At 61.6% G+C, this 55,594-nt stretch carries 53 protein-coding genes and 1 pseudogene (2 of these 54 cut by a window edge); 24 read left to right on the top strand and 30 right to left on the bottom strand.

The window, feature by feature from the left end:
* From J3P86_RS26060 to J3P86_RS26035, 6 genes are all read right to left on the bottom strand, one after another.
* Nucleotides 1-600: the 5' portion of a hypothetical protein gene (locus tag J3P86_RS26060; RefSeq protein ID WP_434627090.1), read on the bottom strand. It extends 141 nt beyond the left edge of the window; the window shows 600 of its 741 coding nt (coding positions 1-600); its start codon is at nucleotides 598-600; its stop codon lies off the left edge, out of view.
* 55 nt (nucleotides 601-655) lie between these two features.
* Complete coding sequence (locus J3P86_RS26055; RefSeq protein WP_030142177.1) at nucleotides 656-1,036, bottom strand: RidA family protein; 381 nt, start codon at nucleotides 1,034-1,036, stop codon at nucleotides 656-658.
* Nucleotides 1,037-1,071: 35 nt separating this feature from the next.
* A complete protein-coding gene (spoT, locus tag J3P86_RS26050) occupies nucleotides 1,072-3,177 on the bottom strand; it encodes a bifunctional GTP diphosphokinase/guanosine-3',5'-bis pyrophosphate 3'-pyrophosphohydrolase (RefSeq protein ID WP_407682909.1) in 2,106 nt (701 codons plus the stop codon).
* A 60-nt stretch (nucleotides 3,178-3,237) separates the two neighbouring features.
* On the bottom strand, nucleotides 3,238-3,501 hold the full coding sequence (gene rpoZ, locus J3P86_RS26045) for a DNA-directed RNA polymerase subunit omega (protein WP_003177259.1): 264 nt from the start codon (nucleotides 3,499-3,501) through the stop codon (nucleotides 3,238-3,240).
* 167 nt (nucleotides 3,502-3,668) lie between these two features.
* Entirely contained in the window at nucleotides 3,669-4,289 is a 621-nt protein-coding gene (gene gmk, locus J3P86_RS26040) for a guanylate kinase (protein ID WP_305497909.1), read from the bottom strand.
* Nucleotides 4,290-4,301: 12 nt separating this feature from the next.
* Nucleotides 4,302-5,165, bottom strand: coding sequence for a YicC/YloC family endoribonuclease (locus tag J3P86_RS26035; protein ID WP_434627095.1), 864 nt, complete (start codon nucleotides 5,163-5,165; stop codon nucleotides 4,302-4,304).
* Nucleotides 5,166-5,429: 264 nt separating this feature from the next.
* On the opposite strand from J3P86_RS26035, the gene rph reads away from it, so the two are divergent.
* On the top strand, nucleotides 5,430-6,152 hold the full coding sequence (gene rph / locus J3P86_RS26030) for a ribonuclease PH (protein ID WP_434570905.1): 723 nt from the start codon (nucleotides 5,430-5,432) through the stop codon (nucleotides 6,150-6,152).
* Nucleotides 6,153-6,182: 30 nt separating this feature from the next.
* Nucleotides 6,183-6,551, top strand: coding sequence for a DUF4870 domain-containing protein (locus J3P86_RS26025; RefSeq protein WP_434570906.1), 369 nt, complete (start codon nucleotides 6,183-6,185; stop codon nucleotides 6,549-6,551).
* Nucleotides 6,552-6,726: 175 nt separating this feature from the next.
* Here J3P86_RS26025 and J3P86_RS26020 read toward each other — a convergent pair whose 3' ends face one another.
* Nucleotides 6,727-7,506 carry an exodeoxyribonuclease III gene (locus tag J3P86_RS26020; protein WP_013694557.1) on the bottom strand — a complete coding sequence of 260 codons (780 nt, stop codon included), beginning with the start codon at nucleotides 7,504-7,506 and terminating at the stop codon, nucleotides 6,727-6,729.
* 82 nt (nucleotides 7,507-7,588) lie between these two features.
* Here J3P86_RS26020 and pyrE point away from each other — a divergent pair, with 82 nt between their 5' ends.
* Nucleotides 7,589-8,233 (top strand): orotate phosphoribosyltransferase, encoded by a 645-nt coding sequence (gene pyrE, locus J3P86_RS26015; protein ID WP_434570908.1) that lies wholly within the window; start codon nucleotides 7,589-7,591, stop codon nucleotides 8,231-8,233.
* A gap of 169 nt (nucleotides 8,234-8,402) precedes the next feature.
* On the opposite strand, the gene argB is transcribed toward pyrE, so the two are convergent.
* From argB to coaBC, 4 genes and pseudogenes are all read right to left on the bottom strand, one after another.
* A complete protein-coding gene (gene argB / locus J3P86_RS26010; protein WP_305497915.1) occupies nucleotides 8,403-9,308 on the bottom strand; it encodes an acetylglutamate kinase in 906 nt (301 codons plus the stop codon).
* Between the two features lie 24 nt (nucleotides 9,309-9,332).
* Nucleotides 9,333-10,739 (bottom strand): annotated as a pseudogene (locus tag J3P86_RS26005) (phosphomannomutase/phosphoglucomutase); the annotation flags it as partial.
* Between the two features lie 248 nt (nucleotides 10,740-10,987).
* Entirely contained in the window at nucleotides 10,988-11,443 is a 456-nt protein-coding gene (dut, locus tag J3P86_RS26000) for a dUTP diphosphatase (protein ID WP_003206867.1), read from the bottom strand.
* Nucleotides 11,444-11,448: 5 nt separating this feature from the next.
* Nucleotides 11,449-12,657: a bifunctional phosphopantothenoylcysteine decarboxylase/phosphopantothenate--cysteine ligase CoaBC gene (coaBC, locus tag J3P86_RS25995; RefSeq protein ID WP_434627099.1), complete on the bottom strand. Its 1,209-nt coding sequence runs from the start codon at nucleotides 12,655-12,657 to the stop codon at nucleotides 11,449-11,451.
* A gap of 144 nt (nucleotides 12,658-12,801) precedes the next feature.
* On the opposite strand from coaBC, the gene radC reads away from it, so the two are divergent.
* The gene (radC, locus tag J3P86_RS25990; RefSeq protein WP_434627101.1) at nucleotides 12,802-13,476 is read left to right on the top strand and encodes a RadC family protein; all 675 of its coding nucleotides are present in this window, start codon (nucleotides 12,802-12,804) and stop codon (nucleotides 13,474-13,476) included.
* Nucleotides 13,477-13,611: 135 nt separating this feature from the next.
* Here radC and J3P86_RS25985 read toward each other — a convergent pair whose 3' ends face one another.
* Nucleotides 13,612-15,198 (bottom strand): ABC transporter substrate-binding protein, encoded by a 1,587-nt coding sequence (locus tag J3P86_RS25985; RefSeq protein ID WP_434627103.1) that lies wholly within the window; start codon nucleotides 15,196-15,198, stop codon nucleotides 13,612-13,614.
* A 447-nt stretch (nucleotides 15,199-15,645) separates the two neighbouring features.
* Here J3P86_RS25985 and rpmB point away from each other — a divergent pair, with 447 nt between their 5' ends.
* Nucleotides 15,646-15,879 carry a 50S ribosomal protein L28 gene (gene rpmB, locus J3P86_RS25980; RefSeq protein WP_003177273.1) on the top strand — a complete coding sequence of 78 codons (234 nt, stop codon included), beginning with the start codon at nucleotides 15,646-15,648 and terminating at the stop codon, nucleotides 15,877-15,879.
* Nucleotides 15,880-15,890: 11 nt separating this feature from the next.
* Nucleotides 15,891-16,046, top strand: coding sequence for a 50S ribosomal protein L33 (rpmG, locus tag J3P86_RS25975; RefSeq protein ID WP_003177274.1), 156 nt, complete (start codon nucleotides 15,891-15,893; stop codon nucleotides 16,044-16,046).
* A gap of 101 nt (nucleotides 16,047-16,147) precedes the next feature.
* On the opposite strand, the gene J3P86_RS25970 is transcribed toward rpmG, so the two are convergent.
* Both J3P86_RS25970 and J3P86_RS25965 read right to left on the bottom strand, forming a co-directional pair.
* On the bottom strand, nucleotides 16,148-16,459 hold the full coding sequence (locus tag J3P86_RS25970) for a hypothetical protein (RefSeq protein ID WP_434627105.1): 312 nt from the start codon (nucleotides 16,457-16,459) through the stop codon (nucleotides 16,148-16,150).
* 105 nt (nucleotides 16,460-16,564) lie between these two features.
* Complete coding sequence (locus J3P86_RS25965) at nucleotides 16,565-16,927, bottom strand: cupin domain-containing protein (RefSeq protein ID WP_434627107.1); 363 nt, start codon at nucleotides 16,925-16,927, stop codon at nucleotides 16,565-16,567.
* A 231-nt stretch (nucleotides 16,928-17,158) separates the two neighbouring features.
* Between J3P86_RS25965 and J3P86_RS25960 the strand changes: the two genes are divergently transcribed.
* Complete coding sequence (locus J3P86_RS25960) at nucleotides 17,159-18,652, top strand: aldehyde dehydrogenase (RefSeq protein WP_434627109.1); 1,494 nt, start codon at nucleotides 17,159-17,161, stop codon at nucleotides 18,650-18,652.
* Nucleotides 18,653-18,833: 181 nt separating this feature from the next.
* Entirely contained in the window at nucleotides 18,834-19,976 is a 1,143-nt protein-coding gene (locus J3P86_RS25955) for an MFS transporter (protein ID WP_434627111.1), read from the top strand.
* 39 nt (nucleotides 19,977-20,015) lie between these two features.
* On the opposite strand, the gene J3P86_RS25950 is transcribed toward J3P86_RS25955, so the two are convergent.
* Together J3P86_RS25950 and J3P86_RS25945 are read right to left on the bottom strand one after the other, a co-directional pair.
* Nucleotides 20,016-21,581: a phospholipase D family protein gene (locus tag J3P86_RS25950; protein ID WP_434627113.1), complete on the bottom strand. Its 1,566-nt coding sequence runs from the start codon at nucleotides 21,579-21,581 to the stop codon at nucleotides 20,016-20,018.
* Between the two features lie 62 nt (nucleotides 21,582-21,643).
* Nucleotides 21,644-23,077 (bottom strand): PLP-dependent aminotransferase family protein, encoded by a 1,434-nt coding sequence (locus J3P86_RS25945; protein WP_434627115.1) that lies wholly within the window; start codon nucleotides 23,075-23,077, stop codon nucleotides 21,644-21,646.
* A gap of 177 nt (nucleotides 23,078-23,254) precedes the next feature.
* Between J3P86_RS25945 and J3P86_RS25940 the strand changes: the two genes are divergently transcribed.
* Nucleotides 23,255-23,500 (top strand): DUF1127 domain-containing protein, encoded by a 246-nt coding sequence (locus J3P86_RS25940; RefSeq protein WP_305497928.1) that lies wholly within the window; start codon nucleotides 23,255-23,257, stop codon nucleotides 23,498-23,500.
* 112 nt (nucleotides 23,501-23,612) lie between these two features.
* On the opposite strand, the gene J3P86_RS25935 is transcribed toward J3P86_RS25940, so the two are convergent.
* Nucleotides 23,613-24,926 (bottom strand): NAD(P)/FAD-dependent oxidoreductase, encoded by a 1,314-nt coding sequence (locus J3P86_RS25935; protein ID WP_434627117.1) that lies wholly within the window; start codon nucleotides 24,924-24,926, stop codon nucleotides 23,613-23,615.
* Nucleotides 24,927-25,072: 146 nt separating this feature from the next.
* Here J3P86_RS25935 and J3P86_RS25930 point away from each other — a divergent pair, with 146 nt between their 5' ends.
* A complete protein-coding gene (locus J3P86_RS25930) occupies nucleotides 25,073-25,426 on the top strand; it encodes a YkgJ family cysteine cluster protein (RefSeq protein WP_434570927.1) in 354 nt (117 codons plus the stop codon).
* Between the two features lie 109 nt (nucleotides 25,427-25,535).
* Here the strand turns inward: J3P86_RS25930 and J3P86_RS25925 are convergent, their stop codons facing one another.
* Nucleotides 25,536-26,024, bottom strand: a complete 489-nt coding sequence (locus J3P86_RS25925; protein WP_003206849.1) for an Lrp/AsnC ligand binding domain-containing protein — start codon at nucleotides 26,022-26,024, stop codon at nucleotides 25,536-25,538.
* Between the two features lie 155 nt (nucleotides 26,025-26,179).
* Between J3P86_RS25925 and dadA the strand changes: the two genes are divergently transcribed.
* The 6 genes from dadA to J3P86_RS25895 all read left to right on the top strand — a co-directional run bounded on the left by dadA (nucleotide 26,180) and on the right by J3P86_RS25895 (nucleotide 32,326).
* On the top strand, nucleotides 26,180-27,484 hold the full coding sequence (dadA, locus tag J3P86_RS25920; protein WP_434627119.1) for a D-amino acid dehydrogenase: 1,305 nt from the start codon (nucleotides 26,180-26,182) through the stop codon (nucleotides 27,482-27,484).
* The gene (locus J3P86_RS25915; protein ID WP_434602243.1) at nucleotides 27,456-27,809 is read left to right on the top strand and encodes a RidA family protein; all 354 of its coding nucleotides are present in this window, start codon (nucleotides 27,456-27,458) and stop codon (nucleotides 27,807-27,809) included. Before dadA ends, J3P86_RS25915 begins: the two co-directional genes overlap by 29 nt.
* Nucleotides 27,810-27,906: 97 nt before the next feature.
* Entirely contained in the window at nucleotides 27,907-28,980 is a 1,074-nt protein-coding gene (gene alr, locus J3P86_RS25910) for an alanine racemase (protein ID WP_434627121.1), read from the top strand.
* Nucleotides 28,981-29,108: 128 nt separating this feature from the next.
* Nucleotides 29,109-29,657, top strand: coding sequence for a cupin domain-containing protein (locus J3P86_RS25905; protein WP_030138196.1), 549 nt, complete (start codon nucleotides 29,109-29,111; stop codon nucleotides 29,655-29,657).
* Nucleotides 29,658-29,840: 183 nt separating this feature from the next.
* On the top strand, nucleotides 29,841-30,254 hold the full coding sequence (locus J3P86_RS25900) for a c-type cytochrome (RefSeq protein WP_434574329.1): 414 nt from the start codon (nucleotides 29,841-29,843) through the stop codon (nucleotides 30,252-30,254).
* 137 nt (nucleotides 30,255-30,391) lie between these two features.
* Nucleotides 30,392-32,326 carry an acetyl-CoA hydrolase/transferase C-terminal domain-containing protein gene (locus J3P86_RS25895; protein WP_434699120.1) on the top strand — a complete coding sequence of 645 codons (1,935 nt, stop codon included), beginning with the start codon at nucleotides 30,392-30,394 and terminating at the stop codon, nucleotides 32,324-32,326.
* 107 nt (nucleotides 32,327-32,433) lie between these two features.
* On the opposite strand, the gene J3P86_RS25890 is transcribed toward J3P86_RS25895, so the two are convergent.
* Nucleotides 32,434-33,006 carry a xanthine phosphoribosyltransferase gene (locus J3P86_RS25890; RefSeq protein WP_434699119.1) on the bottom strand — a complete coding sequence of 191 codons (573 nt, stop codon included), beginning with the start codon at nucleotides 33,004-33,006 and terminating at the stop codon, nucleotides 32,434-32,436.
* A 54-nt stretch (nucleotides 33,007-33,060) separates the two neighbouring features.
* Nucleotides 33,061-35,070, bottom strand: a complete 2,010-nt coding sequence (gene rep, locus J3P86_RS25885; protein WP_305497937.1) for a DNA helicase Rep — start codon at nucleotides 35,068-35,070, stop codon at nucleotides 33,061-33,063.
* A gap of 274 nt (nucleotides 35,071-35,344) precedes the next feature.
* On the opposite strand from rep, the gene J3P86_RS25880 reads away from it, so the two are divergent.
* Nucleotides 35,345-37,015: a putative bifunctional diguanylate cyclase/phosphodiesterase gene (locus tag J3P86_RS25880; protein WP_434627128.1), complete on the top strand. Its 1,671-nt coding sequence runs from the start codon at nucleotides 35,345-35,347 to the stop codon at nucleotides 37,013-37,015.
* A gap of 110 nt (nucleotides 37,016-37,125) precedes the next feature.
* Here J3P86_RS25880 and J3P86_RS25875 read toward each other — a convergent pair whose 3' ends face one another.
* Nucleotides 37,126-38,520, bottom strand: coding sequence for a NorM family multidrug efflux MATE transporter (locus tag J3P86_RS25875; RefSeq protein ID WP_434631580.1), 1,395 nt, complete (start codon nucleotides 38,518-38,520; stop codon nucleotides 37,126-37,128).
* 158 nt (nucleotides 38,521-38,678) lie between these two features.
* On the opposite strand from J3P86_RS25875, the gene J3P86_RS25870 reads away from it, so the two are divergent.
* The 3 genes from J3P86_RS25870 to J3P86_RS25860 all read left to right on the top strand — a co-directional run bounded on the left by J3P86_RS25870 (nucleotide 38,679) and on the right by J3P86_RS25860 (nucleotide 43,488).
* Nucleotides 38,679-39,599 (top strand): LysR substrate-binding domain-containing protein, encoded by a 921-nt coding sequence (locus J3P86_RS25870; RefSeq protein WP_434602237.1) that lies wholly within the window; start codon nucleotides 38,679-38,681, stop codon nucleotides 39,597-39,599.
* A gap of 181 nt (nucleotides 39,600-39,780) precedes the next feature.
* Nucleotides 39,781-41,757 carry a methyl-accepting chemotaxis protein gene (locus tag J3P86_RS25865; protein WP_434627130.1) on the top strand — a complete coding sequence of 659 codons (1,977 nt, stop codon included), beginning with the start codon at nucleotides 39,781-39,783 and terminating at the stop codon, nucleotides 41,755-41,757.
* Nucleotides 41,758-42,273: 516 nt separating this feature from the next.
* Nucleotides 42,274-43,488, top strand: a complete 1,215-nt coding sequence (locus J3P86_RS25860; RefSeq protein ID WP_434627132.1) for an aldose 1-epimerase family protein — start codon at nucleotides 42,274-42,276, stop codon at nucleotides 43,486-43,488.
* A 5-nt stretch (nucleotides 43,489-43,493) separates the two neighbouring features.
* Here the strand turns inward: J3P86_RS25860 and J3P86_RS25855 are convergent, their stop codons facing one another.
* The 8 genes from J3P86_RS25855 to J3P86_RS25820 all read right to left on the bottom strand — a co-directional run bounded on the left by J3P86_RS25855 (nucleotide 43,494) and on the right by J3P86_RS25820 (nucleotide 51,797).
* Nucleotides 43,494-44,987 carry a YifB family Mg chelatase-like AAA ATPase gene (locus J3P86_RS25855; RefSeq protein ID WP_434627134.1) on the bottom strand — a complete coding sequence of 498 codons (1,494 nt, stop codon included), beginning with the start codon at nucleotides 44,985-44,987 and terminating at the stop codon, nucleotides 43,494-43,496.
* Nucleotides 44,988-45,142: 155 nt separating this feature from the next.
* Nucleotides 45,143-46,402, bottom strand: coding sequence for an HlyD family secretion protein (locus J3P86_RS25850; protein ID WP_434699118.1), 1,260 nt, complete (start codon nucleotides 46,400-46,402; stop codon nucleotides 45,143-45,145).
* A complete protein-coding gene (locus tag J3P86_RS25845; protein ID WP_434699117.1) occupies nucleotides 46,395-47,873 on the bottom strand; it encodes a TolC family protein in 1,479 nt (492 codons plus the stop codon). Before J3P86_RS25845 ends, J3P86_RS25850 begins: the two co-directional genes overlap by 8 nt.
* Complete coding sequence (locus J3P86_RS25840) at nucleotides 47,866-49,068, bottom strand: ABC transporter permease (protein ID WP_434699116.1); 1,203 nt, start codon at nucleotides 49,066-49,068, stop codon at nucleotides 47,866-47,868. Before J3P86_RS25840 ends, J3P86_RS25845 begins: the two co-directional genes overlap by 8 nt.
* Nucleotides 49,061-49,762: an ABC transporter ATP-binding protein gene (locus tag J3P86_RS25835; RefSeq protein ID WP_434627142.1), complete on the bottom strand. Its 702-nt coding sequence runs from the start codon at nucleotides 49,760-49,762 to the stop codon at nucleotides 49,061-49,063. The genes J3P86_RS25840 and J3P86_RS25835 overlap by 8 nt, the downstream gene beginning before the upstream one ends.
* Before the next feature lie 59 nt (nucleotides 49,763-49,821).
* Entirely contained in the window at nucleotides 49,822-50,601 is a 780-nt protein-coding gene (locus J3P86_RS25830; RefSeq protein WP_434627144.1) for a hypothetical protein, read from the bottom strand.
* A gap of 103 nt (nucleotides 50,602-50,704) precedes the next feature.
* Entirely contained in the window at nucleotides 50,705-51,136 is a 432-nt protein-coding gene (locus tag J3P86_RS25825; protein WP_434627146.1) for a hypothetical protein, read from the bottom strand.
* 400 nt (nucleotides 51,137-51,536) lie between these two features.
* Entirely contained in the window at nucleotides 51,537-51,797 is a 261-nt protein-coding gene (locus J3P86_RS25820) for an accessory factor UbiK family protein (RefSeq protein ID WP_434602221.1), read from the bottom strand.
* A gap of 415 nt (nucleotides 51,798-52,212) precedes the next feature.
* Here J3P86_RS25820 and glnK point away from each other — a divergent pair, with 415 nt between their 5' ends.
* The 4 genes from glnK to sutA all read left to right on the top strand — a co-directional run bounded on the left by glnK (nucleotide 52,213) and on the right by sutA (nucleotide 54,984).
* Nucleotides 52,213-52,551: a P-II family nitrogen regulator gene (gene glnK, locus J3P86_RS25815; RefSeq protein WP_002555808.1), complete on the top strand. Its 339-nt coding sequence runs from the start codon at nucleotides 52,213-52,215 to the stop codon at nucleotides 52,549-52,551.
* 34 nt (nucleotides 52,552-52,585) lie between these two features.
* Complete coding sequence (locus J3P86_RS25810) at nucleotides 52,586-53,920, top strand: ammonium transporter (RefSeq protein ID WP_434699115.1); 1,335 nt, start codon at nucleotides 52,586-52,588, stop codon at nucleotides 53,918-53,920.
* Nucleotides 53,921-54,133: 213 nt separating this feature from the next.
* Complete coding sequence (locus J3P86_RS25805; protein WP_434570954.1) at nucleotides 54,134-54,559, top strand: secondary thiamine-phosphate synthase enzyme YjbQ; 426 nt, start codon at nucleotides 54,134-54,136, stop codon at nucleotides 54,557-54,559.
* A 101-nt stretch (nucleotides 54,560-54,660) separates the two neighbouring features.
* Complete coding sequence (gene sutA, locus J3P86_RS25800; protein ID WP_007941277.1) at nucleotides 54,661-54,984, top strand: transcriptional regulator SutA; 324 nt, start codon at nucleotides 54,661-54,663, stop codon at nucleotides 54,982-54,984.
* A gap of 201 nt (nucleotides 54,985-55,185) precedes the next feature.
* Here sutA and J3P86_RS25795 read toward each other — a convergent pair whose 3' ends face one another.
* Nucleotides 55,186-55,594, bottom strand: the 3' portion of a protein-coding gene (locus J3P86_RS25795; protein ID WP_305497957.1) for an HAD family hydrolase. 296 nt of this gene lie beyond the right edge of the window; only the last 409 of its 705 coding nucleotides appear in the window; its start codon lies off the right edge, out of view — the gene reads right to left on this strand; its stop codon occupies nucleotides 55,186-55,188.

Here is a 55,594-nt window from a genome sequence, read left to right as displayed (position 1 = left end):
CTGCAGCCAGATGTTGTCGTTGCCGCCGCTCATCGAGGCGCAGTCGCCGGCGAGACACAAGGCGTAGCGATCAGCCCCTGGCAGGCCGCTGACCTGGCCATCGGGCTGGAATTGCACCGTGGCGCCTTGGCCGGGGCCTTCGGCGATGTTCCAGGTGCCGCCCAGGTAGGCGCCATACAGCGCCCGCTCGAAGCTGGCGCCGATGGGCGCGCCGTCCGGGACCTGCACCTTGGCGCGCTCGAATACCTGCTGCGGTTCGTTTTCGGTGGAAGCCTGGCTCAGTTGGTCGCCGTCGCGCTTCAGTTCGCTGGCCGAGCTGCCATAAAAATCGACTTTCCAGGCACCGTCTTCTTCGCCGAGCAGCTTGCCTTCGACGTTTTCAAAACCGTTGGTGTAGCGCGCCTGACCGGCCCGGGTGTTGACGTCCCATTCCAGGTTCGGGCCGTAGCCTTGCAGCGCTTCGCGCAGCGGGCCGCCCTTGGCGGCAGCGTCGATGGCGGCCTGGTTGATCCAGGTGCCGCTGATGTCACGGTCGGCAGGGTCGCTGGCGCAACCGCCGAGAATCAGGGCGAGCAGCGAGAAAGCAAGCGCGTTGCGCATGGAGGAATCCTTTCAGAACGAAAACGGCGCAGCGGGGGAAGCTGCGCCGGGTTTATTACTCGATGACCAGGATGGCGTCCATCTCGACCTGGGCACCCTTCGGCAGGGCGGCCACGCCAATGGCGGCGCGGGCAGGGTAAGGCTGGTCGAAATACTTGCCCATGATCTCGTTGACCTTGGCGAAGTGGCTCAGGTCGGTGAGGAAGATGTTGAGCTTGACGATGTCCTTGAACGAACCGCCGGCAGCTTCGGCCACGGCCTTCAGGTTCTCGAAGACCTGCACGGTCTGGGCTTCGAAGCCCTCGACCAGCTCCATGGTTTTCGGGTCCAGCGGGATCTGGCCCGACATGTACACCGTGTTGCCCGCCTTGATCGCCTGGGAATAAGTACCGATGGCGGCCGGGGCCTTGTCGCTGGAAATAACGGTCTTGGTCATTCATGACTCCTTGTAATGAGGGCGGCTATAAAGAGCTATGCGCGCATGCGGGTGATGCGAATGACCCCGGTCAGGGCGCGCAGTTTCTTGATCACGCGGGCCAGGTGCACACGGTCGTGCACGCTGACCACCAGTTGGACGACGCTGATGCGGCCGTCGCGTTCGTCCATGCTGATTTTCTCGATGTTGCCGTCGGCGGCGTTGACGCTGCTCGCCAGCAAGGCGATCAGGCCGCGCTGGTGTTCGAGTTCGACGCGCAGCTCGACGTTGAATTCGCCGGTGACATCCTTGGCCCACGAAAGCTGGATGCATTTTTCCGGGTTGTGGCGGATTTCGCTGATGTTGCGGCAGTTGTCCAGGTGCACCACCATCCCCTTGCCGGCGGACAGGTGGCCGACAATCGGGTCGCCCGGTATCGGCGTGCAGCACTTGGCGTAGCTGAGCACCAGGCCCTCGGTACCGCGAATCGCCAGCGGGCCCTCTGGGCTTGGCAACTGTTCGCCTTCGCCGAGCAGGCGGCGGGCGACGACATAGGCCATGCGATTGCCCAGGCCGATGTCTTCGAGCAGGTCTTCGATCAATTCGAGGCGGTACTCGTTGAGCATGACCTGCACGCGCTCGGCCGGGATCTTGTCCAGCGAGCTGTCGAAACCGTTCAGCACTTTGTTCAGCAGGCGCTCGCCAAGGCTGATGGATTCGGAGCGACGTTGCAGCTTCAGCGCGTGACGGATGTGCGTGCGGGCCTTGCCGGTGACCACGAAATTGAGCCAAGCCGGGTTCGGCCGCGCGCCGGGGGCGCTGACGATCTCCACGGTGGAGCCGCTTTGCAGCGGTTCGGACAACGGGGCCAGGCGGCGATTGATGCGACAGGCGATGCAGCTGTTGCCGACGTCGGTGTGCACGGCGTAGGCGAAATCCACCGCGGTGGAGCCTTTGGGCAGCTCCATGATCCGGCCCTTCGGCGTGAAGACGTAGACCTCGTCCGGGAACAGGTCGATCTTGACGCTCTCGATGAATTCCAGGGAATTGCCGGCGCGCTGCTGCATTTCCAGCACGCCCTTGACCCACTGACGGGCGCGGGCGTGAGTGCTCTTGGGCTGTTCATCGCCGCTGGATTTGTACAGCCAGTGGGCGGCGATGCCGTTGTTGGCCATCTCTTCCATTTCACGGGTGCGGATCTGGATTTCGATCGGTACGCCATGCATGCCGAACAGCGTGGTATGCAGCGACTGGTAGCCGTTGGCCTTGGGGATCGCGATGTAGTCCTTGAAGCGCCCCGGCAATGGTTTGTACAGATTATGCACAGCACCGAGCACGCGGTAGCAGGTATCGACCTTGTCGACGATGATCCGGAACGCATAGACGTCCATGATCTCGTTGAAGGCTCGGCGCTTGCCGCGCATTTTCTTGTAGATGCCGTAGAGGTGTTTCTGCCGCCCGCTGACTTCGCCTTCGATGCCGTCGATCGCCAGGCAGTGGCTCAGCGACTCTTCGATCTTGTTGACGATTTCCTTGCGATTGCCCCTGGCGCGCTTGACGGCCTGGTTGATCCGCGCCGAACGCATCGGGTGCATGGCCTTGAAACCCAGGTCCTCGAACTCGATGCGGATCGCGTGCATCCCCAGTCGGTTGGCGATGGGAGCATAGATTTCCAGGGTTTCCTTGGCGATGCGCCGGCGTTTTTCGCCGGACAGCACTTCCAGGGTGCGCATGTTGTGCAAGCGGTCGGCGAGCTTGACCAGGATCACCCGGATGTCGCGCGCCATGGCCATGGCCATTTTCTGGAAGTTCTCGGCCTGGGCCTCGGCCTTGGTTTCGAAGTTCATCTGGGTCAGCTTGCTGACCCCGTCGACCAGCTCGGCCACGGTTTCGCCGAACTGCGCTTGCAGCGCTTCCTTGGCAATGCCGGTGTCTTCGATCACGTCATGCAGCATCGCCGCCATCAGGCTCTGATGGTCCATGTGCATGTCGGCAAGAATATTCGCCACCGCAAGCGGGTGCGTGACGTACGCCTCGCCGCTGCGGCGGCGCTGGCCGTCGTGGGCTTGTTCGGCGTAGAAATAGGCTCGGCGGACCAGGTTGACCTGGTCCGTGCCGAGGTAGGCCGATAAGCGATCGGCGAGGGCGTCTATGCTCGGCATGATGATGACTCCTGCCGTCTGCTGTGACCCCGCGCCGTGCTACGTCGACCAGGCATAGGCTTAGACCGCCTCGTTGGACTCGTCCTCGAACGCTGCGAACAGCGGTTCGTCTTCAACGATTTCAGCGTTGGCGATGAACTCGTAGCTCATCAGGCCTTCGGCGATTTCACGCAGCGCTACCACGGTAGGCTTGTCGTTTTCCCACTGGACCAACGGCTCTTTGCCACCGGTGGCCAGTTGACGGGCACGCTTGGTAGAGAGCATGACCAGCTCAAAGCGGTTTTCCACGTGTTCTAGGCAGTCTTCAACGGTTACGCGGGCCATGGTATTCCTCGGAGCGAATGCAATATGCGCGCTGCCCGGTTGGGCGAGCGGACTCGACAGTTTAAAAAAACACCAGCGTTTAGGGAAGCGCTGATTTTTTGAGCAAACCCCTCGGCGCGCTGCGACTACCAATGTAAAGCCGTCGCAGCGGTTTTGGGAAGGGCTGTTCAGCCCAGCAGTTCGGCCAGTAATTTACCGAAACGTTGCTGCTGGCGTTTCTGCTGGAGCTGGCTGGCGCGGAAAATTGCCTTCAGATCGTCCAGCGCGTGGGAGAAATCGTCGTTGATGATCAGGTAATCGTAGTCAACGTAGTGACTCATTTCGCTGACCGCTTCACGCATCCGCCCTTCGATGATCTCGTCGCTGTCCTGGCCACGGTTGGTCAGGCGCTGGCGCAAGGCCTGCTGGCTCGGCGGCAGGATGAAGATCGAGCGGGCCTGGGGCATCAATTTGCGCACCTGCTCGGCGCCTTGCCAGTCGATTTCCAAGATCAGGTCGTGGCCTTCGTCCAAGGTCTGCTGAAGGACGCTTTGCGAGGTGCCGTAGAGATTGCCAAAGACTTCGGCGCGCTCCAGGAAGTCGCCGTGCTCGGCCATCCGCACGAACTCTTCGCGGTCGACGAAGTGATAGTTCACGCCGTTCACTTCACCAGGACGCATGGCGCGGGTGGTGTGAGAGACCGAGACGCGAATTTGCGGCTCGGCGTCGATCAACGCCTTGACCAGGCTGGTCTTGCCGGCGCCGGAGGGCGCGGAAATGATGTAGAGGGTGCCAGTGCTGTGGGTCATGTCGGGTTAGCCTTACTCAATGTTCTGCACTTGTTCGCGCATTTGTTCGATCAACACCTTGAGGTTGACCGCCGCCTGGGTGCTGCGCGGGTCGAAGGCTTTGGAGCCCAGTGTATTGGCTTCGCGGTTGAGCTCCTGCATCAGGAAGTCGAGGCGGCGGCCGGCCGCGCCACCGGACTTGAGCACCCGGCGGACTTCAATGATGTGGGTGCTCAGGCGATCCAGTTCTTCGGCCACGTCGCTCTTCTGGGCGAGCATGACCATTTCCTGTTCCAGGCGCTGCGGGTCCAGCTCCGCCTTCATGTCGGCGAAGCGGTCGAGGACTTTCTGGCGCTGCGTGGCGAGCATCTGCGGAACGAGTTCGCGCAGGGTGGCGACGTCCTCTTCGATGGAGGTCAGGCGCTCGTTGATCAGTCGGGCCAGTTCCGCGCCTTCGCGCTCGCGGCCGGCCTTGAGCTCGTTCAGCCCTTGATTGAACAATGCCAGGGCCTCGGTGTTCAGCGCCTGCGGGTCGCTCGCGTCACCCACCAGCACGCCCGGCCAGGCCAGGACTTCCAGCGGGTTCAGGGCGGCGGGATTGTTGATCAGGCTGGCGACGGTTTCGGCGGCGGCGACCAATTGCGCGGCGCGCTCGCGGTCCACTTGCAAGGTTTTGCCGCTGCTCTCTTCGGTAAACCGCAGGGTGCATTCCAGTTTGCCCCGGGACAGGCCCTGGCGCAGCGCTTCACGCACGCCGCCTTCGAGGTCGCGGAAGGACTCGGGCAAGCGCAGGTGCGGCTCCAGGTAACGGCTGTTGACCGAGCGCAGCTCCCAGCTCAGCGTGCCTTGGGCGCCGGCCTTTTCGACGCGGGCGAAGGCGGTCATGCTGTGCACCATGGGGGTTCCTCGCAATGCAGGCTCGCCACAACCGTTGATTGTGGGGCCTGGGATCTGTGGGTGGATGCCGAAGGGCAGCAAAGGCGCAGGATTGTAGCGCAGTGGGACGCAAGCGCCCAAACAGCTCCGGTTACAAAGCGCTGCAGCCCGTCGGGCGGGGCTTTCGGCGCGCTCGCCGGTCGCGTCGGCTTTTTTAAACTGCCCTCTCGCGGTCCGCGGCTCTATAATGCCGGCAGTTTTCCGTCCTCTGTACAGGTGTTCCCTATGAAACGTCCAAGTGGTCGCGCTGCCGATCAGCTTCGCTCGATCCGCATTACCCGCAACTACACCAAACACGCCGAGGGATCTGTACTGGTGGAGTTCGGTGATACCAAGGTCATCTGCACCGTCAGCGTCGAAAACGGCGTGCCTCGTTTCCTCAAGGGCCAGGGCCAGGGTTGGTTGACTGCCGAATACGGCATGCTGCCGCGGGCTACCGGCGAGCGGAACCAGCGCGAGGCCAGTCGTGGCAAGCAGGGCGGACGGACCCTGGAAATCCAGCGCCTGATCGGTCGTTCGCTGCGCGCCGCGCTGGACATGTCCAAGCTCGGCGATGTGACGCTGTATGTTGATTGCGACGTGATCCAGGCTGACGGCGGCACCCGCACCGCCTCCATCACCGGTGCCATGGTTGCGCTGGCCGATGCCTTGAAAGTGATCAAGAAGCGTGGCGGCCTCAAGGGCGGCGATCCGCTCAAGCAAATGATCGCCGCGGTGTCGGTGGGCATGTACCAGGGCGAGCCGGTGCTGGACCTGGATTACCTGGAGGACTCCGCTGCCGAGACCGACCTGAACGTGGTCATGACCAGTGCCGGCGGCTTCATCGAAGTCCAGGGCACCGCCGAGGGCGCGCCGTTCCAGCCGGAAGAATTGACCGCTATGCTGGAGCTGGCGAAGAAAGGCATGGGCGAAATCTTCGAATTGCAAAAGGCCGCGTTGGCCGACTGATTTTTTTGCGCTTCAGACAAGGAGAGTGTCATGAGTGATGAGCAAGTCCTGTTGCCCCAGCCGAGCAGAGAAGCGCGGCAGTGGGCAATGTTTTGTCACCTGTCTGCACTATTGGGCATTTTCATTCCGTTCGGTTCGCTGATCGGGCCGCTGGTCATCTGGCAGCTCAAGCGTGAATCCGACCCGTTCATCGATGCCCAGGGCAAGGAAGCGCTGAACTTCCAGATCACTGTGGCGATCGCCGCGGCGATCAGCTTGTTGCTGATGATCGTGGTGATTGGTTTCTTCCTGTTTGGCCTGGTGGCGATCGGTGCGCTGGTGCTGACCATCATTGCTGGCGTGAAGGCCAATGAAGGGCAGCCGTATCGGTATCCATTTACCTGGCGGCTGGTCAAATAACGAGCAGCACATATATCCCCTGTGGGAGCGAGCCTGCTCGCGATGGCAATCTATCAGTCAGCATTGATGTCGGCTGACCCACCGCTATCGCGAGCAGGCTCGCTCCCACAGTTGTTTTCGGCGCTCATAAAAAAACCGACATTGCTGTCGGTTTTTTAATGGGTACGAAAAGGACCTAGATGGTCAGCGTCCAGTCGTAGTCCACGATCAGCGGCGCATGCTGCGAGAACCGCGGCTGGCGTGGCAGGCGGGCGCTGCGGACGAAGCGGCGCAGCCCGGGCGTCAGCAGCTGGTAGTCGAAGCGCCAGCCGAGGTTGAGCATCTCGGCCTGCTCGTTATCCGGCCACCAGCTGTACTGGTCGCCTTCGCGGCTGACTTCGCGCAGGGCATCGACATAACCCATGTTGCCGATGATCTCGTCCATCCAGGCCCGTTCCGGCGCCAGGAAGCCAGGCGACTGCTGGCTGTCGCGCCAGTTCTTGATATCCAGCTTCTGTTGCGCCACGTACAGCGAGCCACAATAAATGTACTCGCGACGTTTGCGCCGCTGTTTATCAAGGTAACGGGCGAAGTCGTCCATCAACTTGAATTTCTGATTCAAATCTTCATCGCCGTTCTGCCCCGAAGGGAGCAGCAAGGTCGCGATGCTGACCTTGTCGAAATCGGCTTGCAGGTAGCGCCCGTAGCGGTCCGCCGTCTCGAAACCGAGACCGTTGATGACAGCCTTCGGTTGCAGCCGCGAGTACAAAGCCACGCCACCCTGGGCGGGGACTTCGGCATCGCAGGCGTAAAGGAAGTAACCGTCCAGTTGGAAGGCTGCATCGTCCAGTTCAAAGGCGGAGGCGCGGGTGTCCTGCAGGCAGATGACGTCGGCATTCTGTGCTTGCAGCCAACTGAGCAAACCACGCTCCACTGCAGCCTGAATACCATTGACGTTCACACTGATGATCCGCATAAATGGCCCCAAAAATCACGTGCGTGTATGATACACGCCGTCTACCTATTTAGCTAAATCCGCGGTATTTGAGGCTTTTTTCATGCAGGCGTATCAGCGCGATTTCATTCGCTTTGCCATCGATCGCGGCGTTTTGCGCTTCGGTGAATTCACCCTCAAGTCCGGGCGCACCAGCCCGTACTTCTTCAACGCCGGCCTGTTCAACAGTGGAACCGCCCTGGCGCAGTTGGGCCGGTTCTATGCCGCCGCCATCGTTGAAAGCGGCATTCCGTTCGACGTGCTGTTCGGCCCGGCCTACAAGGGCATCCCATTGGCCGCCACTACCGCCGTCGCCCTGGCCGAGCACCATGGCCGTGACCTGCCCTGGTGCTTCAACCGCAAGGAAGCCAAGGCTCACGGTGAAGGCGGAAGCCTGGTCGGCGCGCCGTTGACCGGCGAAGTGCTGATCATCGATGACGTTATAACCGCCGGTACCGCCATTCGCGAGGTGATGCAGATCATCGCTTCCCAGGAAGGCGCCAAGGCTGCCGGCGTGCTGATCGCCCTGAACCGTCAGGAGCGCGGCAATGGTGAGCTGTCGGCGATCCAGGAAGTGGAGCGCGACTTCGGTATCCCGGTGATCAGCATTGTGTCGCTGAACCAGGTGCTGGAGTTCTTGGCCGATGATCCGCAGCTCAAGCAGCATTTGCCGGCAGTGGAAGCCTATCGGGCGCAGTTCGGCGTCTAATATTTGCACATTCCCTGTGGGAGCGAGCCTGCTCGCGATTGCGGTTTATCATCCAGTATTAGTGCTGGCTGATTCACCGCTTCGCGAGCAGGCACGCTCCCACAGGGGGCAAGACAAAAAAAGACCCCGCTCAACCAGGTTGAGCGGGGTCTTTTTTTACCGGTGTCGCTTAATGACGCTTGCGATTGCTGATCAGCGTACCCACGCCGGTATCGGTGAAGATCTCCAGGAGGATCGCATTCGGCACGCGGCCGTCGATGATCAGCGAGCTGCCAACGCCGCCCTGGACCGCTTCCAGCGCGCAACGGATCTTCGGCAGCATGCCGCCGTAGATGGTGCCATCGGCGATCAAGTCATCGACTTGCTGGGTCGACAACCCGGTCAGGACCTTGCCGGTCTTGTCCATCAGGCCGGCGATGTTGGTCAGCAGCATCAGCTTCTCGGCTTTCAGCGCTTCGGCAACCTTGCCGGCCACCAGGTCGGCGTTGATGTTGTACGACTCGCCATTGGCGCCCACGCCGATCGGCGCGATGACCGGAATGAAGTCGCCCTTGACCAGCAGGTTTAGCAGATCGGTGTTGATGCCGACCACTTCGCCGACCTGGCCGATGTCGATGATTTCCGGCTGAGTCATCTCCGGCGTCTGGCGGGTTACGGTGAGTTTCTTCGCCCGGATCAGTTCGGCGTCCTTGCCGGTCAGGCCGATGGCGCTGCCGCCGTGGCGGTTGATCAGATTGACGATGTCCTTGTTCACCTGGCCGCCGAGGACCATCTCCACCACATCCATGGTCTGCGCATCGGTCACGCGCATGCCGTCGATGAAGTGGCTTTCGATCGACAGGCGCTTGAGCAGGTCGCCGATTTGCGGACCACCGCCGTGAACCACCACCGGGTTGATGCCCACCGCCTTCATCAGCACGATGTCGCGGGCGAAGCCGGTCTTGAGCTCCTCGCTTTCCATTGCGTTGCCGCCGTACTTGATCACCAGGGTCTTGCCGACGTAGCGTCGGATGTAAGGCAACGCTTCGGACAGGACCTTGGCGGTGTTGGCGGCGGCTTCGCGTTCGAGGGTCATTCAGGGCTCCGGTGGTGATTCAAATCAGAACGGTAGTTGGAGATCAGGTGCAACACGCTTGAGTTGGCTGTGGAACACATCCTTGATGCGCTGCAGTTCAGCCTCGTTGTCGGCCTCGAAACGCAGCACCAGCACCGGTGTGGTGTTGGAGGCGCGAACCAGGCCCCAGCCTTGTGGGTAGTCGACCCGCACACCGTCGATGGTGGTCAGTTCGGCGCCTTCGCCCCACTGGGCGTCGTGCAGTGCATCAATGATGCTGAATTTGCTCTCTTCGGTCACATGGATATTGATTTCCGGCGTAGAAATATCGTTCGGGAAGGTCGCGAACAGCTCTTCGGCGGTGGATTTCTCCTTGCTGAGGATTTCCAGCAGGCGTGCCGCGCTGTAGATGCCGTCATCGAAACCGAACCAGCGCTCCTTGAAGAAGATGTGGCCGCTCATTTCGCCGGCCAGCAGGGCGCCGCTCTGTTTCATTTTTTTCTTGATCAGCGAATGGCCGGTTTTCCACATGAGCGGACGACCGCCATATTCCTTGATCAGCGGCACCAGGCGACGGGTGCACTTCACGTCGAAGATGATCTCGGCGTCGGGGTTGCGTGCCACCACGTCCTTGGCGAACAGCATCAGCAGACGGTCAGGAAACACCACGCTGCCGGTATTGGTCACCACACCCACGCGGTCGCCGTCGCCGTCGAAGGCCAGGCCCAGGTCGGCGTTGGTTTCCTTGACCTTGGCGATCAGATCCTGAAGATTTTCCAGCTTGCCCGGATCCGGGTGATGGTTGGGGAAGTTGCCGTCGACGTCACAGAACAGCGGGATGACTTCGCAATTCAGCGCTTCGATCAGTTGCGGGGCGATGACCCCGGCCGCGCCGTTGCCGCAATCGACCACTACTTTCAGGCGGCGGGCCAGTTTCACGTCCTTGACGATTTCGTCGTTGTAGCGCGGGAGGATGTCGACCTTGGTCACGCTGCCCTGGCCACTGCTCAGGTCATTGGTCTTGAGGCGGGTGTGCAGGGCCTGGATCTGCTCGTTGGCGAGGGTGTCGCCAGCGATGACGATCTTGAAGCCGTTGTAGTTCGACGGGTTGTGGCTGCCGGTGAGCATCACGCCGGATTTGCCGGCCAGGACATTGGCGGCGTAATAAAGCGCCGGGGTCGGCACCAGGCCGACGTCGCTGACGTGGCAACCGCTGTCGGCAACGCCTTTGATCAACTGCTCGACCAGCTCCGGGCCGGACAAGCGACCGTCGCGGCCGACATTCACGTTCGGTTCGCCCTGGGCCAGGCTCTGGGAGCCGATGGCGCGGCCGATCCAGTAGGCGGTTTCAGCCGTCAGGGTTTCCGGCACGACGCCACGGATGTCGTAGGCGCGGAAGATGCTGTCAGGGAAGATCGGGGCGATTGCGGCTGGGGTGTTCATGGGCGGGGTGCTCTATCAGGAAAGTGACTGGACAGGCCGACGACGGGCGTCGGCAGGCTCAAGCTGAAGGGTATGACGGCGTTTTCGACAGAGAGTTCGCGGTGGGAAAGTGCCATGAGACAGCGTTACCCCAGCCCGAACGGCCTAAAACGTTGATTCCGGATGGGAAACGTCGCCTCGAGCCGTTACGCATTTTTCGTCCTGAAACAGAAGCTTAATAAAGCGGCCGGGCCTGCTGCCCGGCCCGAGCAGCCGGATCAGTGGCTACCGGAGTGACCGAAACCGCCGGCGCCGCGCTGGCTCTCGTCGAATTCCTCGACCAATTCGAAATGGGCCTGGACCACCGGCACCAGCACCAGTTGGGCAATGCGTTCGCCCACGGCGATGTTGAAAGCGGTCTGGCCGCGATTCCAGCAGGACACCATCAGTTCGCCCTGGTAATCGGAGTCGATCAGGCCCACCAGGTTGCCCAGCACGATGCCGTGCTTATGGCCCAGGCCCGAGCGCGGCAGAATCAGCGCGGCGAGGCCCGGATCGCCGATGTAGACCGACAGGCCGGTGGGAATCAGCAGGGTCTGGCCCGGTTCCAGGATCGTGTCCTGCTTGAGCATCGCCCGCAGATCGAGGCCGGCTGAGCCCGGCGTGGCGTACTGCGGCAGTGGGAATTCGTTGCCGATGCGAGGGTCGAGGATCTTGGCTTGTAGAGCGTGCATTGAAATTAAACCTGGTTCAGCCGTTCGGCGATGAAAGTGATCAGTTGGCGGGCAATCTTGCCCTTGCTGGTCTGGGCGAAAAGCGTGGCGTGCAACTGGCGGTCGATCACGCTGCAGGCGTTCTCTTCGCTGTTGAAGCCGATGCTCGGGTTGGCGACGTCGTTGGCGACGATCAGGTCCAGATTCTTGTCCTTGAGCTTGCGCGCGGCGTAATCGAGGAGGTGTTCGGTTTCGGCGGCAAAACCGACGCTGAATGGACGGTCGGGACGGGTGGCGATGGTGGCCAGGATGTCCGGGTTGCGTACCATTTGCAGGAGCAGGCCGTCGCCGCTTGTAGGGTCTTTCTTCAATTTTTGCGGGGCAACGACTTCGGGGCGGTAGTCCGCCACCGCCGCCGAGGCGATGAACAGGTCGCACGGGATCGAGGCCTCACAGGCCGCAAGCATGTCCCGGGCGCTGACGACGTCGATGCGGGTCACTCGATCCGGGGTCGGCAGGTGCACCGGCCCGGTGATCAGCGTCACCCGCGCGCCCGCTTCGACGGCGGCTTCGGCCAGGGCGAAGCCCATTTTCCCCGAGCTGTGGTTGGTGATGTAGCGCACCGGGTCGATGTTTTCCTGGGTCGGGCCGGCGGTAATCAGCACATGCTTGCCGGTCAGCGCCTGGCGCTGGAAGCAGTCGGCGGCGCACTGAACCAGGTCGTTGGCTTCGAGCATGCGGCCCATGCCGACATCGCCGCAGGCCTGGCTGCCAGAGGCTGGGCCAAAAACTTTCAGATCGCGGCTTTCGAGCAGTTGCAGGTTGGCCTGGGTGGCGGGGTCGCGCCACATGGCCTGGTTCATGGCCGGCGCCACGGCGACCACGGCGTCGGTAGCGAGTACAAGGGTGGTCAGCAGGTCGTCGGCGATGCCTTGGGCCAGGCGGGCGATCAGGTCGGCCGTGGCCGGGGCGATCAGCACCAGGTCAGCCCATTTGGCCAGCTCGATATGACCCATGGCGGCCTCGGCCGCCGGGTCGAGCAGATCCAGGTGGACCGGGTGCCCGGACAAGGCTTGCATGGTCAGCGGGGTGATGAACTCACTGCCGCCGCGGGTCATGACGACCCGTACTTCGGCGCCCTGGTCGATAAGCCTGCGAACCAGCTCGGCGCTCTTGTAGGCGGCAATGCCGCCGCCGACGCCCAGAACGATGCGTTTCCGATACAGCCGCTGCATAGGCCTGCCTTTCGATTTTAATGGTCAGTGCAGGGCGAACCCTCGGCAGCAGCCTGCCTGGGTGCAAATCGCCTGCAAAAAAGATGGGCTAAGATATCACAGCGTCCGCTACGGAACAGCGGCGCCCATTATCAGGGAGATGCCATGAGTATTCGGGACTGGCCGGTGGCCGAGCGGCCACGGGAGAGATTGTTGGTGTCGGGGGCGGAGAGTCTTTCAGACGCCGAGCTGCTGGCGATATTTTTACGCACGGGTGTGTCGGGTAAAAGCGCGGTGGATCTGGCTCGACATCTGCTGTCCCAATTTGGCTGCCTGCGGGCGTTGCTTGAGGCTGATCAGCTCACGTTCAGCAGTCATATGGGGCTGGGTCCGGCGAAATTCGCTCAATTGCGCGCGGTGCTCGAAATGGGCCGGCGACACTTGGCGGCGCGGACTCGGCAGAATTCAATGCTGGAAGACCCGCAGGCCGTTCGTGACTATCTCAAGTCAATGCTGCGCCACGAACCTCACGAGGTTTTTGGTTGCCTGTTTCTCAACTCGCGGCATCAGGTGCTGGCGTTCGAAGCGCTTTTTCGTGGCTCCATCGCCTGCACCAGTGTCCACCCCCGGCAAGTGGTCAAGCGCGCCCTGGCCCACAACGCCGCTGCCGTGATCCTCTGCCACAACCACCCCTCCGGCAGCACCGAGCCCAGCCAGGCCGACCGAATGCTCACCGAGCGGCTCCAGGACGCGCTGGAGCTGATCGATGTGCGGGTGCTCGACCATTTTATCGTCGGCGATGGGGAGCCGTTGTCGATGGCGGAGTGTGGGTGGATGTAGGCAGGGCTGACGATATGGAGCCTTTGTGGGAGCGAGCCTGCTCGCGAATGCGGTGTATCAGTTGACTCAAAGTTGGCTGACAAACCGATTTCGCGAGCAGGCTCGCTCCCACAAGGGGACTGGGGCTAGGCCGGGTTACTTGAGGTTGACCTTGGAATAATCCTGCCGCCCAAACGGGCTGACCGTATAACCCTGCACATCCTTGCGGGTCAGCGCGAATGCCGTCGGGTGCGCCAGGGGCAGCCAGAGGGCCTGCTGCTGGATCTGCGCCTGGGCCTGTTCGTAGAGTTTGGTGCGCACGCCCTGTTCGCTGGTGGTCTTGCCGGCACTGATCAGTTTGTCCAGATCCGGGTTGCAGTAACGAGCGAAATTGGTCCCGGACTTGACCGCCGCGCAGGAAAACTGCGGCGTGAGGAAGTTGTCCGGGTCACCGTTGTCGCCGGCCCAGCCCATGAACAGCAGGTCGTGCTCGCCGGCCTTGGCGCGGCGGATCAGCTCGCCCCATTCGATCACGCGGATTTCCGCCTGGATGCCGATTCCCGCCAGGTCCGATTGCAACAGCTGCGCGCCGAGGCTCGGATTGGGATTGAGCAGGCTGCCGGAGGGGCGAGTCCAGATAGTAGTCTTGAAGCCTTCCTTCAAACCGGCCTTGGCCAGCAATTCCCGAGCCTTGGCCGGGTCATGGGCATAGCCGGGCAGGTTTTTCGCGTAGCTCCAGGTGTTTGGCGGATAAGGGCCGTTGGCCGCTTCGGCCGTGCCTTCGAAAACGGTCTTGAGGTAGCTGGGCTTGTCAAAAGCCAGGTTGATGGCCTGACGGACTTCCGGCTTGTCCAGCGGCGGATGCTGGCTGTTGATCGCCAGGAAAGCGGTCATGAACGCGTCAGTCTGCGCCACCTTCAATGTCGGCTCCTGCCGGGCGGCCTGCACGTCCAGCGGCTTGGGCGACAGGGCGATCTGGCATTCATTTCGGCGCAACTTCTGCAGGCGCACGTTGGCGTCTGGCGTGATGGCAAAGATCAGCGGGTCCACCTGGGGCTTGCCGCCGAAATAATCCCCGTTGGCCTTGTAGCGAATCGAGGCATCTTTCTGGAACCGGTTGAAAATGAACGGGCCGGTGCCGATGGGCTGGCTGTTGAGTTGCTCCGGCTTGCCGGCCTTCATCAACTGGTCGGCATATTCAGCCGAATAGATCGATGCGAAACCCATGCTCAACGTCGCCAGGAAGGTCGAATCGGCATGGTCGAGGGTGAAGCGCACTGTCAACGGGTCCAGGGCATCGATTTTTGTAATCAGCGCCGGCAGTTGCATGGATTGGGCGTGGGGGAAGCCGCTCTGGGCGACCTTGTGCCAAGGGTTGGCCGGGTCCAGCATGCGCTCGAAGCTGAACTTGACGTCTTCGGCCGTCAGGTCGCGACGCGGTGTGAAGTAGTCGGTGTGGTGAAACCTGACCTTGGGGCGCAACTTGAAGACATAACTCAGGCCATCGGGCGAAACTTCCCAGCTCTCGGCCAGGCTGGCCACCACCTTGCCGCTGGCGGTGTCGAAATCTACCAGGCGGTTCATCAGCACGTCGGCCGAAGCGTTGGTAGTGGTCAGGGAGTTGTACTGGACGACATCGAACCCTTCCGGGCTGGCCTCGGTACACACGCTCAGGGCGGCGGCCTGGGCCAGCGGAGTGAGTAGCAGAGGGGCGAGCAACAGCGGTAGGGCAGCGAGGCGCATGATTGATTTCCTGTGCAGGTCGGAGGCCCATCTGCGAGTGCAGTCTGGAAAAGGTCTACCCTAGTGGGCTCGCCTGCAAATGACTATCCCCTTTTTGCATTTTCCGGCACTCTTTGCAGCGCTTCGCGGGACGTGCTCAGGGCGCGAGCTCGCCAATGAATGAAAAAAACCTGCGCGCCGCGACGAGCGGTCAGGGCATCGCGGGCCCTTGCCGCAGCCGCCTGAGGCTGTTGATCGAGGGTTTCCAGTAAAGACAAATCACACCGGCTGTTGTTGTGCCTGGGTCTTTCTGGTATAAAGCAGCGCTCTTTTCTAGGGGCCCGGTTCCTTCACTGTAGGTGTAGCCGGTAAGACCCTTAAAGAAACGCGGCGCCTGGCGCCAAATGACTGAGAGATTAAGCGGCCAACCCATGCCGGGTTGGGCATGTGGTTTTAGAGGGCTGAGGCATGTCGAGAGTCTGTCAAGTTACCGGTAAGGGTCCGGTGACTGGGAATAACATTTCCCACGCAAACAACAAAACCCGTCGTCGTTTCCTGCCGAACCTGCAGCATCACCGCTTCTGGGTTGAAGAAGAGAAACGTTTTGTGCGTCTGCGCGTATCTGCCAAAGGCATGCGCATCATCGACAAGCGTGGCATCAGTGTCGTGCTGGCCGAACTTCGTCGCGATGGCAAGGTTTAAGGGAGCTAATCATGCGTGAATTGATTCGTTTGATCTCGAGCGCCGGTACTGGTCACTTCTACACTACCGACAAGAACAAGCGTACTACCCCGGACAAAATCGAGATCAAGAAATATGATCCGGTTGTTCGCAAGCACGTGATCTACAAGGAAGGCAAAATCAAGTAATTGATTTTCCCTCCTTACGAAAAAGGCCCGTATCGCGAGATACGGGCCTTTTTCTTTCAGGGCTGAAATCCTGACCGTTTACAAGGTTGCCTGATAATTAATCAGCCACACTTGTGACCGGTATAAAAGTTTTCCTTGTCGCTGAAGACGTAGAGCCGATCATCTCGATAGTCCATGGTGTAGGCTTCGCCTGCGCGTATATGGCGTACGATCTTGGCTCCCGAATAGGCTTGCATGTCGTGCAGAAATTGCGCGTCTACCTTCATCGGCAGCAGGGAGTTGAAAGCAAAATTAGCCGTGCATACGCCTGAAGGGTGGATCTCGTTGGCAATTGCTTCAAGCGCTCCAATGTTTAGTGTCAGCAGGGCAGCCAGTGCTGCGATCCGCGGTGTAGTAGCTTTTTTTTTGGCCATGTTGCCTCCTGGCATAATTTATAATCAGCGCCTCCTCATTGAGGCGCCCGGATATAATTACAGGAGGGTGGCGGCCATGTATATCGTACTGTGTAAGCGTTTGATTCATTCCTGTTTCTCAAACACTACATAAATCTTGCGGCACGCTTCCAGCACTTCCCAAGTTCCTTGGAATCCGGCCGGAATTACAAAACGATCGCCCGCTCGAAGTGTCTTGGCATTCCCTTCATTGTCCCGCAGCACCGAAACACCTTGGACGATTTCGCAGTATTCGTGCTCCGTATAGTTGACCGTCCACTGGCCCACCGCGCCTTCCCACACCCCCGCATTCATCTGTCCGCAAGGACTGCTGTAATGATTGAACACCGCTTGCTCGGGATCACCTTTAAGTACCTTGACCGGGTCCGGTCGATAGCGGTCGGCGGTGGTATTGGCCTGGCTGAAATCGACGATGTCCTGGATGCTCATGCGGTTACCCTCGGTGCTTGCGGCGCGGATGGCTGGGAGAGCAAAAGTCTATGTTTATTAAAACGAACATCGCAAGGCCGTTTGCTGGTTTTCTGTCAAATATATTGAAACATCCCCGGTCGCTGGTTTAGGGTGGCGGGTGCCTTGTGCCGAATACACATCGGCAAGGCAGAATTCTTGAACGCTACGCATAGCGTGGCGTTCGTACCCAAACAAGAGGAGGACACTCGCATGACCACCCTGACTCGTGCCGACTGGGAACAGCGCGCCCGCGACCTGAAGATCGAAGGCCGCGCCTTCATCAATGGCGAATACACCGATGCAGTGTCCGGCGAGACCTTCGATTGCCTCAGCCCGGTCGACGGCCGCCTGTTGGGCAAGATCGCCAGTTGCGACGTGGCCGACGCCCAGCGCGCCGTCGAAAACGCCCGCGCGACATTCAGCTCTGGCGCCTGGTCGCGCCTGGCGCCGAGCAAGCGCAAAGCCACCATGATTCGTTTTGCCGGCCTGCTCAAGCAGCACGCCGAAGAGCTGGCCTTGCTGGAAACCCTGGACATGGGCAAGCCGATCAGCGACTCCCTGAATATTGACGTTCCAGGCGCGGCGCAGGCGCTGAGCTGGAGCGGTGAAGCCATCGACAAGCTCTACGATGAAGTGGCCGCCACCCCGCATGACCAATTGGGCCTGGTCACCCGGGAACCGGTCGGCGTGGTCGGTGCCATCGTTCCGTGGAACTTCCCGTTGATGATGGCCTGCTGGAAGCTCGGCCCGGCGTTGTCCACCGGCAACTCGGTAGTGCTCAAGCCGTCGGAAAAATCCCCGCTGACCGCCATTCGTATCGCCGCGCTGGCCATCGAGGCCGGCATCCCCAAAGGCGTGCTGAACGTGCTGCCAGGCTATGGCCACACGGTCGGCAAGGCCCTGGCCTTGCACATGGATGTCGATACGCTGGTGTTCACCGGTTCCACCAAGATCGCCAAGCAACTGATGATCTATTCCGGCGAGTCGAACATGAAGCGCGTCTGGCTGGAGGCGGGTGGCAAGAGCCCGAACATCGTATTTGCCGATGCTCCGGACCTGCAGGCCGCCGCCGAAGCCGCCGCCAGTGCCATCGCCTTCAACCAGGGCGAAGTCTGCACGGCGGGCTCGCGCCTGCTGGTGGAGCGTTCGATCAAGGACACGTTCCTGCCGCTGGTGATCGAGGCTCTCAAGGGCTGGAAACCTGGCAATCCACTGGATCCAGCGACCAATGTCGGTGCCCTGGTCGATACCCAGCAGATGAATACCGTGCTGTCTTACATCGAAGCCGGTCACAGCGACGGCGCCAAGCTGGTCGCGGGTGGCAAGCGGATTCTCCAGGAAACCGGCGGCACCTACGTCGAGCCGACGATTTTCGATGGCGTGAGCAACGCGATGAAAATCGCCCAGGAAGAAATCTTCGGGCCGGTGTTGTCGGTCATCGCCTTCGACAGTGCCGAAGAGGCCGTCCAGATCGCCAACGACACCCCGTACGGCTTGGCTGCGGCAGTGTGGACCAAGGACATCTCCAAGGCTCACCTGACCGCCAAGGCCTTGCGCGCCGGCAGCGTATGGGTCAACCAATATGACGGTGGCGACATGACCGCACCGTTCGGTGGCTTCAAGCAGTCGGGCAACGGCCGTGACAAGTCGCTGCATGCGTTCGACAAGTACACCGAACTGAAGGCGACCTGGATCAAGCTCTGATCCTTCTGTACGAGCGGAGCTGGCGGTCGACACACATCCCCTGTGGGAGCGAGCCTGCTCGCGAAAGCGGTATGACAATCGACGATTTTGTTGAATGTTGCATCGTCATCGCGAGCAGGCTCGCTCCCACATTGTTTTGTGGTGATGCCTGGAGTCGATAGTTAGCCACGGGAGCGTGGAAATGCGTTGGGCGACCTATTTCGCCGTGTTGGCCTCTGTCCTGAGCGTCGGCCTTGCCCTCGGCGTAAGCATGCCCCTGGTGTCGCTGCGCCTGGAGGGCTGGGGTTATGGCTCGTTCGCCATTGGCGTCATGGCGGCGATGCCAGCCGTTGGCGTACTGGTCGGGGCCAAGGTTTCGAGCCGGCTGGCGGCGCATTTCGGTACGGCGGCGCTGATGCGCCTGTGCCTGTGGGGCGGGGCGGTGTCCATCGGGTTGTTGGCGCTGTTGCCCAGCTATCCGGTCTGGCTGCTCTTGCGGCTGTTGATCGGAGTCGTCCTGACATTGGTGTTCATTCTCGGCGAGAGCTGGATCAACCAGCTGGTCATCGAGCAATGGCGCGGGCGGTTGGTGGCGCTGTACGGGGCCAGCTATGCCTTGAGCCAATTGTCCGGCCCGCTGCTGCTCGGTGCGCTGGGGACCGATCATGACTACGGGTTCTGGGTGGGTGTCGGGCTGCTATTGATCGCCCCGTTGTTGTTGCTTGGCCGCAGCGGTGCGCCTGCCAGTGAGGCGGGCAGCGTTACCTTCGGCGATTTGTGGGAATTTTGCCGGGGCCTGCCGGCAATCGGTTGGGCGGTGTCGTTGTTCGCCGCATTCGAGGCGATGATCCTGACGCTGCTGCCGGTCTATTGCCTGCGCCAGGGCTTCAGTGCCGATATTGCGCTGGCGATGGTCAGCACGGTGGTGGTCGGCGACGCCCTGTTGCAGCTGCCCATTGGCGCCCTGGCCGATCGCCTGTCGCGCCGGTCGCTATTCACCGGCTGCGCGGTGGCACTGATGTTGTCCAGCCTCGCGGTGCCGCTGCTGATCGATACCTTGTTGATCTGGCCGCTGTGGGTGCTGTTTGGCGCCAGCGCGGGTGGGCTGTTTACCTTGTCGCTGATCCTGATCGGCGAGCGCTACCGCGATGATGCGCTGGTACGGGCCAACGCCCATGTTGCGCAGCTGTGGGGGATCGGTTGCCTGGTCGGGCCGCTGGTGGCGGGGGCGGGCAGCCAGTGGGTCAGCGGCCATGCGCTGCCGTTGTTCATGGCGGCGGGGGCGTTCGGCCTGGTCATTCTGTTGTTGCGCCAAGGGGCGTTCGGCGCGACACAAACCGCTTGAGCTCATCCAGATACCCTGTGGCTCCAGAGTGCCCAGATTCTAAAGCATCCGCTCCAACCCGATCGTCGTGGCGAACCAGGCATTGAAGCGGCGCCACCAGCTGCCCGGTTCGCGATCCAGGTCGTGCAGCTTGCCGTTGTCCTCGGTGGTCCAGACCAGTCTTTCATCTTCCAGGCGGGCCTGATAACTCAGGGTCGGGGCCATGCCCTGCAAAGCCAGCTCCCGAACCTGGCCGGCGAGTTTCGGGCTGTCTACCAGTACGCCGACCTCGGTGTTCCAAAGCACTGAACGAGGATCGAAATTGAACGAGCCAATGAACGACTTCTGTTGATCGAAGATGATCGCCTTGCTGTGCAGGCTGGAGTCCGATTCGCCATAAGACTTGCTGTAGAACAGATGCGGGCTGCCGCCGCTGTCGCCGGGTTGGCGGCGCAACTCGAACAGCCGTACGCCATGCTGCAGCAAGGCCTTGCGATACGGCGCGTAGCCGCCGTGCACCGCCGGCACATCGGTGGCTTCCAGCGAATTGGTCAAGAGGCTCACGGAGACACCGGCATCGGCACGGCTGGTCAGGTACACCAGCCCTGGCTGTCCGGGCACGAAGTAGGCGGAGATCATGATCAGTTCCTTGCTGACGCCGGTCAGCTCCGGCCCCAGTTGTGTCGTCAGCAGCAATCGAGGGTCTGGCTCATCCTTGGCCAGTACCTTGCTAGGCGCATCCCACAGCGCCTGGTTCCAGGCCCAGATCAACTGTCCGCGCCAGATGTCCAGGCGCGGCTGGGTCTTGTAGGCGGTCAGTTGCTGGTAGAGCGTCTGGTTTTCCTTGTGCGTCTGCTCAAGCGAAGCTTGCAGGCGCAAGCGGCTGTTCTCCAGGTCCTTGGGAGTTGGTCGATGGGAAAGGAATTGTTCGATCGGTTTGCTCAGCGCGCTGTTCCAGTATTGGTCGAAGCTGTGCCCCAATTGCTCGGCCACCGGGCCGACGCTGAGCAGGTCGATGTCGGTGAAGTTAAGGTTGGGTTCGGCATCGAAATATTCGTCGCCGAGATTGCGGCCGCCGACGATGGCCATGCTGTTGTCCGCCAGCCAGAGCTTGTTGTGCATCCGACGATGTTGCAGCGACAGATTGAACAAGCGCCCCAGGCTGCGGGTCACGCCGGTGGCGCGGCCAAGATGCAACGGGTTGAACAGGCGAATCTGGATGTTCGGGTGCGCGGCCAGGGTCGCGATGACTTGCTCCTGGCCGTCGCTGGTGGTGTCGTCAAGCAGGATCCGCACGCGCACCCCACGGTCCGCTGCCTTCAGCAGTTCGTCGACCAGCATGCGCGTGCTGATGCCGTCATGAACGATGTAGTACTGCAAATCCAGGCTGCTTTGAGCGTTGCGAATCAGCTCGGCCCGGGCGGTGAAGGCTTCGGTACTGTCGGACAGCAGGCGAAAGCCTGAGCGGCCCTCGTGCGGGGCGGCCTGTTGCGCCACCGAGCGGCCGAACGCTGAGTCGGAGGCCGGCAACGCCTGGGAGGGTTCGCGGGTGACATCAAGACTGGCGCAGCCGCTCAACAGCGAGGCGACTAGCATTAGCGCGTGCAGGATCGGTCTGGATCTCACGTAGGCTCGTTCCGATTGTTAGCGTGGGTCGGCTGTTGGGTGCTGCTTCCCTGCCTACACGGTCAGACGGTGTCTCGCTGGGTTTCGTTCAACAACGCTATAGCCACGGCACCAACCTTGCGCACCGCATCCTCGATCTGTGCCGTTGGCTTGGCAGCGTAGTTCATGCGCAGGCAATTGCGATATTTGCCCGAGGCCGAAAAGATACTGCCGACGGCGATCTGCACGCCTTGGTCGTGCAGCATCCGGTTGAGCTTCAATGTGTCAAAGCCCTCGGGCAATTCGACCCACAGCATGAAGCTGCCGCGGGGACGGCTGGCGCGGGTACCTACCGGGAAATAACGGCTGACCCAATCAATCATCACGTCACGATTGCGCTGGTATTGGCTGCGCATCCGCCGCAAATGTGGTTCGAAGTGCCCGCCTTTGAGAAACTCCGCGATGGCTATCTGGGGTTGCGGCGCGGTCGAGCCGGTGCTGATGTATTTCATGTGCAGCACCCGTTCCAGATAGCGCCCCGGCGCTACCCAGCCGACCCGAAGGCCAGGGGCAAGGGTCTTGGAAAAAGAACTGCAGAGCAGGACGCGACCATCGTCGTCGAAGGACTTGATGGTGCGAGGACGCGGATAGGTGTAGGCCAGTTCCCCATACACATCGTCTTCGATAATCGCCACATCGAAGCGCTGCGCCAGGGTCAGCAAAGCGCGCTTGTTGGCCTCCGGCATGATGTAGCCCAGCGGGTTGTTGCAGCTGGGGGTCAACTGTATGGCCTTGATCGGCCATTGCTCAAGTGCCAGTTCCAGCGCTTCCAGGCTGATGCCGGTGAGCGGATCGGTGGGTATTTCCAAAGCCTTCATGCCCAGGCCCTTCAGCGTCTGCATGGCACCGTGGAAGCTGGGGGAGTCCACCGCAACGATGTCGCCCTGCTCGCAGGTGGCGCGGATGCTGACCGACAGCGCCTCGTGGCAACCGGTGGTGACGATCAGGTCGCTGGCGCCGAGTTGGCAGCCCGAGTCCAGGGACAGCCGGGCGATCTGCTCACGCAGTTCGAGGTTGCCGTAGATATTGTCGTAGTACAGGCCGGGCATGTCTTGGCGCCGGCTGATCTGCGCCAGGCTGCGCAGCAACGGTTTCATGGTCGGTGAATGGATATCCGGCATGCCGCGGCCCAACTGTACGACATCCTTGCGCGGCACCGCGCGTATCAGCTCCAGCACCTGGTCCCATTGGGAGATGTCCACCGGGCGCTGGGCCGGGCGGCCAACCGCTGGCAGGTCCGGCAGCTCGCGGCTGACCGGGACGAAATAGCCGGACTTGGGTTTCGGCATCGCCAGTCCGCTGTCTTCCAGGACGCGATAGGCCTGCTGCACGGTACTCAGGCTGACCCCGTGTTCGGTGCTCAAGGCACGCACCGACGGCAGCCGGTCGCCGGGGCGGTAGAAGCCCTGTTCGATGCGAGTGCCGAGCAATTCGGCGAGGTTCACGTAAAGAGTCATGGTGCATCCCGATGAGATGAAAACGACAACCGATACAGATGAGCCGCAAAATTATAATTCAGTGCCCGAAACGCTCAATCTGTATGGCTATAAAAGGTATTGGTTGAATCTGTATTGAATCTGGCCGCCCGCGCATCATGAAAGCTCTGGCTACCCAAGTAAACAGGAGCGATCAAAATGAACGGCTTGAGCGATGTACGGCTGACGTTACACAGTCAGGAACTGGCGGCGGGGCAGGAAAAGGGGCTGCGTGATGCCATGCTGCGCAATGCCCCGTCCGGCTTGAGCCGCTGGGGCCTGTTCTGGCATCGTCTGCATACACGCAAGGCCTTGTTGGAGCTGACAACCGAACAGTTGCGCGATATCGGCCTGAGCCGGGAGCAGGCCCGGGCGGAAGGGTTGAAGCCGTTCTGGCGGCTTTGAAGCGATATCACATAAACCTGTGGCGAGGGAGCTTGCTCCCGCTCGGTTGCGCAGCGACCGCAGGATCTCAGGCTGCTACGCAACCCAGCGGGAGCAAGCTCCCTCGCCACGGTCAGATCAATTCTTTCAACCGGTGCCACAACATCCCCAGCGCCAACAGCGGCGAGCGCAAATGCTTGCCGCCCGGGAATGTCATGTGCGGTACCTTGGCAAACAGGTCGAACCCACCGCCCTGCTGGCCGCTGATAGCCTCGGCCAACAACTTGCCGGCCAGGTGCGTGGCATTCACCCCATGACCGGAATAGGCCTGGGCGTAATACACGTTGGGCTGATCCTTGAGCCGGCCGAGCTGCGGCAGGCGGTTGGCGCCGATGCCGATCATCCCGCCCCATTGATAATCGATCTTCACGTCTGCCAGTTGCGGGAAGACCTTGAGCATTTTCGGCCGCATGTACGCGCCGATGTCTTGCGGGTCTCGGCCGGAATAGTGACAAGCCCCGCCAAACAACAAGCGTCGATCCGCCGAAAGCCGGTAGTAATCCAGCGCCACCCGCTGGTCACAGACCGCCATGTTCTGTGGCAACAGCGCGTTTGCCTGCGCTTCGCTCAGCGGTTCGGTGGCAATGATATAGCTGCCAGCGGGCAGCACTTTGCCGCTCAGCTCCTGGTTCAGGCCGTTGAGGTAGGCATTGCAGCCCAGCACCAGTGTCGTGGCGCGGACCGAGCCTTGTTGGGTGTGTACTTTTACCTGTGGCCCGTAGTCGATGCGTATCACCGCCGATCGTTCGAACAGCCGGACCCCCAGTTGCTGCGCTGCGGCCGCCTCTCCCAACGCCAGGTTGAGCGGATGCAGGTGGCCCGAGCCCATGTCGACCAGGCCACCAACATAGCGATCCGAGCCCACCACGCTGTGCATTTCATCGGCTTGCAGCAGTCGCGTCTCGTAGCGATAGCCCAGGCTGCGGAGTTCTTCGGCATCCTCGGCGAAACCCTGAAGATCGGCGGGTTTGTTGGCGAGGTCGCAGTAGCCCCAGGTGAGGTCGCAAGGAATCTGAAAACGATCGACCCGCTGGCGGACGATTTCCACCGCTTCGAGCCCCATCAATTTCATCTGACGCACGCCGTCGGTGCCCACGATTGGCGCAAACTGATCGAGACCATGGCCCACGCCGCGAATCAGTTGGCCGCCGTTCCGCCCGCTGGCGCCCCAACCGATCTTATGAGCCTCAAGCAGCACCACACTCAGGCCGCGCTCGGCCAGCTCGATGGCTGTGTTCAGCCCGGAGAACCCGCCGCCCACCACGCAGACATCCGCCACCAACTCGCCTTGCAGCACCGGATGGTCCGGCTGCGGCAGGCTGCTGGCGGCGTAGTAGGAGGCGGCGTGCGCGTGGCTCGGGACAGGTTGCTGAACACGGGCGTTCATGTGCGTAATCCTGATTGTTGTGTTTGAGAAATTTTACGGAGCATAAGCCGGGCTTTCCCCAGTCGGCAACACTGGTCGGCGGACGCTGTCTGGCATGGGGCTTTTAAGGCAGAATCCTCAGCTGTCCCGATTCGGTAATGGCCTCGATGAGCTGCAACAGTCAAAAAATCCGCACGCTACGTCAGCAGATTCCTACGTTCGAGTGCGTACCGGGCTGTCATGACTGCTGTGGTCCGGTGACCACCTCGCCCGAAGAAATGGCTCGTTTGCCACGCAAGAGCCGCGCCGAACAGGACGCGGCCCTGGAGGCGCTCGATTGCGTGCACCTGGGGCCGAACGGTTGCACGGTCTACGATGAAAGGCCGCTGATCTGCCGGTTATTCGGCACCACCGCGACCTTGCCATGCCCTAATGGGCGGCGGCCGGTTGAGCTGATTCATCCGCGGGTCGAGAAGCAGATTCATGCATACATGGCCAGCACTCGGCAGGTGTTGGTCTAGCCGCCGAGGGAAACCGGGTCGCGGCTTTCGCGAACAGGCTCGCTCCCACAAGCTCGCCACCTACCTGCGTGGGAGCGAGCCTGCTCGCGAAAGTGTTCTGGAGCCGGGCTCAATCCGGAATCGGCAGGTTCAGGCTCTCCTTCACTTCCTCCATCACGATGTAGCTCTTGGACTCACGAACGTGGGGCAGCTTGAGCAGGATGTCGCCCAGCAGCTTGCGGTACGAGGCCATCTCGGAAATTCGCGCCTTCACCAGATAGTCGAAATCCCCCGACACCAGGTGGCATTCCAGTACGTGAGGCAACTTCAGCACGGCACGTCGGAACTCTTCGAACGTGTCGCCGGATTTATAGTCGAGGCTGATTTCGACGAACACCAGCAGGCTGCCCTTCAAGTGCTGCGGATTGAGCCGGGCGTTGTAGCCCATGATGATCCCCTCGCGCTCCAGCCGTCGCACCCGCTCGGTGCAAGGCGTGGTGGAAAGCCCGACCTTTTCCCCCAGCTCGGTGAAAGAAATTCGCCCGTCGGCCTGGAGGATGCGCAGGATGTTGCGGTCGATCTTGTCCAGCTCGCGTTTGGTCTGGGTATTGGTACGCACAGGTGATGCGCCTCCGTGAAAAGGGTTTTTGCCGAGAATTCTCGCCAAATATAGGCATTTATATAGTGAAAAGCACTGGCTGATCTTTTTTACACTGCGCGCATCTAAGCTTTGTATAACAAACGTCAGCGGTTATCCGCGATGAGGGTTTCAACATGCGCGTCTTGGTCTTGGGTAGCGGCGTCATCGGTACCGTCAGTGCTTACTATCTGGCACGTGCCGGGTTTGAAGTGGTGGTGGTCGACCGTCAGCCGGCGCCAGCCATGGAAACCAGCTTCGCCAACGCTGGCCAGGTATCGCCGGGCTACGCCTCGCCGTGGGCTGCGCCGGGTGTGCCACTCAAGGCCATCAAGTGGCTGCTGCAGCGTCACGCGCCGCTGGCAATCAAGGCCACCGCCGACATCGACCAGTACCTGTGGATGGCGCAGATGCTGCGCAACTGCACCGCCAGCCGCTACGCGATCAACAAGGAGCGCATGGTCCGCCTGTCCGAGTACAGCCGTGACTGCCTCGACGAATTGCGCGCCGAAACCGGCATTGCCTACGAAGGTCGCAGCCTGGGGACTACCCAATTGTTCCGCACCCAGGCCCAGCTCGATGGCGCGGCCAAGGACATCGCCGTGCTCAAGGAGTCGGGCGTGCCGTTTGAAGTGCTCGATCGCGAAGGCATCGCCCGGGTCGAACCGGCCCTGGCCAATGTCACCGACATCCTGGCCGGTGCGCTGCGCCTGCCCAATGACCAGACCGGCGATTGCCAGATGTTTACCACGCGCCTCGCGGAAATGGCCGTGAAGCTCGGCGTACAATTTCGCTTCGACCAGAACATCGAGCGCCTGGATTTTGCCGGGGATCGCATCAATGGTGTCTGGATCGACGGCAAGCTGGAAACCGCCGACCGTTATGTCCTGGCCCTGGGCAGCTATTCGCCGCAATTACTCAAGCCGCTGGGTATCCGCGCGCCGGTGTATCCACTCAAGGGCTATTCCCTGACCGTGCCGATCACCAATGCGGCGATGGCGCCGACCTCGACCATCCTCGACGAAACCTACAAGGTTGCGATCACCCGGTTCGACAACCGGATTCGCGTCGGCGGCATGGCGGAAATCGCCGGTTTTGACCTCTCGCTCAACCCGCGTCGGCGTGAAACCCTGGAGATGATCGTCAACGACCTTTATCCTCAGGGCGGCGACCTGGCCCAGGCCAGTTTCTGGACCGGCCTGCGCCCGACCACCCCGGACGGCACGCCGATAGTCGGCGCCACGCCGTTCAAGAATCTGTTCCTCAATACCGGCCACGGCACCCTCGGGTGGACCATGGCCTGTGGTTCCGGTCGCCTTCTGGCGGACCTGATGGCGAAGAAAAAGCCGCAGATCAGCGCCGAAGGCCTCGATATTTCCCGTTATGGCAGCAAACCTCAGGAGTCCGCTAAACATGGCAATCCAGCGCCAGCTCACCAATGACCGCATGAGTCAGGTCGTTGTGCACAACGGCACCGTTTACCTGGCCGGGCAGGTCGGCGACGACATGAGCGCCGGCATCGAGCAGCAGACCCGCGAGACCTTGGCAAATATCGAGCGTCTGCTGGACCTGGCCGGGACCGACAAGAGCCGCCTGCTGTCGGTGACGATCTACCTGAAGGACATCGACGCCCATTTTCAAGGCATGAATGCGGTGTGGGACAAATGGCTGCCCAAGGGCGTCGCCCCGGCCCGCGCCACTGTCGAGGCCAAGTTGTGCGAACCGCAGATCCTGGTCGAGCTGTCCGTGGTGGCCGCGCTGCCCTGACAACTGTCAAAAAGCTCCCTCTCCCGGCGCCGTTGATGGCTGATGCCGTCAGCCGTCGCCGGTTTTTTTACCCATGACCGCCTAGAAGCCTGCCGCCATGCGTCCTGCCCGTGCCCTGATCGATCTCCAAGCCCTGCGTCATAACTACCAACTGGCCCGTGAAGTTACTGGGACCAAGGCCCTTGCAGTGATCAAGGCCGACGCCTACGGGCATGGCGCGGTGCGCTGCGCCGAGGCTTTGCAGGAGACGGCGGATGGGTTCGCCGTGGCCTGCATTGAAGAGGCCCTGGAACTGCGGGCCGGTGGTATACGTGGGCCGATCCTGTTGCTGGAAGGGTTCTTCGAGGCCGATGAGCTGGCATTGATCGTCGAGCACGACTTCTGGTGTGTCGTGCATGCGTTGTGGCAGCTAGAAGCGATAGAGCGCGCGACGCTGGGCAAGCCGATCACGGTCTGGCTCAAGCTCGACTCGGGCATGCATCGGGTCGGTTTGCATCCGGCCGATTATCAATCGGCCTATCGTCGCCTGCTGGCGAGTGGCAACGTGGCGAAAATCGTCCTGATGAGCCACTTCGCCCGCGCCGACGAGCTGCACGACCCGAGCAGCCTCCAACAATTGGCGGTATTCGAGCAGGCCCGCCAGGGCCTGGTGGCTGAGGTCAGCCTGCGCAACTCGCCCGCGGTGCTGGGTTGGCCGCAGATACCGAGCGACTGGGTGCGGCCGGGCATCATGCTGTACGGCGCGACACCCTTCGACGAAGCCAATGCCATGGCTTCGCGCCTGCAACCGGTGATGACCCTGGAGTCGAAGATCATCAGCGTGCGCGAGCTTCCCGCCGGCGAGCCGGTGGGCTACGGTGCCCGTTTCGTCACCGCCCAGCCGACCCGGGTCGGCGTGGTTGCCATGGGGTATGCCGACGGTTACCCGCGCCAGGCGCCCAACGGTACGCCAGTGCTGGTGGATGGCCAGCGCAGCCAACTGGTCGGGCGGGTCTCGATGGACATGCTGTGTGTCGACCTGAGCCATATTCCCCAGGCCGGGCTCGGCTCGACCGTCGAACTCTGGGGCAAGAGCATTCTCGCCAGCGATGTGGCGCAGGCCGCCGACACGATTCCTTACCAGATATTCTGCAACCTGCGACGTGTCCCACGGCTCTATTCCGGGACCTGAGACCAGGCGACGCATACCGGAAGTCGCTTCACCGCACAGGATTCGGGTCAAAGTGTTGTAAATACTGAACGCTGTCGCCATGATAACGCTCACTTTCCACACAACCTGATTCCCTGGAGGCTCCAGCATTGGACGTCGGTGAACGACTGCAATCCATTCGTAAACTCAAAGGCCTTTCCCAGCGTGAACTCGCCAAGCGCGCGGGCGTCACCAACAGCACTATTTCGATGATCGAGAAAAACAGCGTGAGCCCCTCGATCAGCTCGCTGCGCAAGGTCCTTGGCGGGATTCCCATGTCCATGGTCGAGTTTTTCTCCGAAGAGATCCTCCAGGAGAAACCGACCCAGATCGTCTATAAAGCCAACGAACTGATCGACATCTCCGACGGCGCCGTGACCATGAAACTGGTGGGCCGGGCGCATCCGAGCCGGGCGATTGCCTTCCTGAACGAAATCTATCCGCCTGGCGCCGACACCGGTGACGAAATGCTCACCCACGAGGGCGAGGAAACCGGGATCCTGGTGGAAGGGCGACTGGAACTGGTGGTGGGCGCAGAAACCTTCGTGCTCGAGGCCGGCGACAGCTACTATTTTGAAAGTACCAAGCCACATCGTTTCCGCAATCCGTTCGACGTGCCGGCGCGACTGATCAGCGCAGCCACTCCGGCGAATTTCTAGACCAAGAGGCGCCAGGCCCGCACGCCACAGGCGCCCGCATGTTGGGCTGTCATGACAAACAAGACCCTTGTGACTTTGGGGTTGTTTCAGAGTGACAGGCTTACCGCTATACTTGCGCCCGCCTGCAAACCGTGGCCGCAGGCGTGACTAGCCACCATTGAGGGTGTACGCGTGAACCTAATTATGAAAATGCTGGCTGCACCAGCAACCGTATTGGCCCTATGGGCTGCGAGCGCTCAAGCGGCGCCGAACGACGAAATCGCCAAGCGCCTTGAACCCGTTGGCCAGGTTTGTGTTCAGGGCAAGGAATGCAAAGGCATGGAAGTGGCCACTGCAGCCGGCGGCGCAGGCGGTGCCAAGGCACCCAAAGACGTCATTGCCAAGCATTGCAACGCCTGCCACGGCACTGGCCTGCTGGGCGCTCCGAAAATCGGTGACAAGGCGGCCTGGAAAGAGCGCGCCGATCACCAGGGCGGCCTCGACGGCATCCTGGCCAAGGCTATTACTGGCGTAAACGCCATGCCGCCCAAAGGCACTTGCGCCGACTGCTCCGATGATGAGCTCAAGGGCGCCATCAAAGAGATGTCCGGCCTGTAATTCGCCAGCATCTTTCACGAAAAAGCCGCTTTCGAGCGGCTTTTTTGCGCCTGGAATTTTTCCCAGGGCTGTTCATCGCAACCAAGACCCGGCAAGCTCGGTCCAACCCACATTCAAGGAATGTCCCGGAGGGTCGGATGGTGCAGTTGTGTTCAATCGAACAGGCAGTGGATGACGTGCTCGAGCGCTTGCCCGCGCATATCCACCTGGGCATGCCATTGGGGCTGGGCAAGCCCAACCTGTTCGCCAACGCGCTGTACCGGCGCATCGCCCAACTGCCCGAGCGGCAGCTGACTATCTACACGGCGTTGAGCCTGGGTCGACCGAGCCTGGGCGACGGTTTGCAGAAGCGTTTCCTCGAGCCCTTCGTCGAACGGGTCTTCGGCGACTATCCCGAACTCGATTACCTTGCCGATCTGCAGCGCGACAGCCTGCCGGCAAACATCCGCGTGCAGCAATTCTTCATGCAGCCCGGCAGCCTGCTGCACAGTGCAGCGGCGCAGCAGGACTACGTCAGCAGCAACTACAGCCACGCGGCGCGGGACATCAACGCGGCCGGCCTGAACCTGATTGCGCAATTGGTGGCGAGCGACCCGGAACATCCGGATCGCCTGAGCCTGAGCTGCAACCCGGACATCACCCTGGACCTGTTGCCGATGATTGCCAGGCGACGCGAGGCGGGCGAGACCATCCTCATGGTCGGGCAGGTCCACAGCGAATTGCCCTACATGCCCGGTGATGCGGAAATCGGCATTGACGCTTTCGACCTGCTGATCGACGAGAAGGACAGCCACACGCTGTTCTCCACGCCGAACATGCCGGTGGGGTTCCAGGACCATTTGATCGGCCTGCATGCCAGCACCCTGGTGCGTGACGGCGGTACGTTGCAGATCGGCATCGGCTCCATGGGCGATGCGTTGACGGCGGCGCTGTTGGCGCGCCAGGCCGATAACGCTGGTTACCAGGCGTTGTTGGCGGACCTGAATCTCAGCCAGTGGGCGCAGTTGATCGAGCGTGAAGGCGGGACCGAGCCGTTTGCCAAAGGGCTTTACGGTTGCAGCGAAATGTTCGTCAACGGTTTGCTGGTGCTTGCGGAGGCCGGGATTATCCGGCGCAAGGTCTATCCCGATGAGCCGACCCAGGAGCAGGCGAACGCCGGAACGCTCGACGAGGCGGCGCAACCCGACGGCATTTGCATCCATGGCGGGTTCTTCCTCGGCCCGGGCAGCTTCTACGAGCGTTTGCGCGAGTTGCCGCAGAGCCGGCGCTTCGAATTCAACATGACGCGCATCAGCTACATCAACGAGTTGTACGGCCAGGAACAACTCAAGCGCCTGCAGCGGCTTGATGCGCGTTTCATCAACACGGTGTTCACCATGACGTTGCTCGGTGCCGGGGTGGCTGACCAATTGGAAGACGGGCGGGTGCTCAGCGGTGTGGGTGGGCAATACAACTTTGTTGCCCAAGGGCATGCGCTGGAAGGGGCGCGCTCGATCCTGCTGCTGCGCAGTTGGCGCGAGTCAGGCGGCGTGGTCAGCTCCAATATCGTCTGGGAATACGGGCATTGCACGATTCCCCGGCACCTGCGGGACATCGTCGTGACCGAGTACGGCATTGCCGACCTGCGCGGCAAGACCGACGCGGCGGTGATCGAGGCATTGCTCAACATCAGCGATTCACGCTTTCAGCCGGGGCTGATCGAGCAGGCCCAGAGCTCCGGCAAATTGCCGAAGGATTTCCGTCTCGACCCACGTTTCGCCGACAACACGTCGGAGCGTTTGCAGGCGATCCAGGCGCGGCATCCCAATCTGTTCCCGGAATATCCGTTGGGCTGCGATTTCGATGGGCTGGAGCGGGATCTGCTGCGGGCGCTGAACTGGCTCAAGAGCAAGTTCAAGCTCACCGAGATCCTGGAGTTGGGCAAGGCCGCGCTGGATGCACCGGAGCCCTGGGAGTTTGCCGGGCATCTGGAACGGATGCAGCTGACGAGCCCGGAGGGGCTGAAGGAAGAGTTGGCCCAGCGGTTGCTGCTGGCGGGGCTGAAGGCGACCGTGCAACAAACAGCAACCTGACCCCTGTGGGAGCGAGCTTGCTCGCGATGGCGGTGTATCTGCTAAATAAAATGTGTCTGACAGACCGCTATCGCGAGCAAGCTCGCTCCCACAGAGGATATGGGAGATCAGTCGATGAACGTCACTACCCCACCCGCCAGCGATTTCACCCGCGCCAACGACTCGACGCGGTAGCCCTGGGCATCCAGCTCAGCGCGGCCACCCTGGAAGGATTTCTCGATCACGATGCCCAGCCCGGCCACGGTAGCGCCGGCCTGCTTGATGATGGAAATCAGCGCCTGGGAGGCTTTGCCGTTGGCCAGGAAGTCATCGATGATCAGCACTCGGTCGCTGCTGGTCAGGTGGCGCGGGCTGACGGCGACGGTGCTTTCGGTCTTCTTGGTGAACGAATACACGGTGGCGGACAACAGGTTCTCCGTCAGGGTCAGCGACTGCTGTTTGCGCGCGAAGATCACCGGCACGCCAAGGTTCAGCCCGGTCATGATCGCCGGGGCGATGCCCGAGGCCTCGATGGTGACGATCTTGGTGATGCCCGAATCCTTGAACAGCGCGGCGAATTCGTCGCCGATCAGCTTCATCAACTGCGGGTCGATCTGGTGGTTGAGGAACGCATCAACCTTCAGGACCTGATCGGAAAGCACGATGCCTTGTTCACGAATTTTCTGGTGCAGGGCTTCCATGAAGCCTCCTCTGATGACGCGTCGGCGCCTGAAGTCAGTAAAAAATAATCGATTCTAGCGCTTCAACATCGCGCGTATATCCGCCAGGGCGCTGTTGCCGCGAACGGCTTTGACTTCCGTCGGCGTGTCGTCATTGCCCTCCCAGGCCAAGTCGTCCGGCGGCAGTTCATCGAGAAAACGGCTCGGGGCGCAGTCGATCACTTCGCCGTACTGCTTGCGCTTGGCGGCGAAGGTGAAGGCCAGCGTCTGGCGCGCCCGGGTAATCCCGACGTAGGCCAGGCGCCGTTCTTCTTCAATGGTGTCGGCTTCGATGCTGGAGCGGTGCGGGAGGATTTCCTCTTCCATGCCCATGATGAACACGTAGGGAAATTCCAGGCCCTTGGAGGCGTGCAGCGTCATCATCTGGACGCCTTCGGCGCCTTCTTCCTCTTCCTGCTGCCGCTCGAGCATATCCCGCAAAACGAGCTTGCCGATGGCGTCCTCGACGGTCATGTCGCCGTCTTCATCCTTTTCCAAAGTGTTTTTCAGCGCTTCGATCAGGAACCAGACGTTGCCCATGCGGTAGTCGGCGGCCTTGTCGCTGGAACTGTTGGTGCGCAGCCAGTTTTCATAGTCGATGTCCATGACCATGCTGCGCAGCGCCGCGATCGGGTCTTCGCCGGCACACTGCTCGCGGACCTTGTCCATGAAGCGTTTGAAGCGCGCCAGGCGGTCGGTGAAGCGGCTGTCCAGATGTTCGCCCAAGCCGATTTCATCGGTGGCGGCGTACATCGAGATCTTGCGCTCGGTGGCGTAGTTGCCGAGTTTTTCCAGGGTGGTCGAACCGATTTCCCGGCGTGGCACGTTGATCACCCGCAAGAAGGCGTTATCGTCGTCCGGGTTCACGATCAGGCGGAAGTAGGCCATCAGGTCCTTCACTTCCTGGCGTCCGAAGAAGCTGTTGCCCCCCGACAGACGATAGGGGATCTGGTGATGCTGCAACTTCAGCTCGATCAGCTTGGCCTGGTAGTTGCCGCGATAGAGGATCGCAAAATCGCTGTAGGGCCGGTCGGTGCGCAGGTGCAGGCTGAGGATTTCCATGGCCACGCGCTCGGCTTCGGCGTCTTCGTTGCGGCAACGGATCACACGGATCTCGTCACCGTGACCCATTTCGCTCCACAGCTGCTTTTCGAATTCGTGGGGGTTGTTGGAGATCAGCACGTTGGCGCAGCGCAGGATGCGGCTGGTGGAGCGATAGTTCTGCTCCAGCATCACCACCTTGAGCGATGGGTAGTCTTCCTTGAGCAACATCAGGTTTTCCGGCCGCGCGCCGCGCCAGGCGTAGATCGACTGGTCATCGTCGCCGACCACGGTGAACTGGTTGCGTTTGCCGATCAGCAGTTTCACCAGCAGATACTGGCTGGCGTTGGTGTCCTGATATTCGTCCACCAATAGGTAACGGACTTTGTTCTGCCATTTCTCAAGGATGTCGGCGTGGTCCTGGAACAGCTTGACCGGCAGCAGGATCAGGTCGTCGAAGTCCACCGCGTTGAAGGCCTTGAGGGTGCGCTGGTAGTGGGCGTAGACGATGGCGGCGGTCTGTTCCTTGGGGTTGCGGGCGTTCTCCAGGGCTTCGGGCGGCAGGATCAGGTCGTTTTTCCAGGCGCCGATCATGTTCTTGATCTCGTCGACGCCGTCGTCGCCCGAGTATTCCTTCTGCATGATGTCGGTCATCAAGGCCTTGACGTCGGTCTCGTCGAAAATCGAGAAGCCCGGCTTGTAGCCAAGTCGCGCGTGTTCCTTGCGAATGATGTTCAGGCCCAGGTTGTGGAACGTACAGACCGTCAGGCCACGGCCTTCGCCGGCGCGCAACAGACCGCCGACCCGTTCCTTCATTTCCCGCGCGGCCTTGTTGGTGAAAGTCATCGCGACGATGTACTGGGCGCGGATGCCGCAATTCTGGATCAGGTGCGCGATCTTGCGGGTGATCACGCTGGTCTTGCCGGAGCCTGCACCGGCGAGCACCAAAAGAGGGCCGCCGACATAGTTCACGGCTTCTTGCTGCCGGGGATTGAGTCGGGACATGACAGGGTTCAGGGAGTCGTTTGCGAAATGGGCCGGCATTTTAACAGGCTCTGAGATTTGTGCTGCTCTGTCCGACTTGTGACGCTGCACATCATCTTCAATTGCCGCTTTTGTTACTTTCCCTCAGGATGCGGACGGGATTTGGGTCTAACGTTCGTTTTTAAGGTGAAAAACCGTCAAAACCGAGTGTTTGAGAACCATTGGCATTGGTGATTGCCTGTCGACGAGTCATAATGCCCCGCGCCTACCACCTTGCAGAGTCTAGGGAGTCAGCTTGTCTACGCCTGTCGAACCCTTGCGTTTGCTCTTATTGGCCGAAACGCCTGAGTGGTCAGCGATATTGCGCGAGTGCCTGGCGCCCATGGGCCCCTCGGTCGTGTTGATCAGCGCCCCGAGCTGGGAGTCGGTCAGCAGCCTGTTCGAAGACAACCGCAATGCGGTCCTGTTGACTGTCGCTGCTTTGCAACCAGCGCCCGGTCGTTGCCGCCTGCCAACGGTGCTGTTGCTTGAGCACGAGCCGGCGACTCCCCCGGACGGCGTCAGCGACTGGCTGGTGCGTGACGTACTCGATGAGGCGACGCTGCGTCGTTGCCTTCGTCATGTGCGCGAGCGCGGGGTGCTGGAAAACACTCTGCAACGGCTCGCCGAGCAGGACCCGTTGACCGGCATCGCCAACCGCCAAGGCTTCCAGACCCTGCTGGCGGCACGCCTGGCTGAAAACGAAGGCCGTGGCCTGGCGCTCGGCCATCTGGATCTGGATAACTTTCGTCACGCCAACGACGCGCTCGGTCATCAGGCCGGCGACCGTCTGATCCTGCAGGTGGTCTCGCGGCTCAAGGGCGCGCTGGAAGTCGGTGATCAACTGGCGCGGCTGGGCAGCGACGAATTCGCCCTGCTGATCGATACCCGCCGCGCGCCCCAGCGGGCCGAGTGGATGGCTGAGCGCATCACCGAAGCCATGGCCGAACCCTACTGGGTCGATGGCGAAAGCCTGCTGATCGGCTGCAGCCTGGGGATCGCCCATGCTCGCGCCCAGGCCGGTGCCGACCCGCTGATGTGGCACGCGCATATCGCCATGCAGCAGGCCAAGAGCACGCAAGGCTGCACTTTTCATATCTTCAATGAGCGCATCAATCGCAACGCCCGCAGTCTCGCCGACCTGGAAAGCGAACTGCGCCGGGCGCTGCGTCGCGACGAACTGGAATTGCATTACCAGCCGCGGCTGAACCTTGCCGATGGCACCATCGTCGGCCTCGAAGCCCTGGTGCGCTGGCGTCACGGCGAGCGCGGGCTGTTGCCGCCGAGCGAATTCGTGCCACTGGCCGAGCAGAGCGGCCTGATCGTACCGTTGGGCTACTGGGTAATTTCCCGGGCGTTACGGGACATGCAGGCCTTGCGCGAGCGCGGGCTCGCGCCGCTGCATATGGCGATCAACCTGTCGTTCCGGCAATTCCAGGACAGTCAGCTGCTGCCGACCTTGAGTCGGTTGATCAGCGAACGGGGTGTCGAGGCCCAGTGGCTGGAGTTCGAACTCACCGAAACCGCCGTCATGCGTCGCAGCGAAATGGTCAAGCAGACCATGGATGCCTTGGGCCGCCTGGGCGTGCGGTTCTCCCTGGACGATTTCGGTACCGGATTTTCCTCCTTCGTGCACCTCAACAGCCTGCCCATCGCCCTGCTCAAGATCGACAAGAGTTTCGTTGGCGGCATGGAGCAGCGTGAAGAGAACCGCAAGCTGGTGCACGCGATGATCAACCTGGCCCATAACCTCAATCTTGAAGTCGTGGCCGAAGGCGTCGAGACCCGTGAACAGATGGATCTGCTGCGGGGTTTCGGTTGCGATCAGGTGCAGGGCTTCCTGATCAGCAAGCCGCTGCCGTTGGTGGAGTTGGTTGAATACCTGGCGTTTGAGGGTGGCCAGGCGACGCAGGAAATCGTGAGCTGACACAAACCCTGTGGGAGCGAGCCTGCTCGCGAAAGCGGGGTGTCAGCCGGACATCCACCAACTGACACACCGCCTTCGCGAGCAGGCTCGCTCCCACAGGGGATGTATTTTCACTTCGCCTGGATCGCTTCGAAATTCCGCTGCTCCGGCTCGCTGCGAATCATCCGCTTCATCTTCCACTCGAATGCCCACGTCAGGCTCACCGCCGCGCACGCCAGCCCCAGGGCCAGGCCCCACCAGACACCAGTCGGCCCCCAGTTCAAATGAAAGGCCATCCACCAGGCAGCGGGCGCGCCAATCAGCCAGTAGCAACCCAGGCCTACCAGGAAGGTGGTCTTGGCGTCCTTCAGGCCTCGGATACAGCCCATGGCAATGGTTTGCGTACCGTCGAACAGCTCGAACCACGCCGCCACGGCCAGCAGGCTCACAGCCAGGTCGATCACCGGGCGGAACGCCGGGTCATTGTGATCCAGGAACAAACCGATCAGTTGATTGGGCAGCAGCCAGAACACCATGGCGAAGGCCAGCATCGCCGCTGCCCCAAAGCCGATCCCGACCCGTCCGGCCAGGCGTGCCATGAGCAGTTGCCCGGCGCCGTAATGCTGGCCGATGCGCATGGTGATCGCGTACGACATGCCCGCTGGAACCATGAATGCCACCGAGACGATTTGCAGAGCGATCTGGTGCGCAGCCAACGGCGTGCTGCCCATGGTGCCCATGCACAGCGCGGCGAACGCGAACAGCCCGACTTCCACGGCGTAGGTACCACCAATCGGCAGGCCAAGGCGCCACAGTTCCTTGAGGTATTGACGATTGGGCCGCGACAGGCCTTCAAGCAATGGATAGGCGCGGTAGGCCGGGTGCCGGTGGATGTGCCAGGCAAGCACCAGGGCCATGCAGTTGGCAACAATCGCCGTCACCAGGCCGATCCCCATCAGGCCGAGCTTCGGCAAGCCGAACATGCCGGTGATGAGCGCGTAGTTGAGCAGGAAGTTGGCCACCGTGCCGCCGAGGCTGATCACCATGACCGGAGTGGCCCGGCCGATCGCGCTGGTAAATCCACGCAGGGCCATGAAACTCAGGTAGCCGGGCAGGGCGAACGGCAGCACCAGCAGGAACTGGCCGGCGGCGAGGACGTTGGTTTCAGTCTGGCCGAACAACAGCAGCACCGGCTTGAGGTTCCACAACAGCAACCCGGCCACCAGCGCCATCAACCAGGCCAGCCATAACCCGGCCTGGGTCAGCCGGGTGGCGCCTTCAATATCGCCAGCGCCCTGGCGGATCGCAACCAGCGTACCGACGGCAGCGATCACGCCGATGCAGAAAATCGACACGAACGAGTAACTCGCCGCCCCCAGACCACCACCGGCCAGGGCTTCGGGACTCAGGCGCGCCATCATCAAGGTGTCGGTCAGCACCATCAGCATGTGCGCCAACTGCGAAGCAATCAACGGCCCCGCCAGCCGCAGGATGGCCCAGAGTTCGATACGCACCGGATGCCGCATGATCATCACGCTCCATGTTCAAACAAGGCAGTAAGACGTCGATTCTCGGCGCTTGCGGTGGTTTGCACAAAAGGATAAATCCGATTGCTGGCATGATTAAAACTCATGCTGGGCGAATCTTCTGATAGGGTTCGAAAAAAGCCACAGGAGCCTTTCCGATGTCTCGTCGCCTCCCTCCTCTTTATGCGTTGCGGGCATTCGAAGCGGCGGCGCGATACAGCTCGTTTACCCGGGCCGCTGAAGAACTGTCGATTACCCAGAGCGCGGTCAGCCGGCACATTCGCACGCTTGAGGAACACTTCGCCTGTCGGCTGTTTCAGCGCAGCGGCCGCAACCTGCAACTGACCGAGGCGGCACGCCTGCTGCTGCCGGGCGTGCGGGAGGGTTTCATGGCGCTGGAGCGTGCTTGCCATACCTTGCACGGCGAGGACGGAATTTTGCGCATGAAGGCTCCGTCGACCCTGACCATGCGTTGGTTGCTGGCGCGCCTGAGCCGCTTTCGGCATCTGCAACCCGGCAACGAAGTGCAATTGACCAGCGCCTGGATGGACGTCGACTCGGTGGACTTCAACACCGAGCCGTTCGACTGCGCGGTTCTGCTGGGCAACGGGCACTTTCCGGCGGACTGGGAGGCCAGTCTGCTGTTTCCCGAGGAGCTGATTCCGGTCGGCGCACCGACTCTGCTCAACGACCAACCCTGGGACGTGGCGCGGCTGGCCAGCGCGGAGCTGCTGCACCCCACGCCGGATCGCCGGGACTGGCGCAACTGGTTGCAGCGCATGGGGCTGGCGGACAAGGTCTCGCTCAAGGGCGGCCAGGTATTCGATACGCTGGAACTGGGCATGATCGCTGCGGCGCGGGGCTATGGTGTGTCCATGGGCGATTTGTTGATGGTCGCCGAGGACGTTGCCCAGGGACGCTTGAGTCTGCCGTGGCCTACGGCTGTTGCCAGCGGCGAGCACTATTACCTCGTCTGGCCGAAGACCCGGCCTGGAGGTGAACGTTTGCGCAGGCTCAGCGATTTTCTCCAGGGCGAGGTAAGCGCCATGCAACTGCCCGACGTGAAACGCCTGGCCTGAAGGGACAAACAGGCCCCGCTGGCGATTTGGCTTTATTCCTTCCAAAGCGCTCAAGTATTCGATTTTGCGGCCGAATCCGTGAACATAGAACCTTCGTACAGAAAGGGCCCACACCTCAAAAAAATGAATGCCGAGCGTGCGACGTGATCAGGATGATCCAGTCTCTCGGCCAGGAGCCGTCATGTCTCAACCCCGCGCCCGGATCGCCTCACAGCTAGGCCTTGCCCTTGCCGTGATACTGGCGGTCGTGATTTCCGGCAGTACCGTCTTCGCCTTGCGTTCACTGGACGCCGCCAACCTTTCCACTCGTGAGGAGCACCTGGCCAGCGAAGCGCGCCTGATGGCCGACCAGCTCAATACCTTCCACAGCACCTTGCGCGAGAGCACCCAGCGCTTGGCTGGCCTGTTCGAAAAGCGCTTCAGCGCGGGCCTGAGCGTGCATCCGGACCAGCCGGTGACAGTGGCGGGCGTGCAGACGCCAGGCTTGAGCCTGGGCAGCGAAGTGTTGAACAACAACTTCAAGGAAGTGGACGAGTTCAAGGCGATGACCGCCGGCGTAGCGACTATATTCGTGCGTAGCGGCGACGACTTCATCCGTGTCAGTACTTCGGTGAGCAAGCAGGACGGTACGCGGGCCATCGGCACCGTACTCGACCGCGCCGGCCCGGCGTACGGCCCGGTGATCAGCGGGCAGAGCTACATCGGCCGGGCCTTGCTCTTCGGTCGTTTCTACATGTCGCAATACACGCCCGTTCGCGACGGCAGCGGCAAGATCATTGCCGTGTTGTACGTAGGATTCGATTACACCGATGCGCAGAATGCGCAATTCGACAACCTCAAGCGCTTCCGCATCGGCCAGACCGGTTCCCTGGCGCTGTTGGACGAACAGAACAAATGGTTGGTACCGCCAGCGGGTGTGCAGGCGCTGGACAACGCCACCGCGGCTATCACCGGTCTGATCAAGAAGCCGGGCAAAGGTGCGTTCTGGGAAGACACCGCAGAAGAATTCTACAGCGTCGCCGTGCCGTTCGAGGGCGGGCCGTGGGCGGTGGTGGCGAGCATGCCGAAAACCGAAATCAACGCAGTAACCTGGAACGTCGGTACGCAACTGGCCATTGGCAGCCTGCTGGCAATGTTGCTGGCGGTCGGTGCTGCAGTGTGGCTGTTGCGTAGCAAACTGGCGCCCTTGGGCGACCTCGTACGTCAGGCCGAAGCGCTGGGCGCCGGCGACCTGAGCGTGCGTCTGAACGTATCCAGCCACGATGAAATTGGCCAACTGGCCCGTGCCTTCAACCAGATGAGCCAAGCCTTGTCGACCATGGTCGAGCATATCCGCAAGGCCTCGCAGGAGGTCAACAGTCGTGCCCAGGCGTTGTCCGGATTGTCCAGCGGTGCGTATGAAGGGATGGAGCAGCAGTCCGGCGAAATCACCAGCATGGCGGGCGCAGTGGAAGAGTTCAGCGCCACCTCGTTGAACATCGCCGATAACATGGGCAATACCGAGCGTCTGGCCCAGGACAACGCCCAGCAGACCCGCATCGGCCGTACCTCGATGGACGAAGCTTCGTCATCGCTGGAACAGATTGCTGGCGCGTTGAACAGCACGGCCACGGTCATCAACACCTTGGGTCAGCGCTCCCAGGAAATTGGCGGCATCGTCGGCGTGATCACCTCGATTGCCGAGCAAACCAACCTGCTGGCCTTGAACGCTGCCATCGAAGCCGCGCGCGCGGGTGAACAGGGCCGTGGTTTTGCCGTGGTGGCCGACGAGGTCCGTAGCCTGGCGTCGCGTACCCGCCAGGCCACTGACGAAATCTCTGGCATGATCAACAGCATCCAGCAGGAAACCGGCAATGCCATCAGTACGATGGAGAAGGGCAACCTGCTCATGCAGGAAGGCTTGTCGCGCAACGCCAATGTCGCCTCGGCCCTGGCGCGCATCGACGAGCAAAGCCGCTCGGCCGGCCAGCAGTTTGCAGCGATCACCACGGCCACCCAGGAGCAGAGCAGCACCGCGACCTTGCTCAGCAGCAACCTGCAAAGCATCGCGATGGCCAACAGCGAACAACGCGAAGTAGTTTCGAACCTGGCGATCACCGCCAAAGAACTGGAAAAACTGGCGCAGGACCTGCGCAAAGAGGTTGATCGGTTCCGCTGAGGCTTCCTGCGGCAACATCACGAGCAAGCTCACCCAGATTACTGTGGGGGCGAGCTTGCTCGCGATGACGGCTGACCAGCCACATCTCTATCAACTGACCCACCGCTTTCGCGAGCAGGCTCGCTCCCACAGAAGAACTGTGGCGGCCCCAATTCTCACGCCCTATCCAAAACCAATGTGGGAGCGAGCCTGCTCGCGAAGGCAGCTTCCTGCCACATCTCTATCTACTGACTCACCGCTTTCGCGAGCAGGCTCGCTCCCACAGGAGAACTGTGGCGGCCCCATTTCTCACGCCTTACCCGAAACCAATGTGGGAGCGAGCCTGCTCGCGAAGGCGGCCTTCCTGCCACATCTCTATCTACTGACTCACCGCTTTCGCGAGCATGCTCGCTCCCACAAAAAACTGCCTGATTCTGTAGGCATGCTCCTTTTTGCGGTTGATTGCTGTTTTTCGGCTTGCTGAAACGTTTCTTCAAGTCTATAAAAACCGCACAACTCCAATAAAAGGTCGTTTCCATGACTCCGCTCAAACTCCTCGTTGCCCTCAGCGCCCTCGGTGCTGCCTCCCACGCCATGGCCTGGGATTATGTCCTGCTCGATACCGACAAGGCCGCACAGCCCTGGCAAATCACCAGTCAGCAGCTCGGTGTGAAGACCGACAAACCGTTTTCCGTGACGATGCGCACCCTGCACGGCGGTCGCCAGGAAGGCGTCAGCATCGTCGATATCGACAACGGCACGATGAAACTCTCGGTCGTCCCGACCCGCGGCATGAATGTGCTGCAGGCCTCGGTCGGCGATGTCCGTATGGGGTGGGATTCGCCGGTCAAGGAAGTGGTCAATCCGGCATTCATCGAGCTCAATGGCCGGGGCGGCTTGGGCTGGCTGGAAGGGTTCAACGAGCTGGTCACCCGCTGCGGCTACGAGTGGGTCGGTCATCCGGGCATGGACAATGGCGAGCTGCTGACTTTGCACGGCCGCGCGGCCAATATCCCGGCGAACAAAGTCACCCTGCACATCGATGAAAAACCGCCCTACGCGATTACCCTGCGAGGCGAGTTGAAGGAGCAGGCGTTCAAGAAAGTCGACTTTTCGGTGCAGACCGAACTGGTCACCGAACCCGGCAGCGTGACCTTCGCGCTCAGCGACACGCTGACCAACAATGGCGACTATCCGAAGGAATACCAGGCGCTCTATCACAGCAACTTCAGTACGCCGTTCCTGGAGCAGGATGCGCGCTTCGCAGCACCGGTCAAACAGGTGTCGCCGTTCAACGACAAGGCCAAGGGCGACCTGAAAGGCTGGCAAACCTATCGCGCCCCAACCAGGGACTACGACGAAACCGTCTACAACGTCGTGCCGTATGCCGACGCCAAGGGCGATACGCTGACCGTGTTGCACAACAAGGCCGGTAGCCTCGGCGTGTCGGTGGGCTTCAACACCGGGACGCTGCCGGTATTTTCCCTGTGGAAAAACACCGATACCCAAGGCCAGGGCTACGTGACCGGCCTGGAGCCGGGCACCAGTTTCTCCTACAACCGTCGATATCAGCGACCACTGGGCCTGGTGCCGACCATCGCGCCGAAAGAGCGTAAGCAGTTCCAGATCCATTACAGCCTGTTGGCGGACAAGGCTGCCGTAGACAAGGCGCTCAAGCGCATTGATGACATCCAGGGTGATCGGAAAACCGAGGTGCGCGATGCCCCGCTGGTGGACCTGAGCAAGCCGTAAGCGGTTCAAACCGAGGCGGGGCGATACTGCAGGGCTTCGGCCAGATGTTCGCGGCTGATTCGCTCCGCTTGCTCAAGGTCGGCCAACGTCCGGGCGACCTTGAGCAGGCGATGGGCGGCTCGCAGCGACAGGGTCAGCCGTTCGCAAGCGGTTTCCAGCCAGGCTTCGTCGGTCGTGGACAGTTTGCAGTGCCGGCGCAGGCCCGGCAGATCCAGGAACGCATTGGCACAGCCTTGGCGTGCTTGCTGGCGTTCACGGGCATCGGCCACCCGTTCGGCGGCGGTGGCGGTGTCGTCCCCCGGTTCGCTCTTGGGGTTCAGTGCGGTGGCTTCCCGGGCCACGGTCAGGTGCAAGTCGATCCGGTCGAGCAGCGGGCCGGACAGTTTGTTGCGGTAACGCTGCACCATGTCCGGTGTGCAGGAGCAACGACCGCTGGGCTCGCCGAGATAGCCACACGGGCAGGGATTCATCGCCGCCACCAGCTGGAAGCGCGCCGGAAAGCGCACCCGGTCCCGGGCGCGGGATATCACGATGTGCCCCGACTCCAACGGTTCTCTCAGCACTTCCAACACCTTGCGGTCGAATTCCGGCAACTCATCCAGAAACAGCACGCCATGATGAGCAAGGGTGATTTCTCCCGGTTGCGGCTTGGACCCACCGCCCACCAGCGCCGGGCCGGACGCCGAATGATGCGGCTGACGGAACGGACGCTGCGGCCAATGGCTCAACGGCACGCAACTGGCGACCGACTGGATCGCCGCGACTTCCAGGGCCTCGCTTTCGGCCAAGGGCGGCAGTAACCCCGGCAAGCGGCTCGCCAGCAACGTCTTGCCGGTGCCAGGCGGGCCGCTGAACAACAGGTTATGGGCTCCCGCTGCCGCGATCAGCAACGCGCGCTTGGCCCCGGCCTGGCCCTGGACTTCACTGAGGTCGGGGTAGGGCTTGCTGGCCGAGAGCAGCCCGTTGGAAACAAAAGGTTCGACCGGGGTATGGCCATTAAAATGCGCCACCGCTTCGAGCAGGTGATTCACCGCGATCACTTTCAGTCCCGACGCCAGGCAGGCCTCCTCGGCATTCGCCCAAGGCACCACGAGCATGCGTCCAGCCTTGCGTGCCGCCAGCGCCGCGGGCAACACCCCGCGTACCGGTCGTACCGCCCCGGACAACGCCAGCTCGCCGAGGCATTCGACGTCGTCCAGCATCAGCGTCGGCACCTGCACGCTGGCCGACAGGATGCCAAGGGCAATCGCCAGGTCGAACCGCCCGCCGTCCTTGGGCAGGTCCGCCGGCGCCAGGTTCAGGGTGATGCGCCGTGCCGGAAAGCTGAGCCCCGAGTTGATGATCGCACTGCGCACCCGATCCTTGCTTTCCTTCACCGCCGCCTCCGGCAGGCCGACCATGGTCAGCGACGGCAAGCCATTGGCCAGATGGACTTCGACGGTGACAGCGGGTGCTTCGACGCCGACCTGGGCGCGGCTGTGAACGATGGCGAGTGACATGAATCGTTCCTTGAGTGGTAGAGAGGACCGCATCCTGCGGTTCTTGAAGGTTAGTTGTGAGGGAGCGTTTGGTTATGGCGATCGATGACAAAAGGTTGGCAGAATGTTGCGCCAGAGTTGAATCAGCGCCGCTCGTGCCCGGTTCCACCGCGGTTTCATGAACCCGGCACCTCGACAAACCCGGGCGTAAGCCCCTGCACGACCACTCCTTGCGCGACGGTTGTGCGTGGGCTGACCATTACGCGCTCGGGGCGTGCTTGTGCTGTCGCCCGGTACAGCACGTAGGTGGCACCGGACTCATCGCGGCGAAGGGCGTGCGGTGGTACGGCGATACCCTGTTCGTCGCGGTACAGAATCACTGCCAGACGCGCGCTCATACCGGTCCGCAGCGGGGGGTCGAAATCGGCGACGGCCGTATCAATTGACACCTGGACCTTATAGCGCGCGCCTGTGTCCTGCTGGTCAGCCGCCTCGTTCTGGATTCCGATGGCCAGTATGCGGCCGCTCAGTTCACCGGCGAATCCATCACCCGTGATTTGCACTGGCATGCCTTCACGTAACAGGTACAGGTCGGTTTCATCCACGCGAGCAAGGGCTTGGAAACGGTCCAGGCCAATGACGCCAAGCAACGGCGTGCCCCGGCTCACGGCCACGCCAGGTTGCACCGCTACCGGTTGGCCGTCACCCGGCATGACAGGTCGCACGACGTAACCGCTCACTGGCGCCGTCACTTCTCGGCGGGCATGCAGCGTTTCGAAAGCCTGGTGATGCGCCTGCGCGTTAGCCAGCTCCATCTCGGCGATATGGCGTTCCTCGCCCTGGCCGTACGCCAGTGTCGTGGCCAGTTCCTCGATTGCCGCGCTGAGCTGTTGCTGGTCGCTGCGCACCTGCTGCTCCAGCGTTTCGAGTTCCATCCTCGCGACGATGCCACGTTCGAACAACGCTTGCGTGTCACGCCGGTTACTTTCGCTGGCGGCCAGGCTCTGCCTGGCATTGTTCAGAGCCCGTCTGGCATTGCTGACCTCGGAGCCTTTGCTCCAATGCTGCAAGCGGCGGGCCTCGCGCTGTGCCTTGAGCAGTTGCGCCTGGGCCTGGCGCAGCTGGATCTGCAACTGCGCGGGGTCCAGCGTCAGCAGCACCTGGCCTTTCTCGACCCGTTGTCCTTCGTGTACCCGCACCTCGGCAAGCAAGCCATCAAACGGGGCGGTCAAGGTAACCTGGTTGACGGCCTGGATACGTCCGATCAGCCCCAGCCGGGTTTCCAGCAATCGCGGTTCGATATGCACCCAGTCAGGCGCTGTGCTTGTCGTTGCGCGGGTGCCTGCGGGCGCCGGCGGCCAGCGCAACGCGATAATGATCAACGCGCCCAATCCGAAAAAGAGCAATGCAGGCTTGAGTGTGATGGGGTTAGTCATTCAACGCGATGTCCCAGCTTTGCAGGGTGGTGCCCAAGGTCTGATCCAGTTCCGCCTGGGCGTTGAGGTAACTGATGAGTGCGGCCAATCGGGCACTCTGCGCCATGCGCAGGTCATTTTCGAAGCTGAGAACCTGAAAGTTGCTCGAACGCCCCACGGTGAGTTTTTCTTGCTCGATGTCCAGCTTTCGCTGGGACAGCTCCTCGGCGCGCCGGGCGATTTGATACTGTCGCCAGCGCGCGCCGATGTCGCGTACTGCGTTGGTCACGCCACGCTGCAGTTCCTGATGAGCCTCTTGCGTGCGGACCTGCTGGTTCTCCACGTCGACCCGGGCCTGGACTTCAGCCTGGCGGGCGCTCAGGTCGCCGATCGGAATCTCCACCTGCACGCCCACGTAGTTCTCCCAGCTTCGGGTGCTGCCGTGGAGATTGTTGCGATCACGGACCTGACCGCCGCCGCCGACCAGCGATACGTCCCATAGGCGCTCGTTGCGTGCCACGACCCTGTTTATCCGGGCCTGCTGGCCGGCGATCAGTTGGATGAGGTAGGTCGGTTGCAATGCTTCGGCCTGGCGCACGGCCTGCGCAGTGTCGATGTCGAGGGGCGCGGCTTGCATGGCCTCGCTGGCAATGATTGGAGTGTCGAGGTCCAGCGCAAGCAGTTGCAACAATGCCAGGCGAGTGTTTTCCAGTTGGTTGCGGGCGTCTTCGTGGCTCAGCTCCTGGTTGGCGACTTCGGCCTCGGTCTGGACGATCTCGAACGCGGCCATGCGCCCGGCGTCGATCATCGCCCGGTTGACGCCGAGCAGTTGGTGCGCCCGCGCCAAGGCGTTGCTGGAGATGTTCAGCTGTTCCTGAGCCTGCAGGAGCGTGCGGTAGGCGGTAATGATCCGGGTGATCGTCTGCGCCACCCGGTCTTTCAGCGCCAGGCGGTTGACCTGCTCGCTCAGGCGCGCCAGTTGTACTGGGGCGGTGGCGACATCGCGGCCGGCGCCGCGCAGCAGCGGCTGGATGATCGTGATATTGGCGCCGTCATTGCGTGTCAGTCCCGCCCTGTCGGCATCGGTCTGGCGCCAGGTCCAGCCCAGGCCGACGCGCGTGCCGTAAGGGGTGAGCAGGGTTGAAACCGGTGCGATTTCACCTTGCCGATAGCGATCGAGCTGGTTATGGCTGGACAGGTAACTGCCGCGCACGAACAGCTTGGGGCTGAAGCGGTCCTCGGCCACGCGCAAAGCGAATTTCTGGCCGATCCGTTCCAGGTAAGCGCTGCGAATGGCGCGGTTGTCGCGCAGTCCCAGGTAGATCGCATCGCTGAGGGTCAGCTCGATGCCGTAGGCATTGAGCGAGGCGCTGGCGACAGCCGCGGAGGGAGTGCCCGGCCGAGTCGCCTGTGACGGTGACAGCGCTGTATCTGCCAGCACCGCCCCACTGGGCGGCGTCAGCAGCAAGGCGACCGCCCAGGCTTTAATCATCACGCAGCGCCTGCACGGGCTGCAGGCGCGCGGCGGACAGCGCCGGGCTCAGGCCAAAGAGCAACCCCGTGAGCAGCGCACCGCCCATGCCCAGCGGCAATGAAAGGGGCGAGAGCGTGAAATCCATCCAGCCTGACAGCACGACGAACAACCAGCCGGTTGCCACTCCGAGCAGAGCACCGGTGGACGCTCCGGCGACTGTCAGCACCATGGCCTCCAGCAGAAACAGCCAGGCGATGTCCCGCGGGCGAGCACCCAGTGCCATGCGCACACCGATTTCGCCGCGGCGTTCGGCGACGTTCATCAACATGATGTTCATCACGCCGACGCCACCGACCAAGAGCGAAATTCCCCCCAACCCTGCCAGCAACCAGGAGAACAACTGCGATTGCTGGGCGAGACCGTCGAGTAACCGCTGCGGGACCTGCACGTCGATCTCCCGACCGGGCAAGGATGTCAGCAGGTAGTCATGCAGTTTCGGGGCTAGGGTTTGTGAGCCCGCGCCTTCGTTGCTGCGCACCAGCACAGTGCCGATTTGCGGTGCGGAAACGAGGCGGCGCATGCCCTCGATCGGCACCAGGATGCTGTCATCGATGGGCAGCGGCAGCAGGGGGTTTTGACCATGGCTGTGGAGTACGCCGACCACCTGGAACAGATAGCCGGCCAGTTGCAACGTATCACCCGGCGCGACGGGGGCATGCTGAGCGGCCAACGTCGCGCCGAGCACTGCATGGGTGCTCTGGGCATCGTAGCGGCTGAGGAATCGTCCTTGCTCCGGCTGCAGGCCAAGCACCGAGGCTATTTCCGGGTCGACCCCGGCCAGCAGGGTGCTGAGCGGTCGCCCATGCATGCTTGCCGGCACTGAGGCCAAGTTCAGGGCGCTGACCGCCAGCACCTCAGGTAACGCCTCGCGAAGGGCCTGGTTATCGAGATTGGTCGGGGCATGCCCCGGCACTCCCTTGTTCGAGGCCGGCTTCACGTCCGCGATCAGCAGGTCGCTGCCCATCGCCTGGAATACCTCCATGCTCCGGGCTTGGGCGTTATGGCCAATGTTCAGCAGCGCAACTACCGCCGCGCAGCCAACCGCGATACCCAGCAATGCCAGCAAGGCTCGTCGTCCCAGGCGGCGCAGGCTGTCGAGGGCCTCGGTCAGCAGTTGCCAGGGCAACGGTCCGTAGCGAGTCGACTCAGTCATGAGGCATTTCCCACAGGCGGCCCTCGCTGATCCGCAGGCAGCGCTGCATGCGCTTGGCGATGTCCGGGTCGTGGGTGACGACTATCAAGGTGACGCCCCGCTCCCGATTGAGCGCCAGCAGCAGTTCGATGACCTCGCTGGCGGTCTGGCTGTCGAGGTTGCCGGTGGGCTCGTCGGCCAGCAGCAAGGCCGGCTCTCCCACCAGCGCTCGCGCGATGGCCACGCGCTGGCGTTGGCCTCCGGACAACTGTGCCGGGCGATGATGCAGGCGTTCGCCCAGACCGAGCTGCAATAGCTGGCGCCGCGCGGCTGCCTGGGCAGCCTGGCGAGATATGCCGCGGTAGAGCAGCGCCAGCGCGACATTGTCCAGGGCGTCCAGGCGTGGCAGCAGGTTGAAGCTCTGAAAGACGAAGCCGATGTGTCGGTTGCGCATCATCGCGCGAGCATCAGCGCTTGCCTGGGTCATGTCGCGGCCAGCCAGGTAGACCTGCCCGGTCGAAGGTTGGTCAAGCAGGCCGATCAAGCCGAGCAGGGTACTTTTGCCGGATCCCGAGGCGCCGATAATGGCGCAGCTCTGTCCTGCATTGATGGTCAGCGACACATCGCGCAGGGTGGCGCGTGCGGTCGCGTCGATGCCATGGATATGGCTCATGCCTTGTACGCGGATCAGCTCGGGAGCGGGATTTTCAGGCATTCGTTGTCCATCCTGAGCGAGCCCCCTTTCGGGGAAAGGGGGCATCGGTTGATGCCTGCTCAGGCGTCTGTCGCGGGCGTTTCGGGTTTGTCTTTCTGCTGCTGCGCCAGCATCAGCTCAAGCAACGATTGCCATGGGGGCATTCCGTCGTCGCTGCCACTTAACCTCCGCGCTTTGGCCAATTCGGCGCTCTTGATCTGTTGAGTAAAGTCGGCTTCGTAATCGCCGAGCATCAGAGACTCCTGAATGGGGGGCAGGCTTTTGTAGTAATTGAGAACATCCCTGATGGTTTCCGGGGTTTTATCCTCGTCCATCAGCTTATTGGTGACTGTGAAGGTCCAGGCGCCGTGCGCGTCGCTATAGGTTTCCCATGCCACTCTGCGTTCATTGTGAGTAAAGTCACCGCTGTCGTCATAGATGATCAGCGTCAGTTGCTCGATGGAAAGGTTCGCGAACGGGTTGCCGCCTTTCTTGTTGAGGAAGTTCGTTGCCTGCTGTGCCTGATCCAGGCGCTGCGGATCGTCCGAGGGCGGCACTTCGGCGTCGCGGATTTCCTTGTTTTTCGCGACATAGGGGATGAAGAAATCTTGCGTGGCTCGCCGGGCAATGTCCGCCAAGCCTGCACGATCATTGCTGGCGTCCCGCTCCGCAGCGCGTGCTGCTGCGTCGCTGAGCAGCTGTGCCATCGGCGAGAGTCGGGTGGTGGTATTGCCGCTCAAGGCGCCGGGTTGCACCTCGCTCCTCGGGCTGGCGCCGACCTTGTCGGTCGGCTCTAGCGGGCTTGCGGTGGCTTTCAGGTTCGTTGCGTAGTGCAGGCGTGCGCCGTTGATACCATCCATTGTTTTGCCTCCATCTCTAAGCTGCGGTGCGCTGTAAGTGCACCGCATTCGATCAGGCCAGGACTGCCTCGGATTTACCCTCCAAGGCAAACCTGGCCGGCTTTTACTGGATCGTGAACTCAATGTTCCACGAGTGATCGGACGCGTTTATTGCGGTAATCGTCGCATTGCAGCGGACTCGGCCGGTAGCCTGCGCGTCCTTGGTCCATTTAGGCAGCTTGGGGTTGATGTAGAAGGTGCTGAACACGCAAGTTTTGCCGTCGGCGCCATAGCGGACGACCGCAGTGGCAATCGCAGGGTTGCGCTGGTCTCGCACTTCGAAAGTGATGGCTTGCTGCGGATTGATCGTATCCGCAGGCTTGGGTGTCGCATTCGCGTGGGTGAGGGCTTCGTTGTTGCCCTGGAACGAATACTTGACCGTCGCGCTGCCAAGGTTCTTGACGGTAACCCGTATCGTTGGACCTGCTTGCGCCGCACCAGCGACGAGCAGGGAGCAGACGGCCAAAGCCGCGACGCTGCGTTTTTTCAATTGCATGCCGTTTTACCTGTTTGACATGTTCGTATGTCGCACGACGGACAGCCGTCCGCCTTGCCCGGTTTACAGCCTTGATGCTGGCTGCATATCCATTCCGGTTACTTCGCGTCGACCCCATTCGTTGAAAGTCCGACTTGCGCAAAGTCCAGCTCGTTAGCGCATTCCATTACGAAGATTTAGCGGCGAATGCCAGGGAAGCTTTAACAGGATTTTGGATAAAGTTCGCGTATTCGACGAATTTAGGAAGCTTTTGTAGGATTTTTCGCGAAGATGGCCGTCGCGGCTGATGCGCCGAACTCATCCGGAAGAGAAAGGGCGAGAGGAAGTTTCCCGCTATTGGGATGGCCGCAAGTAAAAAACCAAAAATCGCGGCCCTGGGTAATGCCTTCAGAAATACGCGTTATTCCGCAGGTGGATTCAGCCTCGCCTCCAACTCCGCCACCTTCGCCTCCAGGCTCTCCAACCGCGCCCGAGTTCGGGCCAGCACCACCATCTGGCTGTCGAATTCTTCCCGGCTGACCAGGTCCAGCTTGCTGAACCCGCTTTGCAATAAAGCCTTGAACTGGCTTTCGATTTCGCTTTTGGGCAGGGGGGTGTCGCCACTCAAGAGGCGGGAGGCGTGGCCGCTCAGGGCGTCGAGGAGATCTTTGGGGGCAAGCATGGCAGGTGTCCTGGAAACGATGGCGGGCAGTGTATCACGCAGGGTCTATAGTCAATTTGCCAGGCGCGGATGCACGCTTTTCGCGCACTGTGCCGGGCGCCACCGCACCGTTGTTGTGCGTATCGCTCCGGTTCGTGGCGCGTGCCGGGCGGGCGCGGTGGTCAAGGGGGTTGAAATCCGGGGGGTTGGGCACAGATGGCAAGCTTTCTGCTTAGTGGCTGATGACCCATGCACTGATGCAGTCGCTGTGACGAATGCAGTGCAGCAGGCGGAGCGGGGAGTTTCGTCAGGAGTAGTCAGCTGGCGCCAGTCGGGCAACTTGGGCCGACGACGCGTTACAAAGCCAGGCACTGCGCTTAGACTTGAGTCGGGTTTGTTTTCCTGGGGCAAGTCCACCAATTCGGGAGAGAGTTTCATGAAGCTAGTCACTGCCATCATCAAGCCGTTCAAGTTGGACGACGTGCGCGAGTCGCTGTCCGAAATCGGCGTGCAGGGCATTACCGTCACTGAAGTCAAAGGCTTCGGTCGGCAGAAAGGTCACACCGAGCTGTACCGCGGCGCGGAATACGTGGTCGATTTCCTGCCCAAGGTGAAGATCGACGTTGCCATCGACGACAAGGATCTTGATCGGGTCATCGAGGCGATTACCAAGGCCGCCAACACCGGCAAGATTGGTGACGGAAAGATCTTTGTGGTCAATCTGGAACAGGCTATCCGCATCCGTACCGGCGAAACCGATACCGACGCTATCTAAGCCGCCAAACCCCAACGCCCCAGGAGAAAACAATATGACTCTGCGTAAATTCGCAGGGCTAGGAGCCCTGTTGTCCTTCGTAATGCCTGGCCTGGCCATGGCAGAAGAAGCGGCAGCCCCAGTCCTCAATTCCGGCGACACCGCCTGGATGCTGACGGCCACGATTCTTGTTCTGTTCATGACCATTCCCGGCCTTGCGTTGTTCTACGGCGGCATGGTTCGGTCGAAAAACATTCTTTCCGTGATGATGCAGTGCTTCGCCATTACCGGTCTGATCAGCGTGTTGTGGGTCATCTATGGCTACAGCATCGCGTTCGACACTACCGGCATGGAGCAGGGCGTCGTCAACTTCAACTCCTTCGTCGGCGGCCTGGGCAAAGCGTTCCTGGCGGGCGTCACCCCGGCCAGCATCACCGGCCCGACGGCGTTGTTCCCTGAAGCAGTCTTCATTACCTTCCAGATGACCTTCGCGATCATCACCCCGGCCCTGATCGTCGGCGCGTTCGCCGAGCGGATGAAGTTCTCCGCCATGCTGATCTTCATGGGCGTGTGGTTCACCTTGGTGTATGCGCCGATTGCGCACATGGTCTGGTCCGGCAACGGCGGCCTGATGTGGGACTGGGGTGTACTGGACTTCGCCGGTGGCACCGTGGTGCACATCAACGCCGGTATCGCAGGCCTGGTGGCGTGCCTGGTGCTGGGCAAGCGCAAAGGCTTCCCGACCACGCCGATGGCACCGCACAACCTGGGTTACACCCTGATGGGCGCGGCCATGTTGTGGGTGGGCTGGTTCGGTTTCAACGCCGGTTCCGCCGTCGCGGCCAACGGCACCGCCGGCATGGCGATGCTGGTCACCCAGATCGCCACCGCAGCCGCCGCGCTGGGCTGGATGTTCGCCGAGTGGATCACCCACGGTAAGCCAAGCGCACTGGGCATCGCCTCGGGCGTCGTGGCCGGCCTGGTTGCAATCACCCCGGCGGCCGGCACCGTGGGCCCGATGGGCGCCCTGGTCATTGGTCTGGCGGCGGGCGTGGTGTGCTTCTTCTGCGCCACCACCCTCAAGCGCAAACTCGGCTATGACGACTCCCTGGACGCCTTTGGCGTGCATGGCATCGGCGGTATCCTCGGCGCCATCCTGACCGGTGTGTTCGCAGCACCAGCCCTGGGCGGCTTCGGCACCGTGACCGATATCGGTGCGCAAGTGTGGATTCAGTTCAAAGGCGTAGGCTTTACCGTGATCTACACGGCGGTTGTCACCTTCATCATCCTCAAGGTCCTCGACGCCGTCATGGGTCTGCGGGTTTCCGAGGAAGAAGAGGCCGTGGGCCTGGACCTGGCCCAGCACAACGAACGTGGTTACAACCTATAATCGCGTTCCAATAAAAAATGCCCGGTTCGCCGGGCATTTTTTTGTCTGGAATTTGTCATTGCTCACAGGGCGTGCTGGTTTTTCCGACGCCTTTTGTTGTGTATGCGACACGGGTTTTTCTACCGCCAAAGACTTACAGGAAAGCAGGAATATTAGGCCCTTTGTTTTTTCCCAGAGCGCGCTAGAATGCGCGCCGAACGTGCGGAGAACTGTATGTGGCAACAGACGCTGATAACCCTGCGGGCAAGGCCCAGGGGCTTTCATCTGGTAACGGACGAGTTGCTCGCCGGCCTGCCTGAACTCAAGGCATGTCGTGTCGGTCTGTTGCATCTGTGGCTGCAGCACACCTCGGCCTCGCTGACCATCAACGAGAACGCCGATCCGGCGGTACGTCGAGACTTCGAACGATTTTTCAATCGGCTGATCCCACAAGGAACCGCCGACTATGAGCACAACGACGAAGGCCTGGACGACCTCCCGGCGCACTTCAAGGCCAGCGTGCTGGGATGTCAGCTCAGTCTTCCGGTGACGGCGGGACGGTTGGCGTTGGGCACCTGGCAAGGTGTTTATCTGGGCGAGCACCGTGATCATGGCGGTACTCGTAAAGTCCTCGCCACCTTGTACGGTGAAGGGGCATGACCGCTGATGGTTGGCGGATGTTGAATTTTTTCTGGCAGCCTTCGACAGATGGCGAAGCTGGGCTATAACTAATCTGCTTTTCGCAAGTCATGAGGTAGAACATGAGCGACGATGATCTGGAAAACGACGACCTCGAAGTAGGTGATGAAGACGAGGCCGAAGAAGGCCTGGAAGCGGCGGCTGAAGACGTCGCTGACGATGACGGTGCCGATGTTCCGGTCCCGACCGCCAAAGGCAAGGCCAAGGCGGCGGTATCGGTCGACGAGTTGCCGAGCGTAGAGGCCAAGAACAAGGAGCGTGATGCGCTCGCCAAGGCCATGGAGGAATTCCTGGCCCGAGGTGGCAAGGTGCAGGAAGTGGAGGCCAATGTGGTCGCCGATCCGCCCAAGAAGCCTGACAACAAGTACGGCAGCCGCCCGATCTGAGTATCTGCCCTTGCTTGCTGAAAAAGCCCGCCGTCGCTGCGGGCTTTTTCATGGGTCGGATAAAGTTTAGGACCATACGCCGATCCTGTGGGAGCGAGCTTGCTCGCGATAGCGGTTTACCTGTCACATCGATGTTGGATGTGCCGCCGTCATCGCGAGCAAGCTCGCTCCCAAACAGGCGGCGTTGTGGTTGTCGGGGGCTTAGCGCGGGTTATGCCATCCTGCCAATAACCCCGGCAGTTCGGTCAGGCTGCGGATTTCCGCATCCGGCGCATGGTCGGCGTCCCACGCCTTGCCCGTCGGGTTGAACCACACTGCGCGCAGGCCGGCCTGTTGGGCGCCGGCGATGTCGTCGCCCGGGTGATCGCCGATGTGCACGGCAGTCTGCGCGGTCGCGCCACCGCGTTGCAGGGCTTCGTGGAACAGCCGGGCGTCGGGCTTGGCGATGCCGATGTCCTCGGCGCACAGGGCGAACTTGAAGTAATCCGCCAGCCCCAGGCGCCGCACGTCGGCGTTGCCATTGGTGACGACGCCAAGGGCGTAATCATTGGCGAGCAATTCCAGGGTCGGCTGCACCTCGGGAAAGACCTCCAGTTGATGTCGGGCATGC

The sequence above is a fragment of the Pseudomonas sp. D1-1 genome, assembly GCF_051132225.1.
In the GTDB taxonomy this organism is placed as follows: Bacteria; Pseudomonadota; Gammaproteobacteria; order Pseudomonadales; family Pseudomonadaceae; genus Aquipseudomonas.
This window is presented reverse-complemented; position numbering and strand designations above follow the sequence as displayed.

Bases quoted from the DNA above. Each gene is read 5' to 3' on its own strand.
- J3P86_RS26055 (WP_030142177.1), bottom strand. From the start codon at position 1,036: ATGACCAAGACCGTTATTTCCAGCGACAAGGCCCCGGCCGCCATCGGT.
- spoT (WP_407682909.1), bottom strand. From the start codon at position 3,177: ATGCCGAGCATAGACGCCCTCGCCGATCGCTTATCGGCCTACCTCGGC.
- rpoZ (WP_003177259.1), bottom strand. From the start codon at position 3,501: ATGGCCCGCGTAACCGTTGAAGACTGCCTAGAACACGTGGAAAACCGC.
- gmk (WP_305497909.1), bottom strand. From the start codon at position 4,289: ATGACCCACAGCACTGGCACCCTCTACATCATTTCCGCGCCCTCCGGC.
- J3P86_RS26035 (WP_434627095.1), bottom strand. From the start codon at position 5,165: ATGGTGCACAGCATGACCGCCTTCGCCCGCGTCGAAAAGGCCGGCGCC.
- rph (WP_434570905.1), top strand. From the start codon at position 5,430: ATGAAACGTCCAAGTGGTCGCGCTGCCGATCAGCTTCGCTCGATCCGC.
- J3P86_RS26025 (WP_434570906.1), top strand. From the start codon at position 6,183: ATGAGTGATGAGCAAGTCCTGTTGCCCCAGCCGAGCAGAGAAGCGCGG.
- J3P86_RS26020 (WP_013694557.1), bottom strand. From the start codon at position 7,506: ATGCGGATCATCAGTGTGAACGTCAATGGTATTCAGGCTGCAGTGGAG.
- pyrE (WP_434570908.1), top strand. From the start codon at position 7,589: ATGCAGGCGTATCAGCGCGATTTCATTCGCTTTGCCATCGATCGCGGC.
- argB (WP_305497915.1), bottom strand. From the start codon at position 9,308: ATGACCCTCGAACGCGAAGCCGCCGCCAACACCGCCAAGGTCCTGTCC.
- dut (WP_003206867.1), bottom strand. From the start codon at position 11,443: ATGCACGCTCTACAAGCCAAGATCCTCGACCCTCGCATCGGCAACGAA.
- coaBC (WP_434627099.1), bottom strand. From the start codon at position 12,657: ATGCAGCGGCTGTATCGGAAACGCATCGTTCTGGGCGTCGGCGGCGGC.
- radC (WP_434627101.1), top strand. From the start codon at position 12,802: ATGAGTATTCGGGACTGGCCGGTGGCCGAGCGGCCACGGGAGAGATTG.
- J3P86_RS25985 (WP_434627103.1), bottom strand. From the start codon at position 15,198: ATGCGCCTCGCTGCCCTACCGCTGTTGCTCGCCCCTCTGCTACTCACT.
- rpmB (WP_003177273.1), top strand. From the start codon at position 15,646: ATGTCGAGAGTCTGTCAAGTTACCGGTAAGGGTCCGGTGACTGGGAAT.
- rpmG (WP_003177274.1), top strand. From the start codon at position 15,891: ATGCGTGAATTGATTCGTTTGATCTCGAGCGCCGGTACTGGTCACTTC.
- J3P86_RS25970 (WP_434627105.1), bottom strand. From the start codon at position 16,459: ATGGCCAAAAAAAAAGCTACTACACCGCGGATCGCAGCACTGGCTGCC.
- J3P86_RS25965 (WP_434627107.1), bottom strand. From the start codon at position 16,927: ATGAGCATCCAGGACATCGTCGATTTCAGCCAGGCCAATACCACCGCC.
- J3P86_RS25960 (WP_434627109.1), top strand. From the start codon at position 17,159: ATGACCACCCTGACTCGTGCCGACTGGGAACAGCGCGCCCGCGACCTG.
- J3P86_RS25955 (WP_434627111.1), top strand. From the start codon at position 18,834: ATGCGTTGGGCGACCTATTTCGCCGTGTTGGCCTCTGTCCTGAGCGTC.
- J3P86_RS25945 (WP_434627115.1), bottom strand. From the start codon at position 23,077: ATGACTCTTTACGTGAACCTCGCCGAATTGCTCGGCACTCGCATCGAA.
- J3P86_RS25940 (WP_305497928.1), top strand. From the start codon at position 23,255: ATGAACGGCTTGAGCGATGTACGGCTGACGTTACACAGTCAGGAACTG.
- J3P86_RS25935 (WP_434627117.1), bottom strand. From the start codon at position 24,926: ATGAACGCCCGTGTTCAGCAACCTGTCCCGAGCCACGCGCACGCCGCC.
- J3P86_RS25930 (WP_434570927.1), top strand. From the start codon at position 25,073: ATGAGCTGCAACAGTCAAAAAATCCGCACGCTACGTCAGCAGATTCCT.
- dadA (WP_434627119.1), top strand. From the start codon at position 26,180: ATGCGCGTCTTGGTCTTGGGTAGCGGCGTCATCGGTACCGTCAGTGCT.
- J3P86_RS25915 (WP_434602243.1), top strand. From the start codon at position 27,456: ATGGCAATCCAGCGCCAGCTCACCAATGACCGCATGAGTCAGGTCGTT.
- alr (WP_434627121.1), top strand. From the start codon at position 27,907: ATGCGTCCTGCCCGTGCCCTGATCGATCTCCAAGCCCTGCGTCATAAC.
- J3P86_RS25900 (WP_434574329.1), top strand. From the start codon at position 29,841: ATGAAAATGCTGGCTGCACCAGCAACCGTATTGGCCCTATGGGCTGCG.
- J3P86_RS25895 (WP_434699120.1), top strand. From the start codon at position 30,392: ATGGTGCAGTTGTGTTCAATCGAACAGGCAGTGGATGACGTGCTCGAG.
- J3P86_RS25890 (WP_434699119.1), bottom strand. From the start codon at position 33,006: ATGGAAGCCCTGCACCAGAAAATTCGTGAACAAGGCATCGTGCTTTCC.
- rep (WP_305497937.1), bottom strand. From the start codon at position 35,070: ATGTCCCGACTCAATCCCCGGCAGCAAGAAGCCGTGAACTATGTCGGC.
- J3P86_RS25875 (WP_434631580.1), bottom strand. From the start codon at position 38,520: ATGCGGCATCCGGTGCGTATCGAACTCTGGGCCATCCTGCGGCTGGCG.
- J3P86_RS25870 (WP_434602237.1), top strand. From the start codon at position 38,679: ATGTCTCGTCGCCTCCCTCCTCTTTATGCGTTGCGGGCATTCGAAGCG.
- J3P86_RS25865 (WP_434627130.1), top strand. From the start codon at position 39,781: ATGTCTCAACCCCGCGCCCGGATCGCCTCACAGCTAGGCCTTGCCCTT.
- J3P86_RS25860 (WP_434627132.1), top strand. From the start codon at position 42,274: ATGACTCCGCTCAAACTCCTCGTTGCCCTCAGCGCCCTCGGTGCTGCC.
- J3P86_RS25855 (WP_434627134.1), bottom strand. From the start codon at position 44,987: ATGTCACTCGCCATCGTTCACAGCCGCGCCCAGGTCGGCGTCGAAGCA.
- J3P86_RS25850 (WP_434699118.1), bottom strand. From the start codon at position 46,402: ATGACTAACCCCATCACACTCAAGCCTGCATTGCTCTTTTTCGGATTG.
- J3P86_RS25845 (WP_434699117.1), bottom strand. From the start codon at position 47,873: ATGATTAAAGCCTGGGCGGTCGCCTTGCTGCTGACGCCGCCCAGTGGG.
- J3P86_RS25840 (WP_434699116.1), bottom strand. From the start codon at position 49,068: ATGACTGAGTCGACTCGCTACGGACCGTTGCCCTGGCAACTGCTGACC.
- J3P86_RS25835 (WP_434627142.1), bottom strand. From the start codon at position 49,762: ATGCCTGAAAATCCCGCTCCCGAGCTGATCCGCGTACAAGGCATGAGC.
- J3P86_RS25830 (WP_434627144.1), bottom strand. From the start codon at position 50,601: ATGGATGGTATCAACGGCGCACGCCTGCACTACGCAACGAACCTGAAA.
- J3P86_RS25825 (WP_434627146.1), bottom strand. From the start codon at position 51,136: ATGCAATTGAAAAAACGCAGCGTCGCGGCTTTGGCCGTCTGCTCCCTG.
- J3P86_RS25820 (WP_434602221.1), bottom strand. From the start codon at position 51,797: ATGCTTGCCCCCAAAGATCTCCTCGACGCCCTGAGCGGCCACGCCTCC.
- glnK (WP_002555808.1), top strand. From the start codon at position 52,213: ATGAAGCTAGTCACTGCCATCATCAAGCCGTTCAAGTTGGACGACGTG.
- J3P86_RS25810 (WP_434699115.1), top strand. From the start codon at position 52,586: ATGACTCTGCGTAAATTCGCAGGGCTAGGAGCCCTGTTGTCCTTCGTA.
- J3P86_RS25805 (WP_434570954.1), top strand. From the start codon at position 54,134: ATGTGGCAACAGACGCTGATAACCCTGCGGGCAAGGCCCAGGGGCTTT.
- sutA (WP_007941277.1), top strand. From the start codon at position 54,661: ATGAGCGACGATGATCTGGAAAACGACGACCTCGAAGTAGGTGATGAA.